The following is a 55,419-nucleotide window of genomic DNA, read 5'->3' as shown; positions in this document are numbered from 1 at the left end:
CCGGCGCTGCGAAAGGCGCCCGACCATGCCGAAGTCGATGAAGGCGATGCGGTTGCCTTCCAGGTAGAACACATTGCCGGGGTGCGGATCGGCGTGGAAAAAACCGTCTTGCACGATCATTTTCAGCACAGCCTGGCTGCCACGTTGGGCGAGCAGGTTGCGGTCGAAGCCGTTGAGGTCGAGCCCAGCCAGGTCGTTGCCGGCGACACCGCCCACAAAGTCTTGGACGTTGACGCGCTCGGTGGTGTGCTGCCAGTGGACCTTGGGCACCACGATCCAGGGCATGGGTGCGAGATTGGCAGCAATGCGTTCGGCGTTGCGGCATTCGCTGGCCAGGTCCAGCTCGCGCTTGAGGGAGCGCGCCAGTTCGCGCACCAGTTGCTGGGGCCGGTAGGGCTTGAGGTTGGGTATCTCGGCCTCGGCCACGGCGGCCATGCGGCCCAGCAGGCGCAGGTCGGCCTCAATGGTGTCGGTTATGCCGGGGCGGCGAATTTTGACGACCACTTCGGTGCCGTCTTTGAGCTGGGCGCGGTGCACCTGTGCAATGGAAGCCGCGGCCAGGGGCTCGGGGTCGAAGCGTGCAAACACGTCTTCGGGTTCGCCGCCCAGGTCTTCGCGCAGCTGGGGGCGCAAGGTGTCCAGCGGCACAGCGGGCACATGGCTGTGCAGTTTTTCAAATTCGGCAATGAATTCAGGGCCAAACAGGTCGGCACGGCCGGCCAGGATCTGGCCGAGCTTCACAAAGGTGGGGCCGAGTTCTTCAATGGCCAAGCGCACCTGCACCGGCGGTTCAAGCCGGGCGAGGTCGGCCGCATGTTCCCATTTCAGAGCGTGGCCCGCGCTTTCCAGCCGGTCGGCCAGGCCCAGGCGGCGCACGCTGTCGCCAAAACCATGGCGAATCAGCACACCCAAAATTTGATTGAGCCGCCCCATGTCTCGGGCAGCGCCCAGCGTTTCGATCAGCATGGCCGGATGATAGACGGCCCGTCAGGCGTGTGCGCGGCTGAACAAGGGCAAGCGAAACGCAGGGCGAAAAGCCCGCTTGGGCCGGTGGCGTTGCGCCTTGACGTGAACCACTTTTTATCCAGCCAGCAACGGTATGCGGCAAGAATTTCATCACGGCGCGTTTAAAGGCGCATAATCCAAATGTTCGGGCGGTTTCGCTGCCCGTGCAAGTTAGGTGATCGGTCAGTTTCGCGCGCTACGGCGGTACTTTTTTGGTTTGTTGTGCTTTCGGGACCCCATCGCTTTGTTTTATGTATTTTTGAGGAGTCCCCATGGGCAATAAACTTTACGTCGGCAACCTGCCGTACACCGTTCGCGACGAAGACCTGCAACAGTCGTTCAGCGAATTCGGCTCTGTCAACAGCGCCAAAGTCATGATGGAGCGCGACACCGGCCGCTCCAAAGGTTTCGGTTTCGTCGAAATGGGCAATGACGCTGAAGCACAAGCTGCTATCAACGGCATGAATGGCCAGTCGCTCGGCGGCCGCAGCATCACCGTGAACGAAGCTCGTCCGATGGAGGCACGTCCTCCCCGTACCGGCGGCTACGGTGGTGACCGTTCCGGTGGTGGCGGCGGCTACGGCGGCGACCGCTCCGGCGGTGGCGGCTACGGCGGTGGTGGCGGTCGCGGCGGCTACTAAGCCCTGCAATCCCAGTCAACGGCAGCGATGCCGTTGCACCCCAGCTGACACAGCCCTGTGCTGAGTCCAGTAGAAAAGGCTTCAAAACCATGTTTTGAAGCCTTTTTGCTTTGGTGTAGCCAATAAAAACCCCCTGTTATGCAACCCAGCAAAACAGGGGGTTTTTGTCTGGGCAGACCCGTCTGGTGATTGGGGCTTATTTGCGATCAGGCAGTTCGATTTTGACCTCAAGCACTTCCAGGTTGTCCTGGCGCTCCAGCATGACCTTGATGTCGTCCGGATTGATCTTGATGTATTTGCTGATCACGGCCACCAGTTCGCGCTGCAGCGCGGGCAGGTAATCGGGCTCTGCGGCATTGCGGCCGCTGCGCTCGTGCGCCAGGATGATCTGCAGCCGCTCTTTAGCGACGCTGGCGGTTTTCTTTTTCTCGCCGAGCAAGAAGGACAGGAACGACATGCTCATTTCCTTCCAAACACACGCTTGAAGAAGCCCGCCTTTTCGGCTTCGATGAAGCGCAGCGGTTTGTCGGCGCCCAGAAAGCGGTCGATGACATCGCTGTAGGCCTCCGCCACGTCGGTGCCTTTCAGGTGGATCGCCGGCGTGCCCTGGTTGGAAGCGGTGAGCACGTTTTCACTCTCAGGAATGACGCCGATGAGCTTGATACGCAGGATGTCCTGGATGTCCTCGAGCGACAGCATCTGGCCGTCGGCCACGCGCGTGGGGTTGTAGCGCGTGATAAGCAAGTGCTCCTTGATGGGCTCCTTGCCGTCAATGGCGCGCTGCGTCTTGCTGCCCAGCATGCCCAGGATGCGATCGGAATCTCGCACGCTGGAGACTTCGGGGTTGGTGACGATGAGCGCTTCGTCGGCGTAGTGCATGGCCATGAGCGCGCCGGTTTCAATGCCGGCGGGCGAGTCGCACACGATGTACTCAAAACCCATGGCCGAGAGGTCGGTCAGTACCTTGTGCACGCCTTCCTGGCTCAGGGCGTCTTTGTCGCGCGTCTGGCTGGCGGCCAACACAAAGAGGTTGTCACACTGTTTGTCTTTGATGAGCGCCTGGTTCAGGTTGGCTTCACCCTGGATGACGTTGATCAGGTCGTACACCACGCGGCGCTCGCAGCCCATGATCAGATCCAGGTTGCGCAGGCCCACGTCGAAGTCGATCACAGCGGTTTTGTGACCGCGCAGGGCAAGGCCGGTGGCAAAGCTGGCGCTGGTGGTGGTTTTGCCCACCCCGCCTTTGCCGGAGGTGACGACAACGATTTTGGTCATGGTGCGGGTTCTTTCAAATGCAAAAGGGGTGCGGGGTGCAACGGGCGGGTGGCCTGGGGCGTTACACCGATAAAGGGTCGATCACGAGCTTGTCACCGTCGGGGCCCGGCACCAGGCGCACCTGGGCCGCCTTGCCCAGCACGGCGTCGGGCAGGGCCACTTCGCTGGTGCGGTAAATGCCGGCAATGGAAATGAGCTCGGGTGCCATGCTGAGGGCAAATATGCGCGCATCGGTGTTGCCGCGCGCACCTGCAATGGCTTTGCCGCGCAACGGCGCGTACACATGGATGTGCCCATCGGCAATGACTTCTGCACCAGGGTTGACCATGGCCATCACGACCAGGTCGCGCCCGCGGGCATAGACCTGCTGACCCGAGCGCAGGGGTTTGTCGATGACCAGGGCACTTGCAGCAGGCTGCGGTGCTGCCACCGGCTCTGGGGCTCGCGCTGCGGTGGTGCTGGCTGCGGGGGCTGGCGCTGCACGCTGCACGGTAGCGTCGGGCGCCGGAGTGAGGCCGGCGGCAATGGCATCGGCCATTTGCGCTTCGTTGCCGCCGCGCACGGCCAGCGGGGTCAGCCGGTATTGGCGCAGCAGGTGCACCAGCGCTGCAAAGTCCAGGCTGGCGTCGGGTTCGGCCACTTGCAACGGGAACAGGTCGATGACCAGCGAGTCGTGGTCAAAGAAGTCGGGCATGTCACCAAACCGCTGGGCAAATTCGGTGCTCAGGCGGGCCAGGTCGGCAGATTTGAGCAGCAAGGCCACCAGAGGCAGGTTGGCACTCTTGATCTCGAAGGTGGCAGGCGCGTTGGCAGCGAGGGCAACGGACATGGGTGGGGCAACAGACTCAAAAACCGGGGATTCCAGGGGAAAAAGCAACGGGCTCGAATCACCGTTCAGGCCCGCCACCAAGCGCTGGCATCTTAACAGCCGGGTACCGCACCGCTACAGAGCGCTTGTAGCCAAGTGTGAGCGACCAGCGCCATGGCGGGCCCGCGGCCAGACGCATGCGCTGGGCTGGGCTTGCGATTGGACAAGGCGCGTTGGGCTGCATCGCCACACACTTGATCGGTATGAAACCTCTGCCCAAAGCCTCTGCGGTGCGCCAACCCCAAAAGAAACCGCCTGACCCGGGCCTGGGGCAGGCGCTGGTGTGGCTGCGCATGACACGTCCGGCGTTTTTGTGGCTCACGGTGGTGGCCTGTGTGCTGGGCACCGCAACCGCTGCAGCCTGCGGCTGCGGGCTCGACCTGCCGCTGGCGCTCGGTGCCACCGCGTTGGCCGTGCTGGCACACGCGGCAGGCAATGTGTTGAACGACCTGCACGACGCACGCAATGGAGCAGATTCGGCCAACCAGCGGGGCATCTTTCCGTTCACAGGCGGTTCGCGGCTGATACAGACCGGCGTGGCGACCGAGCGGCAAACCGCCGAACTGGCCTTCGCGCTGGTGTTGTTTCTGGTACCGGCCGGACTGCTGCTGGCGGCTAAAGCCGGTGGTGGTGTGTTGCTGCTGGGCTTGGCGGGACTGGTGCTGGCCTGGGCTTACTCGGCACCACCGCTGCGGTTGATGTCTCGCGGGTTGGGCGAACTGACGGTGGCACTCGTGTGGTTTCTGGTGGTGGTGGGCGCGGACTATGTGCAGCGCCGCCACTTTTTCCCCATACCCGCCTGGGTAGCGTTGGGTTTTGCGCTGCTGGTGGCAGCGCTGCTGCTGATCAACGGGTTTCCGGACGCTGAAGCCGATGCCCAAGTGGGCAAGCGCACCTTGGTGGTGAGGCTTGGTCCCGTAAAGGCCAGCGCGTTGTATGCCGTGCTGGCGCTCGGCGCTCACCTGTGGTTGGTGGCCGGCGTCTGGCTGTTGGTGCCGCCAAGCCAGGCGCTGTGGGGGCTGGTTTCTTTGCCGTTTTCCCTGGCGGCTGCTGGATGGCTGGCACAACACATGCACCAACCCGACAGGTTGAAACCTGCTCTGGTACTCAGCGTCATAGCGGTGTTGCTGCACGGACTGGGTCTCGCCGCCGGTTTTGCCCAACTGGCGCGGTTGCACTGAAAAACGCGCCACGGCCGCTCGAAACGACAGCCCAAAACTGGCTTGCCAAAGCAATTGGTCACAACCCTGTGGGTAACTTTTTAATAACCACGGGGTTATCCACAGAAGACCGCCGCTTGGTCCAGTTGTCCCCTTTTCGGTCGCCGGGAAACAGGGCCGTCTGCACAGGCTTTGGCAGCACCCAAGTGCTTGTCCCGCTTGAAGAAAACCAGCTTGTCCACACAAAACGGCCCCCTCTACTACTGCTACTAATTTGTATTAAAGCTATAGAGAGATAAGAAGCGGGAACCGAAAACCCGTTTTTTGCGCCGTTTTGGGTTGCCGGCCAACACCTTGGTAGGCAAAAAGTTGATTTTTTTCGGCTGACGCAACCATCGGTTCCATGACCCTTTGCGTGTACCAGGTCCTTTGCGGCAGTTGATTTCAATGTTCAAACGGTTCAGCCATGCCCACCAGGGCGGTTGTGAGCGCCTGGAAGCGGCCGAGCGGGGTGCTGGGAGGGCCGGGACCGATCAGGCGCGGCAGATGCCTGAGCGCGTGATGAACGCCCTGCAGGGCAATCACCTGGCTTGGCAAGACCGGGCGCCTGGGGGGTTGAAGACGCTCGGGACCTTCATAACCATGGATTTCCCAGGTCTCAGAGGCTGGCGGGTCGGTAACAACGGCCCAAACCGGTGTTTTGGCCCGAAAAAAACGGCTTCCGAAAGAGGTTGATCACAACCTTGTGGGTAACTTTTTAATAACCACGGGGTTATCCACAGAAGACCGCCGCTTGGCCCAGTTGTCCCCTTTTCGGTTGCCAGGAAACAGGGCCGTCTGCACAGGCTTTGGCAGCACCCAAGTGCTTGTCCCGCTTGAAGAAAACCGGCTTGTCCACACAAAACGGCCCCCTCTACTACTGCTACTAATTTGTATTAAAGCTATAGAGAGATAAGAAGCGGGAACCCGAAGGCGAAAAAAAACCGCCAGGACGGGCGGTTTTGATAGGAAAACGTGCCTGGCTCTACAGGGCGTGCGTCACCAACTTGAAGTCCGGGTCTTCGGCAAAGGTTTTCACTGCAAAGCCCAAGCCTTTCATGAGCTTGAGCATGCCCGGGTTGTTCGCCAGCACCAAGCCTTCAATTTCGGTCAAACCCTTGTCGCGCGCTTCTTCCATGATGCTCAGCATGAGCCGCGAACCCAGGCCTTTGCCGTTGAAATCGTCGGCCACCACCAGCGAAAACTCGCAACTGGCTTTGTCGGGGTTGGTGATGTAGCGGGACACGCCCACGATGCGCTCGGTTTCCACCGGTTCGCCCCCTGGGCCAGGCTGGCGGGTGCGGTGGATGGCCACCAGCGCCATTTCGCGGTCGTAATCGATCAAGGTGAGCCGCGAGAGCATGGATGGCGGCAGCTCTTTGAGCGACGATACAAAGCGGAAATACCGGCTTTCGGGCGACAGGTGTTGCACCAGGTCTTGCAGCATCTGGGCGTCGTCGGGGTGGATGGGGCGGATGGTGTACTCGCCACCGCCGCGCAGCGGCCAGACCTGCTCGTAACGCGCCGGGTAGGGCAGGATGGCCAGGTGGGCGTAGTTGCGGGCGGTGGCGGGCGCGTTGTCGATAACGATGCGCGCGTCCACCGCCACCGCACCCGATGCGTCCACGATGATGGGGTTGATGTCCATTTCACGCAGCTGGGGCAGTTCGCACACCATTTCTGACACGCGCAGCAGCACGTGTTCGAGCGCATCCATGTCCACCGCGCCGGCGCCGCGCCATTCGCCCAGGGTTTCGGCCACGCGGGAGCGGTCAATGAGCCGGCGGGCCAGAAACTGGTTGAGCGGCGGCAGTTCCATGGCGCGGTCGTTGATCAGCTCGATCATGGTGCCGCCGGCGCCGAAGGCAATGACCGGGCCAAACGGGTCGTCGGTGACGAGGCCGATGTAGAGTTCGCGGCCGCGTTTGTTGCGCGCCATTTTCTGGATGGTGACGCCGTTGATGCGGGCGCCGGACTGGGCTTTGGCCACGGCCTGGATCATGGTGTTGTACACATCGCGCACACCCACGGCGTTCATCACGTTGAGCGCCACGCCGTTCACATCGCTTTTGTGGCTGATGTCGGGTGAATCGATCTTGAGCGCCACCGGGTAGCCCAGCTGGGTGGCGATCATCATGGCTTCGTTGGCGCTGCGCGCCAGAATGGTCTGTGTGACCGGGATGTGAAAGGCCGAGAGCAGGGCCTTGGACTCCATTTCGGTGAGCACCTTGCGGCGCTCGGTCAACACGTTTTCGATCAGCAGGCGCGCGCCTTCAATGTCGGGCTTGGCCAGGGTGGACAATGGCGGCGGCGTTTGCTGCAGCAGTTGCTGGTTTTCGTAAAAACTGGCGATGTTGCCAAAGGCACCCACGGCGGCTTCGGGCGTGCGAAAGCTGGGAATGGCGGCGGCCGCCAGCACTTCGCGGGCTTCGATCACCGAGGCGTCGCCCATCCAGCAGCACAGCAGCGGTTTGCTCATCTGGGTTTTGAGGCTGGCCATGGCGCGCGCCACGTCGGCGGCGTTGGTGCCGGCTTTGGGCGAGTGCACCACCAGCACGCCGTCGATGCTGCGGTCGTGGCCGGCGGCGTCGATGGCGGCCTGGTAGTGCGCCGGTGTGGCTTCTTCAGACAGGTCGATCAGGTCGCACAGCGAGGCCAGGGCGGGCAGCTGGGGTTGCAGCGCCTTCACGGTGTCGGGTGCCAGGCGGCCCAGTTCCAGGTGGATTTCGCTCACCCAGTCGGCCGCCAGCACGCCGGGGCCGCCGCCGTTGGTGACGATGGCCAGGCGCTTGCCCACCGGGCGGTAGCGCGAGGCCAGGCATTTGGCGGCAGAAAACAGCTCGACGAACGAGCGCACCCGCACCGCGCCGGCGCGTCGCAGGGCGGCGTCAAACACGTCGTCGCTGCCCACAATGGTGCCGCTGTGGGTCTGGGCGGCTTGGTTACCGGCTTTTTTGCGCCCGGCTTTGAGCACGACCACCGGCTTGGCGTTGGCGGCTGCGCGCAGCGCGCTCATGAAGCGCCGGGCGTTGGAAATGCCTTCCATGTAGACCACGATGCTGTGCGTTTGCGCATCCGACGCCAGGTAGTCGAGCACCTGGGCAATGTCCACCGACGTGTTGGGGCCCAGCGAGACCACGGTGGAGAAGCCCACGGCGTTGAGGCTGGCCCAGTCGAGGATGGAGGCGGTGAGCGCGCCCGACTGTGAAACGAGGGCCAGTGGGCCGGGGTTGGTCAGTGGGCCAGCCACGCTGGCATTGAGGCCGCTGCGGGGGCGCTGAAAGCCCATGCTGTTGGGGCCCAGCAGGTGCATGCCGTGGCGGCGCGCCACGCGGTGCATTTCCAGCGCCAGCTCGGCTGTGATGCCGCTGCCCACCACCAGGGCCGCGCGGCACTTGATGCGGCCCGCCACTTCCAGCGCTTCAATGGCTTCGGCCGGTGGCAGCACGATGATGGCCAGGTCGGCCCGGGTCTGGGCCAGGTCGGCCAGGGTGCCGGTGGTGTGGATGTCCAGAAACACCAGCGTGCCGCTGAAGCGTTGCTGGGTGATGGCGGCGACCAGCGCCCGGGCCTGGGGGGTTTGTAGCTCGGCGTTGTCGGCCTGGCCAGCAAAGACCGCAATGGTTTCAGGCTCGAAGAGGGGGGTAAGGTAGTGTTTGTCCATGGGGGACTCAGATTGCTGCAAAAAAGAATATGGAGGGGTGTGGATGGGTGGAGAAAACCTTTGAACCCAACCCACACACCCGGCAGCGACGAGGCAAGCGCGTCCCGTGACGTGTGGCGATTCGGCCGTTCAGTCAGCGCCAATCAGCACACGCACATGGGCCGCCACACTGCGCGCCAGCGGGCTGAGCACATAGCCACCTTCCAGGCAGGAAATGATGCGCCCCTGGCTGTGTTTTCGGGCGATTTTCATGAGTTCTTGAGTGACCCAGGCGTAATCGGCTTCCACCAGGCCCAGGTTGCCCATGTCGTCTTCGCGGTGCGCGTCAAAGCCGGCCGATATGTAGATCAGCTCGGGGGCAAAGGCGTCGAGTGCGGGGATCCAGTGTTCGGTGACGGCTTCGCGAAAAGCGTCGCTGCCCGATCGGCTGGGCAGACCGACGTTGACCATGTTGTCGCCGGTGGCGGTTTCGCCGTTGAACGGGTACAGGCCTTTTTCAAAGATGGAGCACATCAGCACGCGCTCGTCGCCTCGAAAAATGTCTTCGCTGCCGTTGCCGTGGTGCACGTCAAAGTCGATCAGAGCCACGCGTTGCACACCGTGTGCGTTGAGCGCGTGGCGAATGCCCACGGCCACGTTGTTGAAAAAACAGAAGCCCATGGCGGCCGAGCGTTCGGCGTGGTGGCCGGGCGGGCGCACGCAGCAAAAGGCGGTGGGCGCGTCGCCGGCCAGCACCAGGTCGGTGGCTTGCACGGCGGCGCCGGCGGCGCGCAGGGCGGCCGTGAGTGTGTGGGGACACATGTTGGTGTCCGGGTCGACCGCGTGCAGGCCTTCGGAGGGTGAAGCGTTGAAGATTTCACTGACGTAGAGCGAAGCATGTGCACGCGCCAATTGCTCCTGGGTGGCCAGGGGCGCGTCGTACGGGATCATGTAGTCCAGCAAGCCCTTGACCAGCAGGTGGTCGTTGATGGCGCCCAGGCGGTCGGGGCATTCGGGGTGGTGTGGGCCCATGTCGTGGCGGGCGCAGTCGGCGTGGGTGATGTAGGCGGACAGCAAGTCGGGTCTCCTCGGCTTTGGTACGGGTGGTGATCGGGCGGTGTTCCCGCAGGCATCGGACGTGCCTGTGCAGGGTGAATTTGCCAATCTAGACCCGAATGCTGACGGCTGCCTTGATGCAGCGCAACATGCACGTGGCGTGCCTCTGGACGGGGCGAACCTGTTCGAGCAGGCGGCTGATGCTCAGCGGCCGGTTGGGGTGTTGAAGCACCTGCCGCTGATGGGTTGTTTTTAATGCAGTCCGGTCAGGCTGGCTGCTACCGCACGTTTGAATGGGGTGAACCGCTCACCCAAACCCACCAGGGCCTGGCGCACGAAGCGGGCGGGTGCTTCTTCGCGGGTGTAGAGCTGGGCCAGTGCGTGGGTGGCCAGGTACAGGCCGCGGCTGGCACGCTGGTGGGTGCGTTGGTAGCGTTCCAGCAGGGCGGGCGAGGCGATGTCCTGGCCTTGCTGGTGCGCCTGGATGAGCAGTTGCGCCAGGGTGTCGATGCTGCGCAGGCCCAGGTTGAAACCGTGGGCGGTAACGGGGTGCATGCCCACGGCGGCGTCGCCCACCGCAGCAAAGCGCTGTGCCACCAGGCGGCGCGCCCACACGCCCACCAGCGGGTAGGCGTGGCGGGTGCTGCACAGGCGCATGGCGCCCAGCTGGTGGCCAAAGCGCTCGGCCATGGCGGTGTTGAATGGGGCTTCGGGCAGGTCCAGCAGCGGTTGCAAGGCTTGGCTGGGCAGGGTGAGCACCACCGACGAACGTGGCAGGCCCGTCTGCGGGCAGGGGTTCATGGGCAGCAGGGCCAGCGTCTGGCCGTGGTCAAACCATTCCCACGCGGTTTCATGGTGGGATTGTTCGTGCGTCATGTTGCACACCAGCATGGTGCGGCCGTAGTCGTGCAGGTCGGCCGGTATGCCCATGGCGCGGCGGGTGCTGGAATGGCGGCTGTCGGCGGCCACGGCCAGCCGTGCGCTCAGGGTGGTGCCGCTGGCCAGGGTGATGTGGGCACCCTGGGCGTTGGTGTGGATGTGCGTGACCTGTTGCTCGCTGTACAGGGTGGGGGGCGTGCCCGGTGTGTCACCGTCCGTGGCCAGGGCCGCTTCAAAGGCGGCGCGGCGGATGTGGTGGTTGGCCACCAGGTGGCCCAGCTCGGGTTTGGGGCTGAGCCTGTGGCTGATGTGCATGCGCGACTGGCCGCGGCCCGCACCGCCGTCGAGCACCAGCGCGTCGCGCAACGGGGCGATGTGGGTTTCGCCCAGGTGGTGCCACACGCCGAGCTGGCGCAGCAGCGCCGCGCTGTGCTGGGTGAGGGCAATTTCACGGCCGTCAAACGCCGGGTTTTGCAACGTGGCCACGCTGCTTTGCTCCACCAGGCCGACGTGCAAACCGCTGCCCCGCAAAGCTTGGGCGAGGCACAGCCCGGCGGGGCCGGCGCCGATGATGATGAGGTCAAAGTCCATGGCGGGGCAGCTTATCGGCAGGCTGCTGCGCGGGGCTTGATGTGCATCAAGCAAAACAGCCCCGGGGTGGCCGGGGCTGTTGGGCTGGGCATGCGTCTGGCGCCCTGGGTTCAGCTTTGTTTGAGCATGCCGGCTTCACAGCCCATGCCACCCATGCCTTTGTGGTCACCGTGCATGCCATGGTGGCCGCCTTTGCCACCCATGCGGTGTTCACCCTTCATGCCGGCGCGCTGCATGCCGCCGTGCGCCTGGGTGTCAAACACTTTTTGCTGTTCGGGCGTGAGCGCGGCGTAGAAACTTTTGGTGGCGTCGATGCGCTTGGCCATCTGTGCGTCGCGCTCGGCTTTCAGGGCTTGCATTTTGTCCAGGCGCTCAGGCGTGGTCAGCTTGGACCAGTCTTCCCGCGCACCGGCCTTCATGGCGCGGGGCTCGTGCGCGGTGCGGGCCACAAAGGCGTTCCAGGCAGGTTCTTGCTCGGCGCTGAGCTTCAGCTCGGCCTTCAGCTTGGCCTGGCGCTCGGCGTGGTATTGCTGCATGCGCTCCATGCGCTGGGCATGGCGTTGGCTCATGTCGGGCTTGCCAGCTTCGGTGGTGGCCTGTGCCATGTGCTGTGCGTGTGTGCCGTGCGGCATGCCACCCATGCCTTGTGCAATGGCGGTGGCCGATATGCCCACAAAAGCGGTGGCCAGTGCGGCGGCGATGAGGCCTTTTTTGGAAATCAGTTTCATGGTGTTCACTCCTGAGTCGGTGGTTGAAAGACGTTCCTGAAACCGCAGCGGGTGTGTGTTTCTGGAATGGGTTCAGTGTGCGAGCACCGTGTATCGGCTCGGTGACCTATTGAGTCGCTTCTGTAAAGTTTTGTTCCGAAGACCCCATGGGTCTTGATCCCGTTTCCGGGTTGAACCTTGCGCCAGATCAAGGATGGCTCAGGTCGTCCAGGATGGGGCAGCCGGGTCGCCCGTCGCCAGGGCACAGGTGCAGCAGACCGTCCAGGCTGCGCTGCATGGCCTGCAGCGCTTCGATGCGCTGGCTCAGTTCGTCGCGGTGTTTTTGGGCAATGCGTTTCACGCTGGCGCTGCTGCGCCGGCGGTTGTGCCACAGGCTCACCAGCTCGGCAATGGCGTCCAGGCCAAAGCCCATGTCGCGCGAGCGGCGGATGAAGCGCAGCGTGTGCACATCGGCCAGGCTGTACTGGCGGTAGTTGCTGTCGGTGCGGTTGACGGTGCCCAGCAGGCCGAGCGATTCGTAGTGGCGCAGCATCTTGGGCGAAATGCCGCTGAGCCGCGCCGCCGTGCCAATGTTGACCGGCCAGGCGTTGACCGCGTCGAGCGACGGATCGGCTTCGCTGGCGTGGCTGCAGGCTTTCATGCCGCGACCGTGTAGCCTTCTTCGCGGATCGCTTCGGCCACCGTTTCGCGGGGCTGTTCGGTGTCCACTTCAACCCGGTTCTGGCTGCGGTCGATGCTGACGACGGCTTGGGGGTCGAGCAGCTTGATAGCGGTGGTCACGGCTTTTTCACAATGGCCGCAGGTCATGCCTTGCACGGAAAAGATCTGGTTCATGGTGGGTTCCAATGGTGTTGGTTAGGGGTGAGCCTATGTTCAAGCTTGACACCGTGTCAAGGTCAAGTCTGATGCAGAAAACAAGATACACCTTGTCGCTTGACCTTCCCACCGGGGTAAAGCTTATGCTGCTGGCATGACAAGTTTGAATGTACCGAACCAAGCCACTGGCCACGCCCAACAGACCGACCCCACCGCTTCGAGCCAGATCGATCTGGGCATCGGGGGCATGACCTGTGCCTCGTGCGTGTCGCGGGTGGAAAAGACGCTGAAGAAGCAGGCGGGTGTGAGCGACGCCACGGTGAACCTGGCCACCGAGTCGGCCCGCATCACGCTGGCGGGCGCGGGCGACGCCGAGACCCTTGCCCGGCTCAAACGCGCCGTGCGCGACGCCGGTTACGAGCCGCGCACCAACGACGCCATGGACGACGCCACCCCCGCACACTGGCTGGGTGTGCCGCTGGATTTGTGGCCGGTGCTGGTGGGTGTTTTGTTGTCGGCACCGCTGGCGCTGCCCATGGTGGGCGACCTGTTTGGCAAACACTGGATGCTGCCCGCCTGGATCCAGTTTGTGCTGGCCACGCCGGTGCAGTTTGTGCTGGGTGCGCGGTTTTACAAAGCCGGCTGGCACGCGCTGAAGGCCCTCACCGGCAACATGGAGCTGCTGGTGGCCATCGGCACCACGGCGGGTTGGGCGCTGTCCACCTGGCTGTGGTGGAAGGCCGAGCCGGGCGAGATGGTGCACCTGTATTACGAGGGCTCGGCGGTGGTGATCACGCTGGTGCTGCTGGGCAAATGGCTGGAAACCCGCGCCAAGCGCCAGACCACCAGCGCCATCCGTGCGCTGCACGCGCTGCGGCCCGAGCGCGCTCATTTGCTGCCCGATGGCGTGCGCCGCATCGAGCTCACCGACGTGCCGGTGGACGAGCTGTTGCCGGGCGACATCATCCGCGTGTTGCCCGGTGAGCGCTTTGCGGCCGACGGCGAGGTGCTGCTGGGGCACACGCAGGCCGACGAGTCGATGCTGACCGGCGAGGCCATGCCGGTGGCCAAAGAGCCGGGTGATTTTGTGACCGGCGGCGCGCTCAACGGCGAGGGCTCGGTGGAGGTGCGCGTGCGTGCGATTGGCGCGCAAAGCGTGCTGGCCCAGATCATTGCGCTGGTGCAGGACGCGCAGGCCGCCAAGGCGCCGGTGCAGCGCCTGGTGGACCAGGTGGCCGCGGTGTTTGTGCCGGTGGTGCTGGTCATCGCGCTGGTCACGCTGGGCGCCTGGCTGTACCTCGGCGCGCCGGTGGAAGAGGCCTTGCTGCATGCCGTGGCCGTGTTGGTGATTGCCTGCCCCTGCGCGCTCGGCCTGGCCACGCCCACGGCCATCATGGCGGGCACCGGTGTGGCCGCGCAGCACGGTATCTTGATCAAAGACGCGCAGGCGTTGGAGATCGCGCACCGCGTGGACACGGTGGCGTTTGACAAGACCGGCACCCTGACCGTGGGCCACCCCCGGTTGCAGGTGATTGAAGCCGCCGCCGGCGTGGACGAGCTGGCGGTGCTGCAGGCGGCCAGCGCACTGCAGGCGCAGAGCGCCCACCCGCTGGCCCGCGCCGTGCTGGACGCTGCCACCGCGCGCGGCTTGGCGGTGGCGCCCGACGCTGCGCAAGACGTGCAAGCCGTGGCTGGGCGCGGCGGCTGGGGCACCGTGCAGGGCGCGCGGCTGGCGCTGGGCAGCCTGCGCTGGATGGACGAACTCGCGGCACCGCTGGGCCCGCTGGCCGTGCGCGCGCAGGTGTTGCAAAACGAAGGCGCCACGGTGTCGGTGCTGGCCGCGCAAAACGAGGCCGGCACCTGGGCACCGCTGGCGCTGCTGGCGTTTGCCGACGAAGCCAAGCCAGGCGCCGCCGCCGCGCTGGCGGGGCTGCGCGCGCAGGGCATGCGCTTGTTCATGGTGTCGGGCGACAACCAGGGCGCCGCCTTGGTCATGGCCCAAAAGCTGGGCCTGAAGGCTGAAGCGGGCGAGGTGATTGCCGAGGTGCTGCCGGGTGACAAGGCGGCGGTGATCAAGCAACTGCGGCTTGGAGAAGGCGCCGGCGCAGACCAAGCAACAAGCCATCACACCGTTGCCATGGTGGGCGACGGCGTGAACGACGCGCCTGCGCTGGCGGCTGCCGACGTGGGCCTGGCCATGAGCCACAGCCAGGGCGGCAGCTCGGACGTGGCGATGCACGCCGCTGGCATCACGTTGATGCGGGGCGACCCGATGCTGGTGGCCGCCGCGCTGGACATTTCGCGCCGCACCGTGTCCAAGATCCGGCAAAACCTGTTTTGGGCCTTTGCCTACAACGCGGCCGGTATTCCGCTGGCCGCGCTGGGCTACCTGAGCCCGGTGCTGGCCGGTGCCGCCATGGCGCTGAGTTCGGTGAGTGTGGTGAGCAACGCCCTGCTGCTCAAGCGCTGGAAACCCCCGGTGACGCCGCCGGCAGTGGCCGAGCACCCACCGGGTGCATGAGCTGCGGCATGGCCAGCCGCGTTTGGCGCCTGCCTGTGCGCCTACAGGTTTTGCTGTTCCCTTGCTGCAGCGCCGGCGGTGGGGCGGTGGTAAGGTCGCGCCCCGCTGGCCGCTTCCCCTGCGTCGCGGCCTTGGCTCCCCATTCCCTCCCTTTTGAAAGTCCTCATGTTGTTCACCCCTTTGCAAGCCGGCGCCATCACGCTGCCCAACCGCGTTCTCATGGCACCGCTCACCCGGGCGCGCGCCAGCGCGGGCCACATGCCCAACGCGCTCATGGCCGAGTACTACGCGCAGCGCGCCAGTGCCGGTCTGGTCATCACCGAATGCACCATGATCCTGCCCGGCACCTCGGCTTTTGTGTCTGAGCCGGGCGTGTACAGCCCCGAGCAGATTGCAGCCTGGAAGGTGGTGACCGACGCGGTGCACGCCCGTGGCGGGCGCATCTTCATGCAGATCTGGCACGCCGGGCGCGCGGCCCACCCGGCATTGAACGGGGGTGCAGAAACCGTGTCGTCCAGCGCGCTGGCCGTGGACGGCGACACCCAGACGCCCGAAGGCAAGCTGCCCAATGTGGTGCCGCGTGCGCTGCGCGCCGACGAAATACCCGCATTGGTGGAAGCCTTTGCCCAAGCCGCCCGCAACGCGGTGCAAGCCGGCTTTGACGGTGTGGAAGTGCACGGCGCCAACGGCTACCTGATCGACCAGTTTTTGCGCGATGGTGCCAACCAGCGCACCGACGCTTACGGCGGCTCGCTGGAGAACCGAGCCCGTTTCCTGTTTGAGGTGCTGACCGCGGTGAACGCCGCCATTGGCGAAGGCCGCGTGGGCCTGCGTTTGTCGCCGCTGAACAGCTACAACAGCATGATCGACAGCGACCCGATGGGGCTCACGGCTTTCCTGGCCGAGCGCTTGAACGGCTTCAACCTGGCTTACCTGCACGTGATGCGTGCCGACTTTTTCCAGGCCCAGCAAGCCGACGTGATGACGCCCGCACGCGCCCACTACAAAGGCGTGCTGGTGGGCAACATGGGCTACAGCGGCGACGAGGCTGAAAAGGCCGTTCAGGCCGGGTTGCTCGACGCCGTGGCCTTTGGTACCGCCTTTTTGGCCAACCCCGATCTGCCGGCGCGCCTGCAGGCCGGCGCGCCGCTCAACGCCCCCGACGCCAGTACGTTTTACACGCCCGGCGCCAAGGGCTACACCGACTACCCAACGCTGTGAACCGACACGGCCGGCGACGCCGGCCGTGTGGGTGTCGGCCGCGCAGGGCGGGTGCTTGTTGACCTGTATCAAGACCCGAAACGGCGATCTGCGGGATGCTAGGGGCGCTGCTTGTCAGCCATAACAACCCACCGGAGACAACGCCATGAACCACGAAGCCCTGCGCGTCATCCGCGACGAACATGCCACCTTGGCAGCCATGTTGCAGTCGCTCATGCAGATGGTCAAACGCGGCCCCAGCCCCGACGGCAAAGACCAGCACGAGCTGTTTTTTGATGTGCTGCGTGCCATGCTGTTCTACATCGACGAGTTCCCTGAAAAGCTGCACCACCCCAAAGAGTCGGACCTGCTGTTTCCCCGCGTGGCACGGGCCGCGCCGCACGTCATGAGCGCCATCGACCAGCTGGAGCGTGACCACGGTGCGGGCGAGCTGCGCGTGCGCGAGCTCATGCACCTGCTGATGGCCTGGGAGTACCTGGGCGATACGCGGCGCAAGGCGTTTGAAGACGAGGTCACGGCTTATGTGGATTTCTATTTGCAGCACATGCGGCTGGAAGAAACCGTGGTGCTGCCTGAAGCCGAAAAGCACCTGACCGACGCCGACTGGCATGCGCTGAACGCCGCTTTTGCCACCAACCAGGACCCGCTGAGCAACCGGGTTCCACGCGACCCGCAGTTTGACCGCCTGTTCACCCGCATCGTCATGCGGGCGCCCGCACCCGTGGGGCTGGGGCAAGACTGAGCGCTTGAGCGACGCTGCGCCTGGCCGGCGCGGTGGGGTGCCCGGGTTCGGCGGGTAATACAAATAGTTTTAGTTGACGCGGATCAATGGCGATCGGTGGTTGATCATGCATACTTATGTAACTATTTGTATTACACGTGTGCCCGCACCATGTCTCAATCAGCCCAACGTCCCCCTTTTGACGACCCTTATGGCGTGTCCAGGTTGCTGCACACCCTGGTGTTGCTGGTGCAGCGCTTGCCCGACGAACAGGGCCGCGGCGGGCATGCCGCATTTTTTGATGCGGTTAACGCGCTCATGATCGACGTGTGTGCCAAGGTGCCGTCTGAACAAGCCGCCAACGACGCGCTGGTGCTGGTGGCCATTGCCCAGCTGGAGCGCCGCCCCCTGGGGCACGACCCGCTGGTGTACGACCTGATGCAAGTGCTGCGCACCTATGGCTTCATGGCGGGTGAACGCGGCGCTTTGCTGTTGTCCACCCTCAGCCGCCTGGTGGACCGGCATGTGCGCCTGTTCTGGCAAGAGTCTGAGCTGCCCGAGCCACCCTCTGCAGCGGCGCGCAGCGAGCGGCCCAAGGTGGTCGACTGGAACACCCTCAACCTGCCCTGGCACCTGCGCCCTGGCCAGCGCGTGGCGGTGGCCGCGCCCCACGAGCCCGAAGATCACGGCAGTCGCGCCCGGCAACCCGGCGTGGTGGTGGACTGGCCGACAATGGCCGGGCCATGCCAAGCCCCATCCAGCCCCGCCTGAATCCGCACCCAGCCGCCGACCCCACCCCCTACGTGCGGTTGGCGCTGGCGCTGTCGCTGGGCGCCGCGGTCTCGCTGGGCATCACCCGCTTTGCCTACGGCCTGTTGCTGCCCACCATGCGCGAAGACCTGGGCTGGAGCTACACCCTGGCCGGGGCCATGAACACCTTCAACGCCGTGGGCTATTTGCTCGGCGCCCTGGCCACGCCCTGGCTGCTGCGGCGCAGCGCGCCCACCGCCTTGCTGCTGTGGGGCTCGGCGCTGGCCACCGTGTTCATGGCGCTCAGCGGTTTTTTCACCACCGCCGGGCCGCTGCTGGCGCAGCGCTTGCTGGCCGGTGTGGCCAGTGCGCTGGTGTTCATTGCCGGTGGCCTGCTGGCCGCGCGCCTGGGCGCGCGCCAGCCGCACCGCAGTGGTTTTTTGCTGGGGCTGTATTACGGCGGCACCGGCGTGGGCATTGTGTTGTCGGCGCTGGGCGTGCCCTGGGTGCTGGAACACGCCGCCGGCCAGCCCCACGCCTGGACTTGGGCCTGGTGGAGCCTGGCGCTGCTGTGCGCGCTGGCCACCGCGCTGCTGGCCTGGCCCGCCCGGGTGCTCGCCGCCAGCGAAGCGGGGGCGCCCCCAGCACCTGTAGCAGCACCGGGTGAGGTGGGCCACGCGGCCCGCGCGCTGGCCGGTCGTGTGTTTCGCCCGCGCGATTTCGCCTTTGCCCTGGCCGGCTACACCGGCTTCGGCGTCGGCTACATCGGCTACATGACCTTTGTGATCGCCCTGCTGCGTGAGCAGGGCAGCACACCTGGCGCCATCACGCTGTATTACGCCCTGCTCGGCGTGGCCGTCATTGCGTCGTCCCGCATCTGGGCCGGTTTGCTGGACCGCCACAAAAACGGCCAGGCGCTGGCCCGGCTCAACGCGTTGCTCGGTGTGGCCGCCATCCTGCCCGCCCTCACCACCGCGTGGCCGCTGGTCATCGCGTCGGGCCTGTTGTTTGGCGGCGTGTTTTTGTCGGTGGTGGCCAGCACCACGGCCCTGGTGCGCCACAACCTGCCACCCGCGCAATGGGCCGCCGGCATCAGCGCCTTCACCATCGTTTTCGCCGCCGGCCAGATCGTTGGCCCCACCGTGGTCGGCTTCATCGCCGACGGCCCGGGCGGCCTGGCCCGCGGCCTGGTGTTTTCAGCACTGGCGCTGTGGGTGGGGGCCGGGTTGGCGTTGAGGCAGCGGGCTTTGTGAGTCTGCTTTCGTAATTATTGATTGAGTCTTAGGGTCTCGTTGGCTACGGAAATTGCAAGCCGGCGATTGGCCATGGCTGACTCTTCACCCCTGTAGTCTCGCAAGAATAAAAAGTAAATCACCTTGCCACGAACGAATATTGCTCCTATGGTTTGTACCATCGTTCTGCTGAAATTTTGTCCCGTCTCATTCCCAGTAACAGTAGCGACCTGAGAATAAAAAATCCGGTCATTCGAGTTGGCGTCAACTCCTAGAAAAATTGGCTTTGAAAGCGTCATTGGAACTGCAAGTCCAACAGCTTGTGAAACCTGTAATAGAATTTTTTTCGCCGCAGAACTTTCAGTGACTGATTCAAGCTTGCTTGACGATGCAAGCAGATCTTGGCGAAAGGTGTCAAAGTTGCGTTGGGATACCGCTCCTGAGTGCTGTGTACGGGGATATCGCACAGTAAAGTACGGTGATCGCGTGAGCATCTCAGTCGTATTAATTTGATCTGCCTCTTTATAAATATAATAGTTTATTGGTTGCACGTCTCCAATAGAGGTCAATCGATACGAATCCCACATTGTTGGCGATACTTCTTTTAAACTCAAGAATCCAACTGGTACAGAAAAACTGATTTTTGTCCCTTCAACGTGAAGTAGGACAAGTGGGGACGCAACTGGAGGTGTTTGCTTGGATGCTGTTGGCTGACCAAAATTTCCATCGCTAATCACCTTAATTAAGGCATTTAATTGTTCTGTCCTTGATTTTACTACGTCAGACCGAAGTTGTCCTCTTATAGGAATCTGGTTGGCTTCGGGTGAACTTGCTAGGATTGAGTTAATTAAATTGAATTCTGCATTGCGAAAAGATAGCCAGCGTGCCTCCGAGTCTCTAAGTGCTTGAGCTTGTGAAGGATTCAAATTTTTTAATAATTCACCGTAGACTTTATTCAGTTCCTTGTCTTGTTCTGTATAGCCAATAGAAACACATCCATGTTTGCTAGCCGTAGACTTTGCGCTGGCTAGGCAGTTGATCATTTGGCGACTAATTAAATCGGTCTCAGAGGCTGTAACTGAAGTGCAAATTATTGCAGTGACTGCAACAGCAAAGTATAAGTGTTTATATTTTCTCATTGTAAAGATTTGACTTTTTCAAAGAAACTAATGGGTAAATTCGTTGAATTCAGGGTCATAAAAAATGATTTCATGTAGTGAATTCGAGCCGCTTTTTTACGTATTTTGTGCTCGCATTTTCTCAACGTAATTATCCATTGACACTGGTAGTATTTGATCATTAATTTTTAGTAGAGCACGTAGCAAATATTCGCGTATTGCGGAGCGAGGTCTCTTATCTTCGGCGTGTTGAAGTGCTTGTGATATATCGATAAGTATGCTTTCTAAGGCTAGGCAGAAATCAATATTGGCATCATGGGTGTATATTGTCTCGTCTATAACCCAATGGTCAGTTTGTTGATTTTTGTTGGAGCAAGGGCAGGTGCAAAATCTCTTTCCCTGATAGAGTTGGCCTCCACTCCATACGTAGGATTTCTCCCTGTACTCTATTGGTAGCCCGTAATCATTGCTGAGGAGGTATCCGACATGATGCTTATTCGTGCAGTCTGAATGCCTCGTAACGACAAGCAATCCAAAGCTACTTGCTTCTGCCAGTTTGTTTTTTAGAATTACGTCTATTCTGTTTTTTATTTTCCAGTTGGGTTGGGTGTTGTCCCAGAAAAGCGAACCGTTAGAGTTCTCAACTCCGGAAATTATTTCTATAAGGCTTTTGCGCAGATTTGAATAGTATTCGAAAGGATTCATGATTCTTTCAGGTAGAGGTCAACTAGCCTTGTGTTGCATTGAATTTAGTCTTCATTAATTTGATTGTATTAATTGAGGTGATTCGCTCTTGTTTTATTTCTAGTTCTTGTTGTGGAATTAAAGTCGTTTGTATTACCCAGGATTTTTTTCTTTCACCATTGTTTTCTAGCGACCTGCATCTAGTTTATGTGGTGAGAGAGAGGTGGCGACGGTGACAGATACGTGCAATCTAAACCCAATGATGAGGGTGTGTCGGCTCCACCCGGTGGACGTCAGTCGCACTCCGCAATTGGCCTCACCTTCAGCCTCTCAGCAAAGTATCGTGTGGGTCCAATCTGGCGGCGCTGGTCGTCGCCTGAGCGCCCGCACACGCTGCTTTTGAAGGACCGCGCCATGGCCATGGGGCAATTTGCATACGCCAGCAACACCAACCGTTTTCTGGGCGCCGAGCCGCTGGCGGACCAGCCGTTTGCCATCTCGGGGGTGCCGTTTGACGGCGTGGTGACGAACCGGCCGGGCGCGCGCTTTGGCCCGCAGGCTATACGCGCGGCCAGCCTGATGCTGTGTGATGGCATTCACCCGGTGTTTGACGTGTCGCCACTGGCTGACCTGGGTGACGCGCTGGACATGCGCCTGCCCAATGCTTCGCCGCTGCCCGAGGTGCGGCGCCACCTGGAGGCGCAGGCGGCGGCGCTGATGGCGCGGCACCACTGCGTGTTTCTGGGCGGTGACCATTCCATCACCTTGTCGCTGCTGCGGACGGCCAAAGCACGCTACGGCGGTGGTGAGCCGCTGGCTTGCCTGCACTTTGACGCGCATTGCGACACCTGGAGCGACCACTTTGGCGAGCCCTCAGGCCACGGCACCTGGACGTATGAGGCGATCCAGGAAGGCCTCATCAGCCCGGCGCACACGGTGCAGGTGGGCATCCGCTCCAGCGGGGAGCGGGCAGCGCGCGAGTATGTAGCCGACCAGGGCGGGCAGATTTTCACGGCGCGGGCGCTGCGCGGGCTGGATGGTGCGGGTTTGCAGCCAGCGCTGGACGCGATACGCGAGCGCATGGGGCAGCGCCCTTGTTATTTGACGCTGGACATTGACTGCCTGGACCCGGCTTTTGCGCCCGGCACCGGCACGCCCGAGCCCGGCGGGCTGACGAGTTCGCAGGTGCTGACGTTTCTGGAAGGCCTGGCCGACCTGAACTGGGTGGGCATGGACTGTGTGGAAGTGGCCCCGGCCTACGACCACGCGGAGCTGACGACGAACGCGGCGGCCACGTTTGTGTGGACGTACCTGAGCGGCCAGGTGGCCAAACGGAACCGGGGGGTGTGAGCATGTTCCAGCGTTCTTTGGTGGGTTCGGACACGCAGCTCAACCGCCGCAGCTACTACGAAGCCAGCGTGAACCGCCCCGAGCCGTGCCCGGCGCTGGAGGGCGCGGTGCAGGCCGACGTGGTGGTGGTGGGCGCGGGCTTTGCCGGCCTGAGCGCGGCGCTGGAAATGGCGCAGCGCGGCCTGAGCGTGGTGGTGCTGGAGGCCGACCGCGTGGGCAGCGGCGCGAGCGGGCGCAACGGCGGGCAGGCGATTGTGGGCTACGCCAGCGGGCAAGAACCGTTTGAAGCGCAGCTGGGCGCAGCGGATGCGCAGCGCGCGTGGGACATGTCGCTGCAGGCGCTGGACCTGATGGAGCAGCGCATGGCGGCGCACCAGATTGACTGCGACTGGGTGAAGGGCTATGTGTATGTGGCCGATTCGGCGCGCAAGGCGCGGGCGCTGCGCCAAGAGGTGGACGGCCTGCAGCGGCGCGGCTTGGCGTGCGACTGGGCCGAGGGCGCGCAAGTGCCCCGGCTGATTGACAGCCCGCGCTATGTGGCGGCGGCGCGCGAAACCCGTTCGGGCCATTTGCACCCGCTGAAATACGCGCTGGGCCTGGCGCGTGCGGCGCAAGCGGCGGGCGTGCGCATTTTTGAACACACGCCGGTGACGGCCTTGCAGCGCGGGGCGGCGCTGGTGGCCACCACGGCGCTGGGCTTGGTGAAGGCGCGCTTTGGCGTGCTGGCGGGCAACAGCATGCTGGCGCAATACGGCCCGCAGGTGGCGCCCGACATTGCGCCGCGCATCATGCCGGTGGGCACCTACATTGTGGGCACGGCACCGCTGGACCCGGCGCTGTGTGCGCGCTTGATTCCCAGCAACGCGGCGGTGTGTGACAACAACTTTGTGCTGGACTATTTCCGCTTCAGCGCCGACCACCGCATGCTGTTTGGCGGCCGCGTGAGCTACACCACCCAGACGCCGCGCAACCTGGAAGCGGTGATGCGTGAGCGCATGGGCGCGGTGTTTCCAGCACTCAAAGACGTGCCCATTGAGCATGTGTGGGGCGGCTTTGTGGACATCAGCATGAACCGAGCGCCCGACTTTGGCCGTCTGGGCGACAACCTGTATTACCTGCAAGGTTTCAGCGGCCACGGCGTGGCGCTGACCGGGCTGGCCGGCCAGCTGGTGGCCGAGGCGGTGGCCGGGCAGGCCGGGCGCTTTGATGTGTTCGCCCGCCTGAAGCACCGCGCGTTTCCGGGCGGTGCGCTGCTGCGCACGCCCAGCCTGGCGCTGGGCATGCTCTGGTACCGCTTGCGCGACGTGCTGTGAGCCCGGCGCCAGTGCTTATTGGCGCGGTTCGCCCTGGTCGTTGACGGTGATGGTGGCGCCGGGGGCCGAGGTCATTTGCGCGCGGTGGTCTTGCCCGCGAAATTTGTAAGACACGTCCCAGAACGCGGGCTGCGAGCCGCCGGGAACGTTTTCACAACGCTGCACGTCTTGCGCGGCGGCCGGGTTGTCGCGGCCCATCTGGGCGCCGAGTGCGGCACCGGCAATGACGCCGCCCACGGTGGCCATGTCTTGGCCGCTGCCGCCACCCACCTGGTGGCCCAGAATGCCGCCAATGAGCGCGCCGGCCAGTGCAGCGGGCACGTTGGTGTTGCTTTGCGCTTGCGGCACTTGCTCGCGTTCGACCCAGCAGCGCTGGCCCGAAGTGGCGAGCACGGCGCGGGCCGACGTGACGTTGGCTTCAAACAGGCGCTCGCTACCGCGGCGGCGGCTGTCATACGCCGGCATGGGCAGGGGTGCGTAGCGGTTGTCGGCGATGCGGTCGTTGGGTTCGATGCTGCGCACCGACGAGATGCGGTCGTTCAGTCCCATGGCGGCGAGCGATGGGTAGCGCCCCGGGCGCAGCACCACGCAGGCGCCACGGAAGCGAACGTCGTTGCACACCTCCCAGCGTTCGCCCACCACCACCGCCGACGAGGCGCGGTCGTTGAAGCCCGCCCGTTGCAGGTTCATGACCGGGTTTTCGGTGGCAAACGAGCGGCCGCTGAAGCCTTCGCGCTCAAAGAAGGTCACTTGCGCGGCCACCGGCGCGGGGGCATAGCGGTTGTCGGCAATGCGCACGTTGGGGGCGATGGCCCGCACCGACGAGATGCTGCCGCTCAGCCCCATGGCGGCGAGCGACGGGTAGTTGCCCGGGCGCAGCACGGTGCAGCGGCCCTTGAAATCGCCTTGCTGGCACACCTCCCAGCGTTCACCCACCACCACGGCTGACGAGGTGCTGTTGTTGAAGCCATAGCGCTGAAAGCTGGGCACCTGTTCGGTGGCGGTGAGGGAGCGGCCGGCGAAGCGCTCGTTTTCGTAAAAGGTGGCTTGCGCGGCGACTTGGGCGGCGAAAGCCACGGCCAGGATGGCCAGCAGGCCTTTGATGGGGGTTTTCATGGGAATGTCTCTAGTGCGGTGATGCGCCAGAGCATGGGACCGGGCCGGGGGCTTGTCTGTGCGATGGCGCACGCGGCGGGGAGCCCGCGCAGCACGCCCCACCGCCAGCCACGGGCTTTTTAGCTGGCGTGTACCGAGGCCAGCTCGTGGCGCACGGCAGCGGCTAGCACCGGGCCGTGGCGGGCAATGTCGGCCAGGGGTGCGTAGCCGTAGCCAATGACCAGACCGCGCAGGTCGGTGCGGGCCAGGCAGTAGGCCGAGAGCGGGCGCACCGTGATGCCTTGCTGGGCCAGGCGCTGGGCCAGGGTGCGGTCGTCCAAGTGGTTGGGCAGGCGCAGGCACAGGTGCAGGCCTTGTTCGGCGCCGGTGATGCGCGGGCCGTCGCTGTGCTCGCTCAGCACCGGGGCCAGCGCTTGCAACAGGCAGTGGCGGCGTTCGGCGTAGCTTTGCCGGGAGCGGCGCAGCGTGCTGCTGAAGTGGCCCATTTCGATGAACTCGGCCAGTGCGGCCTGCAGCGGCATCTGGCCGGGGCGGTTGAGGTCGTAGTGGGCCTGCTTGAAGGCGGCCACCTGGGGCTTGGGCACCACCAGGTAGCCGAGCTTGATGCCGGGGTAGAGCACCTTGGAAAAGGTGCCCATGTAGAGCACGCGGCCGTCGGTGTCGAGCCCTTCCAGGCTGGAAATGGGTGGGCCGCTGAAGCGGTATTCGCTGTCGTAGTCGTCTTCCAGCACCCAGGCGCCGTGGGCTCGGGCGGTGGCCAGCAGCTGGTGGCGCCGCTGCAGGCTCATCACGGCGCCGGTGGGGTACTGGTGCGAGGGCGTGAGGTAAATCAGGCGCGGGGGCTTGGCGTTGTCGGCCTCGGTGGGGCGGATGCCTTCCACGTCCACTTCCACCGGGTGGATGTGCAGGCCGGTGGCCATGAAGGCTTTGACGGCGCCCCAGTAAGCCGGGTCTTCGGCCCACACGGTGTCGCCGTGGTCGGCCAACAGGCGGGCGCAGAGTTCGAGCGACTGCTGGGTGCCGGTGGTGATGATGACCTGGTCCGCGTCCAGGTGCACGCTGCGGAACACGCGCAAGTAGTCGGCCACGGCGCGGCGCAGCGGTGCGTAGCCGCCCGAGGTGGCGTAGTCGAGCATGTCCGGGTAGGTCATGCGCCAGTGTTTGTTTTGCAGGCGCTGCCAGAGCGTGAGCGGGAAGGCGTTGAAGTCGGCAATGCCGGGGGTGAACGGCTGCACTTCGAGTTCGGTGGCGCAAAAGGTGGTGGACAGCGCCACGCCACGCGCCGAGAGCCGCCCGCTGGGCACGCTGGCGCGGGCCGGGCCCCCGGCGCGCCGGCCACCCTGGCCGGGCAGGGCGCGGGGCACGCTGTCGTTCACATAGGTGCCGCTGCCCACGCGGCTGGCCAGGTAGCCTTCGACGCTGAGCTGGTTGATGGCGGCCACCACGGTGTTGCGCGAGAGTTGCAGGTCTTGCGCCAGGTCGCGGCTGGACGGCAGGCGCTCACCGGCGGCCAGCTTGCCGTCCAGCATGGCGCGGCGCAGCGCCTCGTACAGCTGGCGGTGCAGCGGCAGGGCGTCTTGCTGGCCCAGGCGGGTCATTTCACTGAGCAGAAATTCGGACAGCATGGGCTTGACGGATGTTCGTACAACACAGGTTCCACAGCAGCAGAAGCGACCCACCCAGGCGCGCGGTGGAACCGCCCTTTGACCCGCTCAGGACGGGCCACCCGCGCGGTCGCCCTTCAGCAGCGCAAAGGCGGTATTTTCGAAGTGGCACCGTGATATGGCTTCAAATGGCTCTTATTGTGATCCAATTTGAGCCGCACAATCAAGCCACGTGTTTGGAGACAACATGAACCCAACGCCTTGCATGGTCTGGCTGCCGGCCGACCACCGCCTCATGGGCGACCACGGGCACCAGATGCCTTTTCTGCTGCTCGGTGACAAATACGCCCGCGCTGTGAAGGTGGGCGCGCAGGCCCAGCCGGTGATGTTCCCGCTGGCCGAACCCGACCAGATCAGCGAATTGCTGTCCATGGTGGACGGCGTCATGCTCACGGGCTCGCCGTCCAACGTGCACCCGTCCCATTTTGACGAAGCCGTGGCCGACCCCACCCTGCCGCTGGACCCGGCGCGCGACCTGCTCACGCTGGCGCTGGTGAAAGCTTGCGTACACGAAGGGGTGCCGCTGCTGGGTGTGTGCCGGGGTTTTCAAGAAATCAACGTGGCGCTGGGCGGTACGCTGCACCAGCGGGTGCAAGAAGTGCCCGGCCTGATGGACCACCGCGAGCCCAAGGGCGCACCGTTTGACGAGCAATACGCCCCGCGCCACGCCGTGCGCTTCAAGCCCGGCAGCGTGTTTGAAACCTGGGCCGGCGGCCCGCAAGCCGAGGTGAATTCGCTGCACGGCCAGGGCATCAACCGCTTGGCCGACGGCCTGGAAGCGCTGGCCCATGCGCCCGATGGCGTGGTGGAAGCGTTTGCCGTGAAGGGCGCCCACACATTCGCCTATGCGGTGCAGTTTCACCCCGAATGGCGCTGCTGGGAAACCCCGTTTTACGCTGCCATTTTTGAGGCGTTTGGCCACGCCTGCCGCCAGCGGCGCAGCCTGCGCCTGCAGGCCGCCGACCTGGCCCGCCACACCAGCTGATACAGACACAACGACAACACCGAGGAACCGGCCCATGACAGACCGCAAGACGATGACTTTCAACGACCTGGAAAACTGGCTCAACGAGCACCGCGTGACCGAAGTGGAATGCCTGGTGCCCGACTTGACCGGTGTGGCGCGCGGCAAAATTTTGCCGCGCGGCAAGTTCACCGAAGACCGGGGCATGCGCCTGCCGCAAGCCATTGTGGGCATGGGCGTGACGGGTGAGTTCCCCGAGAGCGGGCCTTATTACGACGTGATCGACCCGACCGACAAGGACATGCAGCTGCGACCCGACCCTTCTACCGTGCGCATCGTGCCCTGGGCCACCGACCCGACCGCGCAGGTGATCCATGACTGCTTTGACCACGCTGGCAAGCTGGTGCCTTTTGCGCCGCGCAGCGTGTTGCGCAAGATTTGCGACCTGTACGACGCCGAGGGCTGGGACCCGGTGGTGGCGCCCGAGCTGGAGTTTTACCTGACCGCGCGCAACACCGATCCGAACACGCTGCTGAAGCCGCCGATTGGCCGCAGCGGCCGGGCCGAGACCTCGCGCCAGGCGTATTCGATTGACGCGGTGAACGAGTTCGACCCGCTGTTTGAAGAGATTTACGACTACTGCGACAAGATGCAGCTCAACGTGGACACGCTGATCCACGAGGTGGGTGCGGGGCAGATGGAGATCAACTTCTTCCACGCCCACCCGCTGGGCCTGGCCGACGAGGTGTTTTTCTTCAAGCGCACCGTGCGCGAAGCCGCGCTGCGCCACGACATGTACGCCACCTTCATGGCCAAGCCCATTGCGGGCGAGCCGGGCAGCGCCATGCATGTGCACCAAAGCATTGTGAGCAAGGCCACCGGCAAAAACATTTTCAGCAACGAAGACGGTACCGCGTCCGACGCTTTTCACCACTACATCGGCGGGCTGCAGCGCTACATTCCTGCGGCCATGGTGCTGGTGGCGCCGTACGTGAACAGCTACCGCCGCCTGAGCCGCCACACGGCCGCGCCCATCAACATTGAGTGGGGCCACGACAACCGCACGGTGGGCATCCGTTCACCCATTTCCAGCCCCGAAGCGCGCCGGGTGGAAAACCGCGTGATCGGCGCCGACGCCAACCCCTACGTGGCCATGGCCATGACGCTGGCCTGCGGCTACCTGGGCATGAAAAACAAGATCAAGCCCAAGCCGGAAATGAAGGGCGACGCCTACCTGGCGCCGTACTCGCTGCCGCGCTCGTTGGGCGAGGCGCTGGACTGGCTGCGCCGCGAGACCGACCTGCACGACATTCTGGGCAAAGAGTTCATCACGATCTACACCGAGATCAAGGAGCTGGAGTTTGACGAGTTCATGAAGGTGATTTCACCCTGGGAACGCGAACACCTCCTGCTGCATGTGTAACCCCCTCCGCGCCGCCTTCGGTGTCACCCCCCAGGGGACAACGCTGGCGGCCCGGCAAAGCCGGTTCCGCTGCGTTATCGATGAATGCACTGCAAGAAAGTGAGACCCATATGAACACCTCGACCCTCATTGCCCCGCCCGCCCTGGTGCGCCGCGCCGAGCAGCAAGACACCCAGGCCGTGCAGGCGCTCGACAGCGCGCACTTCATGCACCCGTTCACCGACCACGCGGGGCTGGCCTCGCGCGGTGCACGGGTGATCACCCGCGCCGACAACATCTATGTGTGGGATTCCGAGGGCAAGAAGATTCTGGACGCCATGAGCGGGCTGTGGTGCGTGAACGCGGGCTACGGCCGCAAAGAGCTGGCCGACGCGGCGTACCAGCAGATGATGACGCTGCCCTTCTACAACAGCTTTTTCAACACCACCAACGTGCCGGCGGTGCAGCTGGCCACCAAGCTGGCGGCGCTGGCGCCGGTAGTGGGTGGGCGCAAGTTTGAACACGTGTTCTTCTCCAGCAGCGGATCGGAAAGCAACGACACCAACGTGCGCATGGTGCGCCGCTACTGGGATTTGCTGGGCCAGCCGCAGCGCAAGGTGATCATCAGCCGCCAGAACGCGTACCACGGCAGCACCATGGCGGGCGCTTCACTGGGCGGCATGAGTGGCATGCACGCGCAGGGCGACCTGCCCATTCCCAACATCACGCACATTGAGCAGCCCTACTTTCTGGAAAACGCGCTGCCGGGCGAAAGCCGTGCCGACTTTGGCCGCCGTGCCGCGGGCTGGCTGGAGGCAAAAATTCTGGAAGTGGGTGCTGACAAGGTGGCCGCCTTCATCGCCGAGCCGGTGCAGGGTGCGGGCGGCGTGATCATTCCGCCCGACACCTACTGGCCCGAGATCCAGCGCATCGTGGACCAGTACGGCATCTTGCTGATTTCGGACGAAGTGATCTGTGCCTTTGGCCGCCTGGGCCACTGGTTTGCCTATGAAAAGTTTGGCTACCGCCCCGACCTGGTGACCTTTGCCAAAGGCGTGACGAGCGGCTACATCCCGCTGGGCGGCGTGATGGTGGGCGACCGCGTGGCCAAGGTGCTGATTGAGCAGGGCGGCGAGTTCAACCACGGCTACACCTACAGCGGCCACCCGGTGGCCTGCGCGGTGGCGCTGGCCAACATTGAACTGATGGAGCGCGACAACCTGGTGTCCCGCGTGCGCGACGACGTGGGCCCCTACCTGGCCGAGCGCTTTGCCGAGCTCAACCAGCACCCGCTGGTGGCCGAGGCCGAAACCTGCGGTTTCGTGGCCGGGCTGGTGCTGGTGAAAGACAAGGCCACCAAGGCCATGTTTGACGAAGAGCTGGGTGTGGGCATGATCTGCCGCGGCCATTGCTTCAAGAACGGGCTGATCATGCGCGCGGTGGGTGACCGCATGATCATTGCGCCGCCGCTGGTGATGACGCGCGCCCAGATCGACGACATGATGGCGCTGATTCGCCTGTGCCTGGACGCTACGCTGGCCGATTTGCGCTCTGCGGGCCTGCTGTCCTGAAGCGATTTTTTGATACAGTGACTGAATCCCTCTTTTGGGGCGTCTTCGGGTCCGTTTGTTGCTTTCCTTGTAGGCCTGCACGGGTTCCGGTGTCACACCCGAATCTTCGGCTTGCATTCAACCCTTTCTGGAGTGTTCTTCACCATGAAAAAGCATGTTCTCGCACTGGCCATCACGGCCGTTTTGCTCGCCGCCTGCGGCAAAAAGGAAGAGCCCGTCGTGGCCCCTGCGGCACCTGTGGCCGCAGCGCCCGCAGCACCTGCCGGCCCGGTGCTGGACGATGAAAAGGTCTTGAACATCTACAACTGGCCCGACTACATCACCGAAACCCTGATTGCCGACTTTGAGAAGGAAACCGGTATCAAGGTGAACTACGACACGTTTGAAAACAACGAAGCGCTCCACGCCAAACTGGTGGCCGGCAATTCGGGTTACGACATCGTGGTGCCCACCGCCGGTTTCGGCAAGAAGCAGATCGACGGCGGCCTGTACCAGGAGATCGACCGCAACAAGGTGCCCAATTACGCCAACCTCGATCCCGAGTTCATGGCAAAGATCGCGGGTGTCGACCCGGGCAACAAGCACTTTGTGCCCTGGGCCTGGGGTTTCACCACCGTGGGCATCAACAAGCAGAAAGTGGAGAAGGCGCTGGGTGACATGCCCATGCCTGAAAACGCCTGGGATCTGGTGTTCAAGCCCGAGTACTCCAGCAAGCTCAAAAGCTGCGGCATCATCTACCTGGACTCGCCCAGCGAGATCTTGCCGGTGGCGCTGCACTACGTGGGCAAGCCGGCGTACAGCGAAAACGCCGAAGACTTCAAGGAAGCCGGTGCCATGCTGGCCAAGGTACGCAAAGACGTGCGCCTGTTCTCCAGCACCATGATCGACGACATTGCCGGCGGCAAGGGCTGTGCGTTTGTGGGCTGGTCGGGTGACATCAACATTGCTTCTGACCGTGTGAAGGAAACCGGTGGCAAGGACGAAATCGTGCCGTTGCTGCCCACCGGCGGTGGTTTGGTGTTCATCGACACCATGGCCATTCCGAAAGACGCCAAGCGCGTGAACAACGCCCATGCGTTCATCGACTTCTTCCTGCGCGCAGAAAACGGCGCGGCCATGGCCAACGAGATGAACTACCCCACCGGCAACAAGGCTTCGGTGCCCATGATCAAAGACGAGATCAAGGACAACAAGACCATCTTCTTGAGCGACGAAGACACCGCTCGCCTGATCCCCACTGGCGGTTTTTCTAACGAAATGGCCAGCGTGGTCAACGACACCTACAACGCGTTCAAGCGCGGCAAGTAAGGCCTGGTACAGGGCTCGGGGCTGTTCTTCTTGCGGGTTGAACAGCCCTTTTTGTTGGTGAAACGAACAAGAAAAGGGAATTCCCATGGCTGCTGAAGCAGGTTTTCTGGTCACCGAGAAACTGGTCAAGCGTTTTGACGAGGCGGTGGCCGTGGACGAGGTGTCGCTCTCCATCGGCCAGGGCGAAATCTTTGCCCTGCTGGGCAGCTCGGGGTGTGGCAAGTCCACGTTGCTGCGCATGCTGGCGGGGTTTGAAAAGCCCACGTCGGGGCGCATCATGCTGGGTGGGCAAGACGTGGCGGCCATGCCGCCTTACGAGCGCCCGGTGAACATGATGTTTCAGAGCTACGCGCTGTTTCCGCACCTCAACATCTGGGAAAACGTGGCGTTTGGCCTCAAGCGCGAGGGCCTGCCCAAAGCCGAGGTGCAGCAGCGCACCGACGAGATGCTGGGCCTGGTGCAGCTCACGCCCTACGCCAAACGCAAGCCGCACCAGCTCTCGGGCGGTCAGCAGCAGCGCGTGGCGCTGGCGCGCAGCCTGGCCAAGCGGCCCAAGCTGTTGCTGCTGGACGAACCGCTGGGCGCGCTGGACAAGAAGCTGCGCGAGCAGACGCAGTTCGAGCTGGTCAACATCATTGAAAAAGTGGGCGTGACCGTGGTGATGGTGACGCACGACCAGGAAGAGGCCATGACCATGGCCAGCCGCATCGCGATCATGAGCAAGGGCCGCGTGCTGCAGGTGGGCACGCCGGAAGAGATTTACGAGCACCCGCGCAACAAGTTTGTGGCCGATTTCATTGGCAACGTGAACCTGTTTGCCGGCAAGCTCACGCTGGACGCGCCCGACCGCTGTGCAGCCACCACCGGCATCGGCGAGGTCCATGTGGGCCACGGTGTCAGCGGCACGCTGAACATGCCGGTGTCCATTGCCGTGCGGCCCGAGAAGATCGAGATCAGCAAGGCCCGGCCCGAACATGCCGCCTTCAACCTGTTTCAGGGCAAGGTCAAGGAAATCGGGTACCTGGGTTCGTACACCAACTACATCCTGCAGGCGCGCGACGGCAGCAAGGTGCGGGTGACCGAAGCCAACACGTCGCGCCAAGACCTGTCCGACATCACCTGGGAAGACGAGGTGTACTTCTGGTGGGACGACAAGGCGGCGGTTGTGCTCCGGGATTGACTTCAATCCGGGCCCCCGCGCCGCTGCGCGTCACCCCCCATAGGGGGGCAACGCTGGCGGCCCGGCGAAACCGGTTCCGCGGCGTTCTGGGTTCAGGTTGCTGCGCTCCTAGGTTTGTAGTTTCTGGAGGTTCTTGATGGCCATTTCATCGCTCCCCATGCCCGGCAAGCGCTTCGTCATTGGCGTGCCGTTTGCCTGGCTGTTTGTCTTTTTCTTTCTGCCGTTCCTGATCCTGCTCTACATCAGCTTTGTGGACATGGGCAGCGACATTCACCCGTTCAAGCCGCTCTGGGACGCGACCACCGGGGTGCTGAAGCTGAAGTACGAAAACTACCTTTCGATCTTGCGCACGGAAGAGGGCGCGCCGCTGTTCAAGACTTTGTATGTGGACGCCTACCTGCGCTCCATCGGGTATGCACTGGTGACCGCTCTGCTGTGCCTCGTGCTGGGCTACCCGTTTGCGTACTTCATTGCGCGCGCGCCCGAGAGCGTGCGCCCGGCGCTGCTGCTGATGGTGATGCTGCCGTTCTGGACCTCGTTTTTGCTGCGCGTGTACGCCTGGAAGGGCCTGCTGGCGGACCAGGGTGTGATCAACCGCTTTTTGATGAGCATCGGGGTCATCGACGAGCCCATGCAGATGCTTTACACCAACGTCTCAATGCTGGTGGGCATGACCTATGTGTACCTGCCGTTCATGATCTTGCCGCTGTACGCCAACCTGGTGAAGATGGACTTTCGCCTGCTCGAGGCCGCCTACGACCTGGGCGCCTCACCGTTCAAGGCGTTTTGGCTCATCACCGTGCCGCTGTCCAAGGCCGGCATCATTGCCGGCTTCATGCTGGTGTTCATTCCCTGTGTGGGCGAGTTCGTCATTCCGTCGCTGCTGGGCGGGCCTGAAAACCTGATGATCGGGCGCGTGGTGTGGGACGAAATGTTCACCGCCAACGACTGGCCCAAGGCCACCGCGCTGGCGGTGGTGATGATTGCGCTGATCGTGATTCCGCTGGCCATTTATTACCACTACACCGGTGAAAAAAGTGAAGGAGCCAAGGCATGAAACAGCTGCTCGAAAAACACTTTGGCAAGTTCTGGCTGGCGATGGTGTTCGCCTTTCTTTACCTGCCGTTGCTGTTCATGATCGTGTTTTCGTTCAACAGCACCCGGCAGGACGCGCGCTTTACCGGCTTTTCGCTGCGCTGGTACGAAGCGCTCACCCGCGACACCAAAATTGTTGAGGGCTTCTGGCTGTCGCTCAAGATCGCGACGGTGACCGGTTTGCTCTCTGCCGTGCTGGCCACGTTTGCGGCCTTTGTGCTGGTACGGTACCGGCGCTTTCTGGGGCGCACCGTTTTCTCCGGCATGGTCAACGCGCCGCTGGTGATGCCCGAGGTGATCATCGGCCTGTCGCTGTTGTTGCTATTTGTGGGCACACAAAACTTCTTCGGCTTCCCGCAGCGTGGCATGGGAACCATCATTGTGGGCCACACGCTGCTGGGCATGGCCTACGGCATGGTGGTGATCCAGAGCCGTTTGCTGGAGATGAACCGCAGCATCGAAGAAGCCGCCATGGACCTGGGCGCACGGCCCATGCAGGTGTTTTTCCTGGTCACCCTGCCGAATATTTTTCAGGCCATCCTGGCGGCGTTTCTGCTGGCCTTCACGCTCAGTTTTGACGACGTGGTGATTGCTGAATTTCTGTCCGGCCCCGGGGTGAACACGCTGCCGCAGGTGATATTTGGCTACGCCCGGCGCGGTATCAACCCCACCATTTACGCCGCCGCCACGCTGCTGATCGCCACCGTGACGGTGGTGATCGTGGCCTACGCGGTGTGGGTGGCCCGGGCCACGCGTCGGCGCGACCGCGAAATTGCGGCTGCAACCCGGGCCGAGTTGGTGGCGCTGTCGCCGCAATAGGGCCTTGCGCGGTGGCCCGCTGGCTTCCAACCGGTGCCGACTGGATGGTTGATCTGCGTGCAAAGTGGATGGGCCAAAGGGCTTGAATCCGGCGTAGCATGGTGCCATTGCGGAGTTTTCCGACCCTTGGACCCAAGCCCATGACCGACACCACACCTGCCCAGACGTTCGACGGCCGCGCCGTTATCAATGGCGAGCGCGTGGCCGCGCTGGACGGCCAGACCTTTGACTGCCTCTCGCCAGTGGATGGCCGGCTGCTGACCACCGTGGCCCGTTGCGGCCAGGCCGACATTGACGCTGCGGTGGCGGCGGGCCGGGCGGGGTTTGAGTCGCGCCGCTGGAGCGGCATGGCGCCGGCGCAGCGCAAGCGCATCATGATCAAGTTTGCCGACCAGTTGCTGGCACACGCCGATGAGCTGGCGCTGATGGAAACGCTGGACATGGGCAAGCCCATCAAGTACGCCAAGAGCGTGGACGTGAACAGCGCGGCCAACTGCATCCGCTGGTATGGCGAGGCGGTGGACAAGGTGTACGACGAAATTGCACCCACGGGCCGCAGCGCGCTGGCGCTGATCACGCGCGAGCCGGTGGGCGTGGTGGGCGTCATCGTGCCGTGGAATTACCCCATGATCATGGCCGCCTGGAAGATCGCGCCCGCGTTGGCGGCGGGCAATTCGGTGGTGCTCAAGCCGTCTGAAAAGAGCCCGCTCACCGCCCTGCGCCTGGCCGAGCTGGCACTGGCCGCCGGCATTCCGCCCGGTGTGTTCAACGTGGTGCCGGGCTACGGCCCCGAGGCTGGCAGCCCGCTCGCGCTGCACATGGACGTGGACTGCATCGCCTTCACCGGCAGCACCCGCGTGGGCAAGCAGATTCACGTGATGGCCGGGCAGAGCAACCTGAAACGCGCCTGGACCGAGCTGGGCGGCAAGTCGCCCAACATCGTGTTTGCCGACTGCCCCGACCTGGACCGTGCGGTGGAGGCCGCTGTGGGCAGCATCTTTTTCAACCAAGGCGAGAGCTGCAACGCACCCTCGCGCCTGTTTGTGGAAGAAAGCATCAAAGACGCGTTTTTGGAAAAGGCGCTGAAGCTGGTGCCCAACTACCAGCCGGGCAACCCGCTGGACAAAGGCACCGTCATGGGCGCCATCGTGGACCAGGTGCAGCTGGACAACGTGATGCGCTACATCGGCCTGGGCCAGAGCGAAGGCGCCAAGCTGATCGCTGGTGGCTCGCTGGCGGCGCCCGTGGCGGGCGGTTGTTATGTGCAGCCCACCATTTTTGACGGCGTGACGCCGCAGATGACGATTGCGCGCGAAGAGATTTTTGGCCCGGTGCTGTCGGTGCTGGGCTTTACCGATGCGGCCAGCGTGGTGCGCGAAGCCAACAACAGCATCTACGGCCTGCAAGCGGCCGTGTGGACCAGCGACATCAACAAAGCCCACGGCGTGGCCCGCGCGCTGCGCGCCGGCACGGTGCATGTGAACCAGTACGACGAAGACGACATCACCGTGCCGTTTGGCGGCTTCAAGCAGAGCGGCGTGGGGCGAGACAAGTCGCTGCACGCGTTTGACAAGTACACAGAAACGAAGACGACGTGGATCAGGATTGATAGCCCGGTCTAGAAAACACCCCCCGTACCGCTTCGCGTCACCCCCCGGAGGGGGGCGGCACTGGCGGCCGGGCAAAGCCCGTTCCGCGGTGCCCTCGAAAAAGACAGCTCGCGCCGCCATGTTTGTATTTGAAGGAGACCCCCATGAACGCACCGCAGAAACCTGAAAACCTGAACGCGCCCCACACTAACGCCGCCTGGCACCAGCGCCGGCTTGACGCCACGCCGCGTGGCGTGGGCGTGATGGGTGACTTCTTCATCGACCGCGCCAAGAACGCCGAGTTCTGGGACATTGAGGGCCGGCGTTTCATTGACTTTGCGGGCGGTATCGCGGTGCTCAACACCGGGCATGTGCACCCCAAGGTGCAGGCGGCCATTGCGGCGCAGCTGCAGCGCTTCACGCACAGTTGTTACCAGGTGGTGCCCTACACCGAATACGTGCAGCTGGCCGAGCGCATCAACGCGATCGTGCCCATTGAAGGTCCGGCCAAGACGGCCTTCTTTTCCACCGGCGCCGAGGCGGTGGAAAACGCCATCAAGATTGCGCGCAGCAGCACCGGGCGCAGTGGCGTCATCGCCTTTGGCGCAGCCTTTCACGGCCGCAGCCTGTTTGCCGTGGCCATGACCGGCAAGGTGCAACCCTACAAGGCGGGCTTTGGCCCGTTTCCGCCCGAGATTTACCACGTGCCGTTTCCGTGCCACTGCGCGTCGCTGGACGACACCAAACACGCGATGGAGCAGCTCTTCAAGTGCGACATTGAGCCCAGCCGGGTGGCGGCCATCATCTTCGAGCCGGTGCAGGGCGAGGGCGGTTTCAACCCCATTCAGCCAGCCGCCGTGAAGTGGCTGCGCGAGCTGTGCGACCAGCACGGTATTTTGCTGATTGCCGACGAGGTGCAAACCGGCTTTGCCCGCACCGGCAAGATGTTTGCCATGGAGCACTACGGTGCCAAGCCCGATCTGATCACCATGGCCAAGAGCATGGCGGGCGGCACCACGTTGTCGGCCGTGTCGGGCCGCAAGGCCATCATGGACGGCCCGGCCCCGGGTGGTCTGGGTGGCACCTATGCTGGCAACCCGCTAGCCATTGCGGCAGCGCTGGCGGTGCTGGACGTGATGGCTGAAGAAAAACTGCCCGAGCGCGCCCAGCTGCTGGGCGATCGCCTGTTGGCGCACCTGACGGCAGCCCAGGCGAAGTACCCGCGCATGGGCGACGTGCGCGGCCTGGGCGCCATGGTGGCGTGTGAATTTGTGGACGCCCACGGCGCCCCCGATGCCGACCTGACCAAACGGGTGCAAGCCGCCGCGTTGAAGCGTGGTCTGCTGCTGTTGACTTGCGGCGTGTACGGCAACGTGATCCGCTACCTGTTCCCGCTGACGATCGAAGACACCGTGTTTGCCGAAGGCCTGGGTGTGCTGGACGCGGCCATGGCCGAGGTGATGGGGTGAATGCGTGAGGCTGGAACCAGGCGCAAGCACCAGCCTTGCCGAGCGTATGGGCGCTTTGCAGGCGCAAGGCATCCATTCCATTTTGACCACCTTCACCGACCTGCACGGTGCGCCCAAAGGCAAGCTGGTACCCCTGGCTGCGCTGCCCGACGTGGTGCAGGTGGGCGCAGGTTTCGCTGGCCCCAGCATCTGGGGCACAGGCCTGCCACGTATGGGCGCACGCAGCGAGTATTTTGGGCGGGTGGTGCCGGCGTCTTTGCGGCCATTGCCCTTCATGCCCGGCGTGGCGCACGCCGTGTGCGACGGTTTTGCGGGCGGCGAGGCGCTGGAGACCTGTTCGCGCCAGTTGCTGAAGCGGCAGGTGGCACGTCTGCAAGCGCGAGGTCTGACGCTGTGGGTGGGCATTGAGCCGGAGTTTTTTTTGCTCAAGCGCGGGCCCGACGGCGCCTGGCAGGTGGGCGACACAGCGGACCGGCACGCCAAACCGTCGTACGACCTGGCCGCCATCGGCCGCAACCTGGGTTTCCTGGATGACATGCGGCGCTACCTGGGTGCGCTCGGGTTTGAGTTGCAGCAGATGGACCACGAAGACGCCTGTGGTCAGTACGAAATCAACTACCGGTTTGACGACGCCCTGGCCGCCGCCGACCGCTACCAGCTGTTCAAGCTGACCGCACACACGGTGGCGCAGCAGCACGGCCTCACGTTTTCCACCATGCCCAAGCCGCTGGCGCACGCGCCGGGCAGCGGCCTGCACTTTCACCTGAGCCTCACCGATGCACAAGGTGTGGCCGTGATGGCCGACCCTGGCGGGGCGCTGGGTCTGAGCGCGCTGGGCCACCAGTTTGCTGCTGGCTTGCTGCACCATGCCGATGCGCTGGCGGCGCTGTGTGCACCCACCGTCAGCAGCTACAAACGCCTGGCCAGCAGCCAAAGTGCCTCGGGTACCACCTGGTCGCCGGTGTGGAAAACCCTGGGTGACAACAACCGCACCTGCCTGGTGCGTACCGTGGCCAACCGGCTGGAATGGCGCCTGCCCGACCCGTCGTGCAACGTGTACGCGGCGCTGGCGGGCACGCTGGCCGCCGGGCTGTCGGGTATCGACCAAGGGCTGCCCGCGGTAGAGCCTTGCAACGAAGATCTTTACCAGCGCCAGGCACGCGGCGACGCCATGCCGGCCCGTTTGCCCCGCGACCTGTGCGCTGCGCTGGAGGCCCTTCGGCAGGACGCCGCCTTGCGCGAGGCGGTGGGCTCAGCTTTTTGTGATCAGTTTCTGGCCATCAAGCAGGCCGAGTGGGACGCCTGGAGCCAGCACGTGAGCGGGTGGGAGCTGGAGCGCTATGCGGACGCGGCCTAAGAGCTTCTGAGGCCGAACCGTGTCTCTGGACGGTGGTGTGTGCGGTTTCGCCATAATTCACCCCTTGAGCCCGACCCAACCCACCCAAACCTGGACCAAAACCGCCGACCGGCCGCTGCGCAGCGCTGCCCAGTCGTTGGGCATCTGGTTGTTTGCCCACTTTGTGGGGGTGGCGGTGCCGTGGCGCTCGGTGCGGCAGGTGGACGGATCGGTGTTGCTGGCGTTTGAGCATGAGCGCCTGCAAGCTCTGGCCGCTGCTGGCGAAAGGGTGCCACCGGTGCTGGCTTTTGATGGGTACACGCTGGAAACCGGTGACATCGGACCGACGCTGGACCATGTGCTGCATCGCACCCCCGAGGGCGAACGCCTGGCGCTGATGTGCGCGGCCAGCGCCGATTTGGCGGGGTTTCATGCGCGGGGCCAGTGGCACGGCGGCGCTCAGGTGCGCAACCTGACCTGGGACGGGCGGCATTTTGCCCGGCTGGATTTTGAGGAGCGTTTGCAACCTGGCCTGCCGCTGTCCACGGTGCAGGTGTACGACGCCTTGCAGCTGGTGCTGTCATTGGCCCGCCATCTGGACGCCCTGGGCCCGCAAGCCGTGCTGGCCGTGCTCAACGCCTACGACCGGGCCAGCGCACCGGCCGGGGGGGCGGTGCACCCTGCGCCCGATTTGTCGGGCTTTTTGCGGCGGCTGTTGCCGCGCTTGCGGCTCGTGTCGCGGGTGGCGGCCTGGTCGAGCCGGCTGGACGGTTCGCGCGAGCTGGTGCGCTTGCGCACCGTGCTCGACGGCATGGCCGCATTTGTGCAGCAGTCCGCGCCCGCTGCGGTGCCCTGATTCAGGTTTTGTAGCCCGGGTCCAGCCGCTCGGCTTTGCGCAGCAGCGCGGGCCAGGCGAGTTGCGCGCCCTGGCCTGCGGTGGCCACGCGCATCACGTCTGCCATGCCCGCCAGGATGGCCGGGTGCACCTGGGTCAGTTCGCCACCGCCGGCCTGCGCATCGACCTGGATGCGGCAGGTGTTTTCCAGCGTGTACATCGACAGAAAAGCGTCGGCAATCGTGCGGCCAACCGTCAGCAGGCCGTGGTTGCGCAGCACCAGAAAGTTGGCCGTGCCCAGATCGGCCTGCAGGTGTGGCTTCTCGTCGGGGCGGAAGGCCACGCCTTCGTAGTCGTGGTACGCCAGCGAGGCCAGTACAAAGGTGCTCTGCTGGCTGATGGGCAGGATGCCACCCTTTTGGGCGCTCACGCCCACGCCGGCGCGCGTGTGGGTGTGCAGCACGCAGCCGGCTTCGGGGCGGGCTTCGTGCACCGCGCTGTGAATCACAAACCCGGCCGGGTTGACCGGGAACGGGCTGTCGATGAGCTTGTTGCAGGCCATGTCGACCTTGACCAGGCTGCTGGCGGTGATTTCGTCAAACATCAGCCCGTAGGGGTTGATGAGGAACTGGTGCTCGCCGCCGGTGACGCTGTCGGGCAGCTTGGCGCTGATGTGGGTGAACACCAGATCGCTCCAGCCATAGGCCGCCACCAGCCGGTAGCAGGCCGCGAGGTCGCAGCGCAGCGCCCATTCTTCGGGGTGGACGCTGTCTTTCAGTGAGGGAATGTTGAGCATGCCGTGTCTCCTGCGCCGCAGCGGGGTGCGCGGCAATGGGCGACATGGTGGCGCGCACAGGCCAGTGCTGCTGTCGCACGATGGACATGTGACGATTCGGCAGCGACCCCACGCGCTGTCCGGTGCGACGGCTTTCAAACCCAGGATGCCGCGGAACTGGCTTCGCCAGGCCGCAGGCATCGCCCCCGTGGGGGGTGGCGCCGAAGGCGCCGCGGGGGTTAGCGCTTACATGTGTTGAACCCCAGCAGCGCGTAAGGCGGGCACCAGCCCATCAGGCCGGTGAGCAAAGGCACCACGCCGACGTAACCCCACAGGCCTACGCTGCCGGTGGCCGCTGCGGCAATAAGGGCCAGGCCGACGACGATGCGGATGGTGCGGTCGATGCCGCCAACGTTTTTGGTCATGAAAGTGCTCCTGGGAATGTTGAAAACAAAAGAACCGGTCCAACGTGGCGGCCGCCGTGGGCGGCTCACAAACCATGTTGGGGCGTGACGCTATTGAACCGGGTTGCTGGCAGCGGGTATGTGACCTGCGTCACAAAGCGTTCACCGGTCGCTAACTGGCCGCTCAGCGTGTTTGCAGGGCCGCCAGGTTGCGCAAGGCCGCGCTGTCGCAAATGGTGATGCACTCGCGCGAGAGTTCAACGAGGCCGTCGCGCTCGAAGCGGTGGAGCAGCCGGGTGACGATTTCGCGCACCGTGCCCAGCTCGTCGGCCAGCGCCTGGTGGGTGGCGCGCACCTGCTGGCCGTGGCCGAGCAAGGTGGCCGCCAGGCGGCTGTCGAGCCGCTGGAAGGCCACGGCCTCGATCAGGCTGGTCAGGTCGGCCATGCGCAATGCAAACAGGCCGAGCACAAAGTTGCGAAAACCCGCGTCGGCCATGGCCACCTGGAAGTCGGGCGGAGACAGCAAGGTCAGGGTGGTGTCGGTGGTGGTCACGCCGTGGGCGGTGAGGGGCTGGTCCGCAAACAGCCCGGCGGAAGACACCAGGCACATCTCGCCGGGCAGCACGCGGTACAGTTCCAGCTCCCGCCCATTGGCGGCGCTGCGCGACACGCGGACCTCGCCTTGCAGCACCATGGGAAAGCCCTGGCAGGTGTCGTGTTCCCGAAACAGGGGCGTGCCGGCGGGTACCCGCACCAGGTTCAGCCGGGGGAGCAGTTCCGGCAGCGAACCCATGGCGGGGTACAGCGTCAGCAGGCTCAGGGCATCGGTGTCGGGCATGGGCGCATTGTAGGAGTCTGATCGCGTCCCGGATTCGAATGGCCTGGCTTAGTTCGTTCAAATATTTTGAACTTAGGCTTCAAGCGCTTTGACGCAGCGGGAACAGGCGATTGCCTAAACTGCGTGTATGTCTAAAGCGTTCGTCTCCCGCTATCACCCTGTGGCCGTGGCTCTGCACTGGTTGCTGGGCGTGGCGCTGATCGCTATTTTTTCGCTCGGTCTGTACATGGCCGATCTGCCGTTCTCGCCCCAGCGCTTGCAGTTTTACAGCTGGCACAAGTGGGCCGGGGTGACGGTGTTGACGTTGTCGTTCGTGCGGTTGCTCTGGCGCCTCACGCACCGCCCGCCCGCTTTGCCGGTGGCTATTGAAATGGCCATGCCTGCCTGGCAGCGCACGGCGCACCATGCCACCCACCTCGGTTTGTATGTGCTGTTTTTTGCGGTGCCGTTGCTGGGCTGGGCCTACAGTTCGGCCGAGGGTTTTCCCATCGTGTGGTTGGGTCTGGTGCAGTTGCCCGACTTTGTGCCGGTGAGCGAAAGTCTGGCCGATGTGCTCAAGCCGCTGCACAAGTTTTCGGCTTACGCCATGGCGGCGCTGGTGTTGCTGCATGTCGCCGGCGCGCTGAAACACCACTTTGTTGACCGCGATGGTCTGTTGCAACGCATGGGCTTGGGCCGCAGCTGACCCATTTGTTTTCAGGAATTTTCACATGATCCGTTCTCTTTCCCTCGCCCTGGCTGTTGCGTCGCTCTTGCCGCTGTCTGCCCTGGCCCAACAGGCGCTGGTCCCTGCGCAAAGCGAAGTCTCTTTTGTGAGCCGCCAGATGGGCGTACCGGTCGAAGGCAAGTTCAAGACCTTCAGCGCCCAGGTGGCGTTTGACCCCGCCAAGCTGGCCACCAGCCAGATCGCTTTCACGGTGGACACGGGCAGCGCCGACATCAGCCGCGAAGCCAACGCCGAATTGCCCAAGGCCACCTGGTTCAACGTGGCCGCCTTCCCCAAAGCCACATTCCAGTCCAGCAGCATCAAGCGGCTCGATGCCAGCAAATTTGAAGTCACTGGCAAGCTGAGCATCAAAGGCCTGAGCAGCGACGTGGTCGTGCCCGTGACGCTGGCCCAGAACGGCGCCACCACCACCGCCACTGGCGCCTTCCCCATCAAGCGCCTGGCCTTCCGCATTGGCGAAAAAGAGTGGGCCGACACCTCGATGGTGGCCGACGAAGTGCAAGTCAAATTCAAGATCGCCCTGACCGGTGTGCCCAAGCTCTGATCCATTTTTTGTTTTTTTCACCCCCAACCCCACCTAGGAGTTCACCCATGCGCAAATCCCTGACCTTGCTGGCCGCAGCCGCCACCTTGTCCACCGGCGTTTTCGCCGCTGACTACGCGATCGACCCGACGCACACCTTTGCCACGTTCGAGATCGGCCACTTTGGCGCCAGCGTGAACCGCGGCCGCTTCGACAAGAAAGAAGGCAAGATCTCGTTTGACAAGGCCGCCAAGACCGGTTCTGTGGACATTTCCTTTGACGTGGCTTCGGTCAACACCGGCACGGCCGGCTTTGACAAGCACCTGCAGAGCGCGGACATCCTGAACGCCGAGAAATTTCCCAAGGCCCAGTTCGTGTCCACCAAGTTCCATTTCAATGGTGACAAGGTAAGCTCTGTGGACGGGAACCTGACCCTGCTGGGCAAGACCCAACCGGTGACGCTCAAGGCTAACCAGTTCAACTGTTTCGAGAGCCCCATGCTCAAGCGCGAAGTGTGTGGTGGCGACTTCGAAGCGACCATCGACCGCACCGCGTTTGGTGTGAACTACGGCGTGGACTGGGGCTTCCCGAAAAACGTGCGTCTGGTGCTGCAGGTGGAAGCCGTTAAACAGTAATTCCCCCCTGCGCCGCTGCGCGGCTTCCCTCGAGGGGGACCGCACCAGCGGCCTGGCGGAGCCAGTTCCGCGGTGCGTCTGGGTTCAGACACACCACTCCGCCAGCTTTCTCCCATAGAAAAGGCCCGCTCACAAGCGGGCCTTTTCTATGGGAGGGTGGCGCTTTCCAGGCGGCTCAAAAACAGCATCGCTTGTTCCCGGTTATCGCCGCACATCTCTGCGCTGGGTTGCAGCGAACCGCACACCGTTGGCCGTTCAGGCAGGCCAAACAGCTGGCAGCGCAGCGCTTCATCCAGATGGGGGCAGGGCACGCCGGCCGGCTTGCCCGCCGGTAAACCGGGCATGGGGCTGCTGATGGACGGCGCGATGCAGCACGCCGCGCAGCCGGGGCGGCAGTTCAAGCCTGAAATTTCCGGGCCGCCCACAGCACCTGGTCCACCACCCCGTGCAGGGCGGTGCGGTTCGATTCGAGCGAGAGTTGACCGTTGGGGTCAAACGCCTCAAAGGCCTTGGGCAGGGCAAACTGCTTGGGCGCCACCCAGCACTGCAGGTTCATCAACACCGGCGTCAGATGCGCCAGGCCACGCAGGCCGCCCAGTGCGCCGGGCGAGGCGCTGAGCAAGCCCACCACCTTGCCGGCAAAAGCTTTGGTGCCCTGGCCCCAATCGGGGTCGCCCTTGATGGGGCTGGACACCCAGTCAATGGTGTTCTTCAGCAGCGCCGTCATGCTGCCGTTGTATTCGGGCGCGGCGACCAGCCAGGCGGGGTGCGCGTGGAAGATTTCTTTCAGGCGCACCACATCGCGGGGCGTGCCTTTGGCTTCCAGGTCGGCGTTGTACATCGGCACGTCAAAGTCGGCCAGGTCCAGCCGCGTCACCTGCGCGCCTTCGGCTTGGGCCATGTCGGCAGCGGTCGCTGCGAGCTGGCGGTTGTAAGACTGGGCACGTGTGCTGCCTGCGAATACGAGGAGGGGGATGGGTGTGGTCATGCCTCCATTGTGGCGCACCCGGTGGTGCACGCTGGTGGCTGGAGCAGGCGCCTTGAGGACAAAGATGGGAGAATTGGCGCCTGCCTTGCGGGTGTCCATCGGGCACCGGCGCGCGAGCGCCACCGCGCCTGGCAGCTGTTTCACGTGAAACACCCTCTCTTTTGCATTGTTGGGCGCCGCCCTTTGGCGGAGCCCCGGAGCCCCATTTATGTTGTACCCCCAGGAATTTGATGTCATTGTTGTGGGCGGTGGCCATGCCGGCACCGAGGCCGCGCTGGCGGCTGCCCGCATGGGCTGCACCACGCTGCTGCTCACCCACAACATCGAAACACTGGGGCAGATGAGCTGCAACCCCAGCATTGGCGGCATTGGCAAAGGCCATTTGGTGAAAGAAGTGGACGCGCTGGGCGGCGCCATGGCGCTGGCCACGGACGAAGGCGGCATCCAGTTTCGTATTTTGAACAGCAGCAAAGGCCCGGCGGTGCGTGCCACGCGCGCCCAGGCCGACCGCATTTTGTACAAGGCCGCCATTCGCCGCATGCTGGAAAACCAGCCCAATCTGTGGCTGTTTCAGCAGGCCGTGGACGACCTGATGGTGGAGGGCGACCGGGTGGTGGGTGCCGTGACGCAGGTGGGTATCCAGTTTCGCAGCCGCACGGTGGTGCTCACGGCGGGCACCTTTCTGGATGGCAAGATTCATGTGGGGTTGAACAACTACGCGGCCGGGCGCGCGGGTGACCCGCCGGCGGTGTCGTTGTCGGCCCGCTTGAAAGAGCTGAAGCTGCCCCAGGGGCGGCTCAAAACCGGCACGCCGCCCCGCCTGGACGGCCGCAGCATCGACTACAGCAAATGCACCGAGCAGCCCGGCGACGGCGTGCCGGGCGGCATGAACGCCGACAAGCCGGTGCCCGTGTTCAGCTTCATGGGGGGCGCGGTGGCGCACCCGCAGCAGGTGCCGTGCTGGATCACGCACACCAACACCCGCACGCACGACATCATTCGCAGCGGTTTTGACCGCAGCCCCATGTTCACCGGCAAGATTGAGGGCGTGGGCCCGCGCTACTGCCCGAGCGTGGAGGACAAGATCAACCGCTTCGCCGACAAGGACAGCCACCAGATTTTTCTGGAACCCGAGGGCCTGACCACACACGAGGTGTACCCCAACGGCATCTCGACCAGCCTGCCGTTTGACATCCAGTACGCGCTGGTGCGCAGCATGCCCGGCCTGGAAAATGCGCACATTTTGCGGCCCGGCTACGCCATAGAGTACGACTACTTCGACCCGCGCTCGCTCAAAAACAGTTTTGAAACCCGGCAGATTCAGGGCTTGTTCTTTGCTGGCCAGATCAACGGCACCACCGGCTACGAGGAAGCCGCCGCACAAGGGTTGTTTGCCGGGCTGAATGCGGCTCTGCAAGTGAAGGGCGAAGCGCCCTGGCTGCCCCGGCGCGACGAGGCTTACCTGGGCGTGCTGGTGGACGACCTCGTGACCCAGGGCGTGACCGAGCCTTACCGCATGTTCACCAGCCGGGCCGAGTTTCGCCTGCAGCTGCGCGAAGACAACGCCGACATGCGCCTGACCGAAGCCGGGCGCCGCATAGGCTTGGTGGACGATGCGCGTTGGGATGCTTTCAGCCGCAAGCGCGACGCGGTGGCGCGCGAAACCGAGCGCTTGAAGGCGACTTGGGTGAACCCCCGCAGCCTGCCGGCTGAAGAGAGCGAGCGCGTGCTGGGCAAGGCCATTGAGCACGAACACAACCTGTTTGACCTGCTGCGCCGCCCCGGTGTGGGCTACGCCGATCTGGCAGGCATGGACAGCGGCAAGTACGCCGGCCCTGATGTTTCACGTGAAACGCTGGGCGATTTGCTGGAGCCTGTGGTGGAACAGGTGGAGATAGCGGCCAAGTATTCGGGCTACATCGACCGTCAGAAGAGTGAGGTGGAGCGCGCAGCCTTCCACGAAGGCATGCCGCTGCCGGGCGACTTGGATTACATGCAGGTGGCGGCTCTATCGTTTGAAGCGCGGCAAAAGCTGGCCAAGCACCGGCCCGAAACGCTGGGGCAGGCCTCGCGCATATCGGGCATCACGCCGGCCAGCATTTCGCTATTGCTGATTCACCTGAAAAAAGGCGGCTTCCGGGGCTTTGCCACCTTGCCTGCAGAAAGCGAAGTGTCGGCATGAGCGCAGCGCCGGGCCGCCCCCAAGCCAGCTCGCACCGCAGCCCTCAGGGCGAAGGTACACCCGTTCACCGCGATGTGTTGTTGAAAGGCTTGCAGGCCTTGGGGTTGCCGCTGGCCGAAGCGCAAGTGGCGCTGCTGCTGGACTACCTGGCTCTGCTGCAAAAGTGGAACAAGGTCTACAACCTGACGGCCGTGCGCGACCCGGCCGAGATGATGACGCACCACCTGCTGGACAGCCTGTCGGCCATTCAGCCGCTGTTGCGCCACACGGCCGACCGGTCTGTCAAATTGCTCGACGTGGGCTCGGGCGGTGGTTTGCCTGGTGTGGTGATCGCCATCACCTGTCCCCGCATCGACGTCAGCTGTGTAGACACGGTGGGTAAAAAAGCGGCGTTCATTCAGCAGGCGGCGGCCACGCTGAAGCTGCCCAACCTCCGCGGCGTGCATGCCCGGGTGGAAAGCCTGAAAGCCGAGGAGGGCGGTGGCTTTGATGTGGTGTGTTCGCGCGCCTTTGCTTCGCTGGTCGATTTTGTGTCGTGGTCGCGCCCGGCGCTGAAGCCTGGTGCCGTGTGGATGGCCATGAAAGGCAAGCACCCGGTCGATGAATTGCTGGACTTGCAAAATGCGGCCCCATGGGCCGAAGTGTTTCACGTGGAACCCTTGCAGGTGCCCGGGTTGGACGCCGAGCGCTGTATCGTTTGGCTGCGCGAGCGCCCGATCGCCTGAATGGCTTGAGGCGGGCGTTGCGACCCGGGCGCGTGGACCACGGCTGCTTGGCCCCGTTCACGTAAACTCACCCCTCTACTTCTGGGGGTTTTCATGTTTGGCGTTGCAGATTACGGCGCATTTGTCGCGGCCATTGTGGTGTTTCTGGCCATTCCCGGTCCAGGCAACCTGGCGCTCATCACCTCCACCAGCAAGGGCGGCATACGCGGCGGCCTGGCGGCTACCCTGGGCGTCATCGCGGGTGACCAGGTGCTGATGTGGATGGCCGTGGCGGGCGTGGCCGCGCTGCTGGTGGCTTATCCAGCCGCTTTCAGTGCGGTGCAATGGCTGGGCGCCGCCTATCTCGCTTGGTTGGGCTGGAAAATGATCAGCGCCAAGCCCGGTGACAAGCCCGTGCTCAACATCCGCCCGCGCCAGTACTTTCAACAGGCGCTCACCATCACGCTGCTCAATCCCAAAGCCATTGTGTTTTACATGGCGTTTTTTCCTTTGTTTGTGGACCCCGCCAGACACCAGGGCCTCGTGACCTTTGGCGCCATGGCGGCCACCGTGGCTGTACTCACTTTCTTGTATGGCCTGACCGCTGTGCTGCTCACCCATTTCCTGGCTGAGCGGATGCGGGCCAACCCCGTGATTGCGCGCACGCTGGAAAAGCTCGCCGGTGTTTTCCTGATCGGCTTCGGCATCAAGCTGGCCATTTCCAAATAATTACAACTACCGAAATCACCCATGGCCAAAATTTTCTGCGTTGCCAACCAGAAGGGTGGCGTCGGCAAGACCACCACCACCGTCAACCTGGCGGCCGGACTTGCCAAGGTGGGGCAGCGCGTGCTCATGGTGGACCTGGACCCCCAGGGCAACGCCACCATGGGCTCAGGCGTGGACAAGCGCAGCATGGCGCTGTCGGTGTACGACGTGTTGCTCGAATCGGCGTCGGTGGCTGAAGCGGCCATCAAGTCTGAAAAGTGCGGCTACGACGTGCTCGGCGCCAACCGCGAACTGGCGGGCGCCGAGGTGGAGTTGGTGGACGTGGAGCGGCGCGAAAAACGGCTGAAGACCGCGCTGGCGGCGGTGGAGGCCGACTACGACTTCGTGCTCATCGACTGCCCGCCGTCGCTCTCTATGCTCACGCTCAACGGTCTGTGCTCTGCCAACGGCGTGATCGTGCCCATGCAGTGCGAGTACTTTGCGCTCGAAGGGCTGACCGATCTGGTCAACACCATCAAGCAGGTGCACGCCAACCTCAACAAAGACCTGCAGATCATCGGTTTGCTGCGCGTCATGTTCGACCCGCGCATCACCCTGCAGCAGCAGGTGAGCGACCAGCTCAAGGCGCACTTTGGCGACAAGGTGTTTGACAGCGTGATACCGCGCAACGTGCGCCTGGCCGAAGCGCCCAGCTACGGCCTGCCCGGCGTGGTGTTTGACCCGTCGGCCAAAGGCAGTCAGGCCTTTGTGGCCTTTGCCAAAGAAATGGTCGAACGCAGCGGCGCGCCTTGAGCGCTCACCGTTCCACGTGAAACACCGGCATGAAGCCTGACAACGTCCTCATCTTGCCCGGCTGGCAAAACAGCGGGCCAGACCACTGGCAAAGCCGCTGGGAAGCCTTGCACGGCTACCGCCGCGTCGACCAGCACGACTGGATGCGACCGCGCCGTGGCGACTGGATCGCGCGGCTGGAAGACGTGATCCTCGCCACTGACGGGCCGGTGGTGCTGGTCGCCCACAGCCTGGGCTGCGTCCTCACCACCGCCTGGGCACAGGTTTCGCACAGCACCGCGCGTGTGCAAGGCGCGCTGCTGGTGGCGCCGGGCGATGCCGAACGCGACGAACTGCGCGGCGTGTTGCCCAGCTGGTCGCCCATCCTGCGCCAGCGCCTGCCGTTTCCCAGCGTGCTGGTGGGCAGCCTCAACGACCCATATTGCGATTTTGCCAAAGCGCAGTCGCTCGCCGACAGCTGGGGTTCGCGCTTCATTGACCTCGGTGAACGCGGCCACATCAACGCCGAATCGGGCCTGGGCGACTGGCCTGAGGGGCGTGCCATGCTGCTTGAACTGACGAACCTATAAAAAGGACACCATGGTCACCAAAAACCCCAAAGGCCTTGGCCGCGGACTTGAAGCCCTGCTGGGCCCCAAAGTGGCAGAAGCCGCTTCGCCCGACGCGCAGGAAAACGAGCGCAACGCCACGCCAAGCAGCTTGCCGCTGACCGAGCTGGTGGCTGGCGTTTACCAGCCCCGCACCCGCATGGACGAGGGCGCGCTGTACGAGCTGGCCGAGAGCATCAAGGCGCAGGGCATCATGCAGCCCATTCTGGTGCGCAAGCTGGCCGATGGCCCGAACGCTGGCAAGTACGAGATCATCGCCGGCGAGCGCCGCTTCCGGGCCTCCAAGCTGGCCGGGCTGGACAGCGTGCCGGTGCTGGTGCGAGACGTGCCGAACGACGCTGCCGCCGCCATGGCGCTGATCGAGAACATCCAGCGCGAAGACCTCAACCCGCTGGAAGAAGCCCAGGGTTTGCAACGCCTGGTGAAAGAGTTTGGACTCACTCACGAACAGGCCGCGCAGGCGGTGGGCCGCTCGCGCAGCGCCGCCAGCAACCTGCTGCGCCTGTTGCAGCTGGCCGACCCGGTGCAGACCATGCTGATGGCGGGCGACCTGGACATGGGCCACGCGCGGGCGCTGCTGGCGCTGGACAAAGCCACTCAGATCACGGCGGGCAACCAGATTGCAGCCAAAAAAATGTCGGTGCGCGAGGCCGAGAGTCTGGTGAAGAAGCTCAGCGCCGAATTTGCGCTGGCGCCGCAGAAGCTGAAAAAAGAAAAGTCGCGCGACATCAAGCGGGTGGAAGAAGAACTGGCCGACCTGCTGACCGCCGACGTGGAGGTGCGGGTGAAAAAGCGGGTGAAGCGCCATGGGCGCTTTGAAGAGCTGGGTGAAATTGCCATCCAGTTTGGCTCGCTGGACGAGCTCAACGGCCTGATTGAGCGGCTGGGCCGAACCGCCAACCGCTGAAAGGTCGTTCCCATGCTGGCAACCCTGGCGCGCTGGTGGCCCCTGCCGGCTTTGCTGGTCTGGGCGGCGGCGTGGGGCGTTTTTGTACTGGCCGGGCAGCTCGGCATGGGCGCGCTGGTGGGGGTGCTGCTGGCGTGCGCGCTGGGGGTCGCGGGCAGCCTGCTGGCTGGAAGCTGGTGGCGCCGGCTGATGGTGGGCCTGGGTTTTCCGCTGTCGCTGGCGCTGTCCGGGGCGGCCAGCCTGGCCGCCTGGCACTGGCTGTTGCCATTGGCGCTGTTGTTGCTGATCTACCCGCTAAACGCCTGGCGCGACGCGCCGCTGTTTCCCACCCCGCGCAACGGGCTGGATGGGCTGGGTCAGCGCGTGCCCTTGCCCGCAAACGCGCTGGTGCTGGAAGCCGGTTGCGGCCTGGGCGATGGTCTGAAAGCCTTGCGCCAGGTGTACCCCGGCGCCAGGCTGCACGGGCTGGAGTGGAGCTGGCCACTGCGGGCTGCCTGCGCGCTGCGTTGCCCCTGGGCGCGGGTGCGCCAGGGCGACATATGGCGCGCCGACTGGGCGCCTTACCAGATGGTTTACCTGTTTCAACGGCCCGAGAGCATGGGCCGTGCGGTGGAAAAAGCGGCGGCAGAGCTCCAGCCCGGCGCCTGGCTGGTGAGCTTGGAATTCCCGGCCCCAGGCCTGGTGCCCAACGCCGCACTGCAAGACCGCGGGCGGCCGGTGTGGGCTTACCAGGTGCCGTTTCAGCGCCGTTCGGTACCCGAAAAATTGGCCGGCTCGCCGTTAAAACCTCGGTGAGCGCTGCCGCCAAGCGGCTGCAAGACGTTCTGACGCGCACGTGACGGACGTCCGGAGTGGTGTTGCGACGGGGCTCCCTGCCTGTGCAGTCGAGCACACATGAGTCAATCCATTCCAGTTGCACGCTCGCCATCAAGGCATCCACTAGAGTTTCAAAGGCATAGTATCCAGGCCGGACGTCGCCGCTTCAAGTACTTTGGTATTCAAAACGAAAGCGGACCGATGTAGACCGGTTTGATCTGTCTGTTTTTGAAGGGAACTTGTGATGAGCAACGGGATGAATCTGCAGAGCGTCAAGCGCATGGCCGTTTTGGGTGGTGGCTTGCTGTTGGTGGCCACGGCGCAGGCCGGTATGGTGACCGACCGCAACGGCAATGTGGGCTACGACACCGCCGCTGAGTGCGATGCCGCTGTGGCCGCTGGCAGCGCCCGTTACTACCAACCCTTCACCGAGCATCCGCCCCTCAAGCGTGCAGGCGAGGCCGACGTGAAAGTGATGAAACTCAGCGAACTGATGGCAGCGCAACAAGCTGCCGCGGCCCTGGGTTACGACGCAGCAGGCTACGCCAAAGGCGCTTGCGACGTGGGCGTGGGCCGCAGCAACAGCCGCGACGGCGTGAGCCCGGAATTGATCGGCAAATACGTACCCTACAGCCCGGCGATGTCGGTGAACGTGTACTTCGACCGCCAGGGCACGCCGGTTCGTGCCAGCATGCAGCAATGCGACAACAACTTCAGCCGCAACCTGCCGCGCCCGGTGGGCAACTCAACCCCGGTGTCGGTGGTGCCTGCGACCGAGTGTTTCGCCAACGTGTTGATTCCGGCGCGCTTTGAGACGCGCACCGAACAGGTGGTCAAGGTGCCGGCCACCAAGCGCTATGAGGTGGTGCCCGCCACCTACAAGACCGTGTCCGAGCAAGAACTGGTCAGGCCGGAAACCCGGCGCCAGATTCCTATTCCAGCGACTTACAAAACGGTGACCGAAGAGGTGGTTGTGAGCCCCGCCACCTTCCGCGAAGAACCGGTGCCCGCCACGTACAAAACGGTGGTGGAGTCCGTCGTCACCAAGCCTGCCAGCACGCGTGTTGAAGTGGTGCCTGCCACCTACAAGACGGTGACTGAGCAAGTCATTGCCACGCCCGAGCGCAAAGAGCTGCGCGTGATTCCCGCGACCTACGCAGAAACAGAAGAAACCGTGGTGGACCGCCCGGCAACAACCCGTGTTGAAGCGGTGCCCGCCACCTTCAAGACCGAAACCGAGCAGGTACTGGTTAAGGCAGAGTCGCTGCGTTATGAGCCTATTGCGCTGCCGCTGCGCACCGTGTCTGAGGAGGTGCTGCGTACCGAAGCCAGCGCCCGCCTGGAGGCCGTGAAGCCGACCTTGCGTACCGTCACCGAGCGCGTACTGGTGAAAGAGGCGAGCAAGCGACTGATTGAAGTGCCGGCGGTGTTCGAGACCGTGACCGAGCGCGTAAAAGTGGCTGACGCTACCCGGGAATGGAAGCGTGGCCGTGCCTGGGTCGGGCAAGCGATCAATGTGCGGCCTTTGCGAGGCTTTGTGGTGGGGGCCGATGGCAAGGTGGATGGCAACCGCGTTGAACTGGATGCCGCGGTAGAAAACCGCAGCACAGGTGTGGTGGACACCCGTGTGGTGACGGCCAACAACACCAACCTTGACGACGACGTGATGTGTTTAGTGGAAATTCCCGAGCGCTTTGAGACCATCACCCGCCAAGTGCTCAAAACGCCTGCGTCGGTGAGGGAGGTGGAGATTCCCGCCGAATACGCCACCGTCACCCGCCAGGTGCTCAACACCGAAGCAGGTACCCGTGAGGTTGACATCCCTGCCACCTACCAGTCGGTGACGCGTCAGGTCATTGATACCGACAAGCTGCGTGCCATGGGTTACCGGTTTGACGAGAAAGGCGACATCGTAGCCACGCCAAAAGGCGAGAGGGTGTTGCGCGCGGCAGCCGTTGCCGGTCTGGCGGGCGCTGACACCACCGCTGGAGCCCAGTCCGGTGAAGAGGGCTATGTGCGTGAAATCAAGCAGCCCGCCGAATACCGCACGCTCACTCGCCAGGTGGTAGCCACGCCAGCCACGGTACGCACCGTGGAAATTCCCGCGACTTACAAGACCGTCAAAACCCGGGTTGTGGCAAGTCCTGCCCGCACCGAAGAGACCATCATCCCCGCCACATTCAAGACCGTGTCCCGCCAGGTTGTCGCCACCGCGGCCAGCTCGCGAGAAATTCCGGTGTCTGCCATCATGGGCACCGTGCAGCGCCAAGTGGTTGACACGCCAGCGTCCACCCGTCAGATCCCGGTGGCTGCGGTGATGCAAACCTTGTCGCGGCGTGTGGTGGACACCCCCGCCTCGTTCCGCGAAGAGGTGATTCCTGCGGTGTTCAAGACGGTTGAGCGCCAGGTGGTGGACACCCCAGCCACCACACGTGAAATCGATGTGCCGGCCCAGTTTGAAACCCTGAGCTACCAGTTCAAGGTCTCCGAGGCGAAGGCCGATCGCCGTGCGGTGTTGTGCGAGACCAATGCCTCACCCGCCAAGATCATGGAAATCCAGCGTGCCCTGCGCAGCGCAGGCTACAACCCGGGCGCCATTGATGGCGTGATCCGAGGCCAGACCATGAACGCCGTGAACCAGTACCAGCAGGCCAAGGGCTTGCCTGTGGATGGTTTCTTGAACCTCGACACCGTGAAAGCGCTGGGCGTGTCGCCCAACTGATCCGCAGGTCGGTTCAAAAAGCCTTCCTTCGGGAAGGCTTTTTTTGTCTCCGCGCCACAGCCTCCAACCTGGCATTTCCAGTGGGTCAGCGTGTTGGCCCGATTGATCCGGCCCTGTGAAGTCTTAAGCTGCATATCGAACGTGACGGTCCTGGAAGTAGCTCATGACGCGCTCGGGGTTTTGCTCCAGCATCGCCATGTGATCGTTGGCCGCATCGCGTAGCTTGGCCTTGGTTCGCACCGGCACGCGCTTGCCCATCTCCTGCTTCAAGTCCGCATTGAGCCGCTCCTCTGGGTTGAGCTGTGGGCTGTAGCTGGGCAGGTAGAACAACTCGATCTGGTCCTGCCGCTCAGCCACCCAAGCCTTCACCAGCTTGCTGTGGTGGACCCGCAGGTTGTCCAGAATCAGAAAGACTTTTTTACCCGCGTCCTTGATCAAAGCTTGTAGGAATTCGATGAGCTTCTCAGCATCGAAAGCCTCGTCAATGATCATCCACCGCGTCTTGCCCTGGTTGGTCACCGTGGCAATCATGGAGAGCTTTTGACGGGTGCCGCCCACGGCCATGGCCACCGGTGTTTTGCCCGCTGGCGCGAAGCTCCTGCCGCGCACATCGGTGTTGACCAAGGCCGTCTCGTCGCCCCAGTGAATCTCGGCCCCCTCGGCCCTGGCGCGCTGCTCAATGCCGGGGTACTCGCCCTCCAACCAAGCCTGCACGGCAGCAGGGCTTTGCTCGTAAGCGCGCTTGATGGGCTTTTGCGGTGTGAAGCCCCAGCGGGTGAGGTACTTGCCGATGCTGCGCACTTGCAGCTTGATGCCAAATTCCTGTTCGATGAGCTGACCCACTGCGGCCCGGCTCCACAAGCTGAAATCCATCTTGAGCTGCTCGGGGCGTTTGTCGATGATCAGGCGCTGGATGGTGTCTTCCTGCGCCTGACCGAGCACCCGGCCATCGCCTCTGGCTCGTCCACGAACAGCGGGACGTATCGCACCCCAGCCGCCAGCGTCAAACAGATCGATAGCCGTTCGCACTGTCGGGTAGCTCAGCCCCGTCATCGTGACGATCTGCATGATCTTGGTGCCTTGTCTGTACAGCCTCACGACCTGTTTGCG

The 55,419-nt window shown here is 63.8% G+C and carries 51 protein-coding genes (1 of these 51 only partly in view); 31 read left to right on the top strand and 20 right to left on the bottom strand.

What is annotated here, in order from left to right; translation table 11 throughout:
* Positions 1–966, bottom strand: the 5' portion of a protein-coding gene (locus AC0GNR_RS15060; protein WP_472901728.1) for an ABC1 kinase family protein. It extends 738 nt beyond the left edge of the window; the window shows 966 of its 1,704 coding nt (coding positions 1–966); its start codon is at positions 964–966; the stop codon falls past the left edge of the window.
* A 311-nt stretch (positions 967–1,277) separates the two neighbouring features.
* Between AC0GNR_RS15060 and AC0GNR_RS15055 the strand changes: the two genes are divergently transcribed.
* The gene (locus AC0GNR_RS15055; protein ID WP_472901727.1) at positions 1,278–1,646 is read left to right on the top strand and encodes an RNA recognition motif domain-containing protein; all 369 of its coding nucleotides are present in this window, start codon (positions 1,278–1,280) and stop codon (positions 1,644–1,646) included.
* Between the two features lie 196 nt (positions 1,647–1,842).
* Here AC0GNR_RS15055 and minE read toward each other — a convergent pair whose 3' ends face one another.
* From minE to minC, 3 genes are all read right to left on the bottom strand, one after another.
* On the bottom strand, positions 1,843–2,103 hold the full coding sequence (minE, locus tag AC0GNR_RS15050) for a cell division topological specificity factor MinE (RefSeq protein ID WP_439112399.1): 261 nt from the start codon (positions 2,101–2,103) through the stop codon (positions 1,843–1,845).
* A gap of 2 nt (positions 2,104–2,105) precedes the next feature.
* Complete coding sequence (gene minD / locus AC0GNR_RS15045) at positions 2,106–2,921, bottom strand: septum site-determining protein MinD (protein WP_472901726.1); 816 nt, start codon at positions 2,919–2,921, stop codon at positions 2,106–2,108.
* A gap of 61 nt (positions 2,922–2,982) precedes the next feature.
* Positions 2,983–3,750, bottom strand: coding sequence for a septum site-determining protein MinC (gene minC, locus AC0GNR_RS15040; RefSeq protein ID WP_472901725.1), 768 nt, complete (start codon positions 3,748–3,750; stop codon positions 2,983–2,985).
* Between the two features lie 242 nt (positions 3,751–3,992).
* On the opposite strand from minC, the gene AC0GNR_RS15035 reads away from it, so the two are divergent.
* Positions 3,993–4,970, top strand: coding sequence for a UbiA family prenyltransferase (locus tag AC0GNR_RS15035; RefSeq protein WP_472901724.1), 978 nt, complete (start codon positions 3,993–3,995; stop codon positions 4,968–4,970).
* 1,003 nt (positions 4,971–5,973) lie between these two features.
* Here the strand turns inward: AC0GNR_RS15035 and AC0GNR_RS15030 are convergent.
* The 6 genes from AC0GNR_RS15030 to AC0GNR_RS15005 form a co-directional block, all read right to left on the bottom strand.
* Complete coding sequence (locus tag AC0GNR_RS15030; protein ID WP_472901723.1) at positions 5,974–8,652, bottom strand: bifunctional acetate--CoA ligase family protein/GNAT family N-acetyltransferase; 2,679 nt, start codon at positions 8,650–8,652, stop codon at positions 5,974–5,976.
* 129 nt (positions 8,653–8,781) lie between these two features.
* A complete protein-coding gene (locus tag AC0GNR_RS15025; protein WP_472901730.1) occupies positions 8,782–9,663 on the bottom strand; it encodes a histone deacetylase family protein in 882 nt (293 codons plus the stop codon).
* A 276-nt stretch (positions 9,664–9,939) separates the two neighbouring features.
* A complete protein-coding gene (gene ubiM / locus AC0GNR_RS15020) occupies positions 9,940–11,157 on the bottom strand; it encodes a 5-demethoxyubiquinol-8 5-hydroxylase UbiM (protein WP_472901722.1) in 1,218 nt (405 codons plus the stop codon).
* 110 nt (positions 11,158–11,267) lie between these two features.
* Positions 11,268–11,885, bottom strand: a complete 618-nt coding sequence (locus tag AC0GNR_RS15015; RefSeq protein ID WP_472901721.1) for a Spy/CpxP family protein refolding chaperone — start codon at positions 11,883–11,885, stop codon at positions 11,268–11,270.
* A 187-nt stretch (positions 11,886–12,072) separates the two neighbouring features.
* Positions 12,073–12,525, bottom strand: a complete 453-nt coding sequence (gene cueR, locus AC0GNR_RS15010) for a Cu(I)-responsive transcriptional regulator (protein ID WP_472901720.1) — start codon at positions 12,523–12,525, stop codon at positions 12,073–12,075.
* Positions 12,522–12,719 carry a heavy-metal-associated domain-containing protein gene (locus AC0GNR_RS15005; RefSeq protein WP_472901719.1) on the bottom strand — a complete coding sequence of 66 codons (198 nt, stop codon included), beginning with the start codon at positions 12,717–12,719 and terminating at the stop codon, positions 12,522–12,524. The genes cueR and AC0GNR_RS15005 overlap by 4 nt, the downstream gene beginning before the upstream one ends.
* Positions 12,720–12,855: 136 nt before the next feature.
* Here AC0GNR_RS15005 and AC0GNR_RS15000 point away from each other — a divergent pair, with 136 nt between their 5' ends.
* From AC0GNR_RS15000 to AC0GNR_RS14980, 5 genes are all read left to right on the top strand, one after another.
* Positions 12,856–15,222 (top strand): heavy metal translocating P-type ATPase, encoded by a 2,367-nt coding sequence (locus AC0GNR_RS15000; RefSeq protein ID WP_472901718.1) that lies wholly within the window; start codon positions 12,856–12,858, stop codon positions 15,220–15,222.
* 165 nt (positions 15,223–15,387) lie between these two features.
* Complete coding sequence (locus AC0GNR_RS14995; protein ID WP_472901717.1) at positions 15,388–16,443, top strand: alkene reductase; 1,056 nt, start codon at positions 15,388–15,390, stop codon at positions 16,441–16,443.
* A gap of 145 nt (positions 16,444–16,588) precedes the next feature.
* Positions 16,589–17,185 (top strand): hemerythrin domain-containing protein, encoded by a 597-nt coding sequence (locus AC0GNR_RS14990; RefSeq protein WP_472901716.1) that lies wholly within the window; start codon positions 16,589–16,591, stop codon positions 17,183–17,185.
* 150 nt (positions 17,186–17,335) lie between these two features.
* Positions 17,336–17,935: a hypothetical protein gene (locus AC0GNR_RS14985; protein WP_472901715.1), complete on the top strand. Its 600-nt coding sequence runs from the start codon at positions 17,336–17,338 to the stop codon at positions 17,933–17,935.
* Positions 17,908–19,167 carry a YbfB/YjiJ family MFS transporter gene (locus AC0GNR_RS14980; protein ID WP_472901714.1) on the top strand — a complete coding sequence of 420 codons (1,260 nt, stop codon included), beginning with the start codon at positions 17,908–17,910 and terminating at the stop codon, positions 19,165–19,167. Before AC0GNR_RS14985 ends, AC0GNR_RS14980 begins: the two co-directional genes overlap by 28 nt.
* A 14-nt stretch (positions 19,168–19,181) precedes the next feature.
* Here AC0GNR_RS14980 and AC0GNR_RS14975 read toward each other — a convergent pair whose 3' ends face one another.
* Both AC0GNR_RS14975 and AC0GNR_RS14970 read right to left on the bottom strand, forming a co-directional pair.
* Positions 19,182–20,285 (bottom strand): lysozyme inhibitor LprI family protein, encoded by a 1,104-nt coding sequence (locus AC0GNR_RS14975; RefSeq protein ID WP_472901713.1) that lies wholly within the window; start codon positions 20,283–20,285, stop codon positions 19,182–19,184.
* Positions 20,286–20,381: 96 nt separating this feature from the next.
* Complete coding sequence (locus AC0GNR_RS14970; RefSeq protein WP_472901712.1) at positions 20,382–20,969, bottom strand: hypothetical protein; 588 nt, start codon at positions 20,967–20,969, stop codon at positions 20,382–20,384.
* Between the two features lie 393 nt (positions 20,970–21,362).
* Here AC0GNR_RS14970 and speB point away from each other — a divergent pair, with 393 nt between their 5' ends.
* Both speB and AC0GNR_RS14960 read left to right on the top strand, forming a co-directional pair.
* Positions 21,363–22,298: an agmatinase gene (gene speB / locus AC0GNR_RS14965; protein ID WP_472901711.1), complete on the top strand. Its 936-nt coding sequence runs from the start codon at positions 21,363–21,365 to the stop codon at positions 22,296–22,298.
* A gap of 2 nt (positions 22,299–22,300) precedes the next feature.
* Positions 22,301–23,611, top strand: a complete 1,311-nt coding sequence (locus AC0GNR_RS14960; RefSeq protein WP_472901710.1) for an NAD(P)/FAD-dependent oxidoreductase — start codon at positions 22,301–22,303, stop codon at positions 23,609–23,611.
* A gap of 15 nt (positions 23,612–23,626) precedes the next feature.
* Here AC0GNR_RS14960 and AC0GNR_RS14955 read toward each other — a convergent pair whose 3' ends face one another.
* Positions 23,627–24,727: a beta/gamma crystallin-related protein gene (locus AC0GNR_RS14955; protein ID WP_472901709.1), complete on the bottom strand. Its 1,101-nt coding sequence runs from the start codon at positions 24,725–24,727 to the stop codon at positions 23,627–23,629.
* Between the two features lie 119 nt (positions 24,728–24,846).
* Complete coding sequence (gene pdxR / locus AC0GNR_RS14950) at positions 24,847–26,352, bottom strand: MocR-like pyridoxine biosynthesis transcription factor PdxR (RefSeq protein WP_472901708.1); 1,506 nt, start codon at positions 26,350–26,352, stop codon at positions 24,847–24,849.
* 226 nt (positions 26,353–26,578) lie between these two features.
* On the opposite strand from pdxR, the gene AC0GNR_RS14945 reads away from it, so the two are divergent.
* The 11 genes from AC0GNR_RS14945 to AC0GNR_RS14895 all read left to right on the top strand — a co-directional run bounded on the left by AC0GNR_RS14945 (position 26,579) and on the right by AC0GNR_RS14895 (position 39,980).
* Complete coding sequence (locus tag AC0GNR_RS14945) at positions 26,579–27,376, top strand: gamma-glutamyl-gamma-aminobutyrate hydrolase family protein (protein WP_472901707.1); 798 nt, start codon at positions 26,579–26,581, stop codon at positions 27,374–27,376.
* 34 nt (positions 27,377–27,410) lie between these two features.
* Positions 27,411–28,778 (top strand): glutamine synthetase family protein, encoded by a 1,368-nt coding sequence (locus tag AC0GNR_RS14940; protein WP_304835247.1) that lies wholly within the window; start codon positions 27,411–27,413, stop codon positions 28,776–28,778.
* Positions 28,779–28,888: 110 nt separating this feature from the next.
* Complete coding sequence (locus AC0GNR_RS14935) at positions 28,889–30,328, top strand: aspartate aminotransferase family protein (protein ID WP_472901706.1); 1,440 nt, start codon at positions 28,889–28,891, stop codon at positions 30,326–30,328.
* Positions 30,329–30,472: 144 nt separating this feature from the next.
* Complete coding sequence (locus AC0GNR_RS14930; protein WP_472901705.1) at positions 30,473–31,636, top strand: extracellular solute-binding protein; 1,164 nt, start codon at positions 30,473–30,475, stop codon at positions 31,634–31,636.
* Positions 31,637–31,721: 85 nt separating this feature from the next.
* Positions 31,722–32,816 carry an ABC transporter ATP-binding protein gene (locus AC0GNR_RS14925; RefSeq protein ID WP_472901704.1) on the top strand — a complete coding sequence of 365 codons (1,095 nt, stop codon included), beginning with the start codon at positions 31,722–31,724 and terminating at the stop codon, positions 32,814–32,816.
* Between the two features lie 136 nt (positions 32,817–32,952).
* Positions 32,953–33,873 (top strand): ABC transporter permease, encoded by a 921-nt coding sequence (locus tag AC0GNR_RS14920; RefSeq protein WP_472901703.1) that lies wholly within the window; start codon positions 32,953–32,955, stop codon positions 33,871–33,873.
* On the top strand, positions 33,870–34,730 hold the full coding sequence (locus tag AC0GNR_RS14915; RefSeq protein WP_472901702.1) for an ABC transporter permease: 861 nt from the start codon (positions 33,870–33,872) through the stop codon (positions 34,728–34,730). The genes AC0GNR_RS14920 and AC0GNR_RS14915 overlap by 4 nt, the downstream gene beginning before the upstream one ends.
* A gap of 140 nt (positions 34,731–34,870) precedes the next feature.
* Positions 34,871–36,352: an aldehyde dehydrogenase gene (locus AC0GNR_RS14910; protein ID WP_472901701.1), complete on the top strand. Its 1,482-nt coding sequence runs from the start codon at positions 34,871–34,873 to the stop codon at positions 36,350–36,352.
* Between the two features lie 131 nt (positions 36,353–36,483).
* On the top strand, positions 36,484–37,788 hold the full coding sequence (gene gabT, locus AC0GNR_RS14905; RefSeq protein WP_472901700.1) for a 4-aminobutyrate--2-oxoglutarate transaminase: 1,305 nt from the start codon (positions 36,484–36,486) through the stop codon (positions 37,786–37,788).
* 4 nt (positions 37,789–37,792) lie between these two features.
* Positions 37,793–39,145 (top strand): type III glutamate--ammonia ligase, encoded by a 1,353-nt coding sequence (locus AC0GNR_RS14900; RefSeq protein WP_472901699.1) that lies wholly within the window; start codon positions 37,793–37,795, stop codon positions 39,143–39,145.
* Between the two features lie 64 nt (positions 39,146–39,209).
* Positions 39,210–39,980 carry a BUD32 family EKC/KEOPS complex subunit gene (locus tag AC0GNR_RS14895; RefSeq protein ID WP_472901698.1) on the top strand — a complete coding sequence of 257 codons (771 nt, stop codon included), beginning with the start codon at positions 39,210–39,212 and terminating at the stop codon, positions 39,978–39,980.
* 1 nt (position 39,981) lies between these two features.
* Here AC0GNR_RS14895 and AC0GNR_RS14890 read toward each other — a convergent pair whose 3' ends face one another.
* From AC0GNR_RS14890 to AC0GNR_RS14880, 3 genes are all read right to left on the bottom strand, one after another.
* A complete protein-coding gene (locus tag AC0GNR_RS14890; protein ID WP_472901697.1) occupies positions 39,982–40,755 on the bottom strand; it encodes a class II aldolase/adducin family protein in 774 nt (257 codons plus the stop codon).
* Between the two features lie 218 nt (positions 40,756–40,973).
* Positions 40,974–41,159 carry a YgaP family membrane protein gene (locus AC0GNR_RS14885; protein ID WP_304835261.1) on the bottom strand — a complete coding sequence of 62 codons (186 nt, stop codon included), beginning with the start codon at positions 41,157–41,159 and terminating at the stop codon, positions 40,974–40,976.
* A 163-nt stretch (positions 41,160–41,322) separates the two neighbouring features.
* Complete coding sequence (locus tag AC0GNR_RS14880; RefSeq protein ID WP_304835263.1) at positions 41,323–41,976, bottom strand: Crp/Fnr family transcriptional regulator; 654 nt, start codon at positions 41,974–41,976, stop codon at positions 41,323–41,325.
* A gap of 127 nt (positions 41,977–42,103) precedes the next feature.
* On the opposite strand from AC0GNR_RS14880, the gene AC0GNR_RS14875 reads away from it, so the two are divergent.
* The 3 genes from AC0GNR_RS14875 to AC0GNR_RS14865 are packed head-to-tail and all read left to right on the top strand — an operon-like array spanning position 42,104 to position 43,861.
* The gene (locus tag AC0GNR_RS14875) at positions 42,104–42,661 is read left to right on the top strand and encodes a cytochrome b (protein WP_472901696.1); all 558 of its coding nucleotides are present in this window, start codon (positions 42,104–42,106) and stop codon (positions 42,659–42,661) included.
* Between the two features lie 25 nt (positions 42,662–42,686).
* Positions 42,687–43,247, top strand: coding sequence for a YceI family protein (locus AC0GNR_RS14870; RefSeq protein WP_472901695.1), 561 nt, complete (start codon positions 42,687–42,689; stop codon positions 43,245–43,247).
* 47 nt (positions 43,248–43,294) lie between these two features.
* Positions 43,295–43,861, top strand: a complete 567-nt coding sequence (locus AC0GNR_RS14865) for a YceI family protein (RefSeq protein WP_304835269.1) — start codon at positions 43,295–43,297, stop codon at positions 43,859–43,861.
* 146 nt (positions 43,862–44,007) lie between these two features.
* On the opposite strand, the gene AC0GNR_RS14860 is transcribed toward AC0GNR_RS14865, so the two are convergent.
* On the bottom strand, positions 44,008–44,262 hold the full coding sequence (locus tag AC0GNR_RS14860) for a YkgJ family cysteine cluster protein (protein ID WP_472901694.1): 255 nt from the start codon (positions 44,260–44,262) through the stop codon (positions 44,008–44,010).
* A complete protein-coding gene (locus AC0GNR_RS14855; protein ID WP_472901693.1) occupies positions 44,259–44,849 on the bottom strand; it encodes an NADPH-dependent FMN reductase in 591 nt (196 codons plus the stop codon). Before AC0GNR_RS14855 ends, AC0GNR_RS14860 begins: the two co-directional genes overlap by 4 nt.
* Positions 44,850–45,057: 208 nt before the next feature.
* Between AC0GNR_RS14855 and mnmG the strand changes: the two genes are divergently transcribed.
* The 8 genes from mnmG to AC0GNR_RS14815 all read left to right on the top strand — a co-directional run bounded on the left by mnmG (position 45,058) and on the right by AC0GNR_RS14815 (position 54,309).
* On the top strand, positions 45,058–47,031 hold the full coding sequence (gene mnmG, locus AC0GNR_RS14850; protein WP_472901692.1) for a tRNA uridine-5-carboxymethylaminomethyl(34) synthesis enzyme MnmG: 1,974 nt from the start codon (positions 45,058–45,060) through the stop codon (positions 47,029–47,031).
* The gene (gene rsmG, locus AC0GNR_RS14845; RefSeq protein ID WP_472901691.1) at positions 47,028–47,756 is read left to right on the top strand and encodes a 16S rRNA (guanine(527)-N(7))-methyltransferase RsmG; all 729 of its coding nucleotides are present in this window, start codon (positions 47,028–47,030) and stop codon (positions 47,754–47,756) included. Before mnmG ends, rsmG begins: the two co-directional genes overlap by 4 nt.
* Positions 47,757–47,849: 93 nt before the next feature.
* Complete coding sequence (locus AC0GNR_RS14840; protein WP_472901690.1) at positions 47,850–48,464, top strand: LysE family transporter; 615 nt, start codon at positions 47,850–47,852, stop codon at positions 48,462–48,464.
* Between the two features lie 21 nt (positions 48,465–48,485).
* A complete protein-coding gene (locus AC0GNR_RS14835; protein WP_472901689.1) occupies positions 48,486–49,256 on the top strand; it encodes a ParA family protein in 771 nt (256 codons plus the stop codon).
* Between the two features lie 29 nt (positions 49,257–49,285).
* Positions 49,286–49,825, top strand: coding sequence for an RBBP9/YdeN family alpha/beta hydrolase (locus AC0GNR_RS14830; RefSeq protein WP_472901688.1), 540 nt, complete (start codon positions 49,286–49,288; stop codon positions 49,823–49,825).
* A 10-nt stretch (positions 49,826–49,835) separates the two neighbouring features.
* A complete protein-coding gene (locus AC0GNR_RS14825) occupies positions 49,836–50,771 on the top strand; it encodes a ParB/RepB/Spo0J family partition protein (protein WP_472901687.1) in 936 nt (311 codons plus the stop codon).
* A gap of 12 nt (positions 50,772–50,783) precedes the next feature.
* Entirely contained in the window at positions 50,784–51,566 is a 783-nt protein-coding gene (locus tag AC0GNR_RS14820; protein WP_472901686.1) for a class I SAM-dependent methyltransferase, read from the top strand.
* 277 nt (positions 51,567–51,843) lie between these two features.
* Positions 51,844–54,309, top strand: coding sequence for a peptidoglycan-binding domain-containing protein (locus AC0GNR_RS14815; RefSeq protein WP_472901685.1), 2,466 nt, complete (start codon positions 51,844–51,846; stop codon positions 54,307–54,309).
* Positions 54,310–54,432: 123 nt separating this feature from the next.
* Here AC0GNR_RS14815 and AC0GNR_RS14810 read toward each other — a convergent pair.
* Positions 54,433–55,419 (bottom strand): IS630 family transposase (locus tag AC0GNR_RS14810; RefSeq protein WP_472901375.1); only part of this gene is annotated, 987 nt, incomplete at its 5' end.

This window comes from Hydrogenophaga sp. LT287 (genome assembly GCF_055702805.1).
Note: the sequence above shows the minus strand (reverse complement) of the source record. Positions and strands in the feature narration are given on the sequence as shown.

What these genes read in the sequence shown, in the direction of transcription:
- AC0GNR_RS15055 (WP_472901727.1), top strand. Translation starts at nt 1,278, where the DNA reads ATGGGCAATAAACTTTACGTCGGCAACCTGCCGTACACCGTTCGCGAC.
- minE (WP_439112399.1), bottom strand. Translation starts at nt 2,103, where the DNA reads ATGTCGTTCCTGTCCTTCTTGCTCGGCGAGAAAAAGAAAACCGCCAGC.
- minD (WP_472901726.1), bottom strand. Translation starts at nt 2,921, where the DNA reads ATGACCAAAATCGTTGTCGTCACCTCCGGCAAAGGCGGGGTGGGCAAA.
- minC (WP_472901725.1), bottom strand. Translation starts at nt 3,750, where the DNA reads ATGTCCGTTGCCCTCGCTGCCAACGCGCCTGCCACCTTCGAGATCAAG.
- AC0GNR_RS15035 (WP_472901724.1), top strand. Translation starts at nt 3,993, where the DNA reads ATGAAACCTCTGCCCAAAGCCTCTGCGGTGCGCCAACCCCAAAAGAAA.
- AC0GNR_RS15030 (WP_472901723.1), bottom strand. Translation starts at nt 8,652, where the DNA reads ATGGACAAACACTACCTTACCCCCCTCTTCGAGCCTGAAACCATTGCG.
- AC0GNR_RS15025 (WP_472901730.1), bottom strand. Translation starts at nt 9,663, where the DNA reads ATGGGCCCACACCACCCCGAATGCCCCGACCGCCTGGGCGCCATCAAC.
- ubiM (WP_472901722.1), bottom strand. Translation starts at nt 11,157, where the DNA reads ATGGACTTTGACCTCATCATCATCGGCGCCGGCCCCGCCGGGCTGTGC.
- AC0GNR_RS15015 (WP_472901721.1), bottom strand. Translation starts at nt 11,885, where the DNA reads ATGAAACTGATTTCCAAAAAAGGCCTCATCGCCGCCGCACTGGCCACC.
- cueR (WP_472901720.1), bottom strand. Translation starts at nt 12,525, where the DNA reads ATGAAAGCCTGCAGCCACGCCAGCGAAGCCGATCCGTCGCTCGACGCG.
- AC0GNR_RS15005 (WP_472901719.1), bottom strand. Translation starts at nt 12,719, where the DNA reads ATGAACCAGATCTTTTCCGTGCAAGGCATGACCTGCGGCCATTGTGAA.
- AC0GNR_RS15000 (WP_472901718.1), top strand. Translation starts at nt 12,856, where the DNA reads ATGACAAGTTTGAATGTACCGAACCAAGCCACTGGCCACGCCCAACAG.
- AC0GNR_RS14995 (WP_472901717.1), top strand. Translation starts at nt 15,388, where the DNA reads ATGTTGTTCACCCCTTTGCAAGCCGGCGCCATCACGCTGCCCAACCGC.
- AC0GNR_RS14990 (WP_472901716.1), top strand. Translation starts at nt 16,589, where the DNA reads ATGAACCACGAAGCCCTGCGCGTCATCCGCGACGAACATGCCACCTTG.
- AC0GNR_RS14985 (WP_472901715.1), top strand. Translation starts at nt 17,336, where the DNA reads ATGTCTCAATCAGCCCAACGTCCCCCTTTTGACGACCCTTATGGCGTG.
- AC0GNR_RS14980 (WP_472901714.1), top strand. Translation starts at nt 17,908, where the DNA reads ATGCCAAGCCCCATCCAGCCCCGCCTGAATCCGCACCCAGCCGCCGAC.
- AC0GNR_RS14975 (WP_472901713.1), bottom strand. Translation starts at nt 20,285, where the DNA reads ATGAGAAAATATAAACACTTATACTTTGCTGTTGCAGTCACTGCAATA.
- AC0GNR_RS14970 (WP_472901712.1), bottom strand. Translation starts at nt 20,969, where the DNA reads ATGAATCCTTTCGAATACTATTCAAATCTGCGCAAAAGCCTTATAGAA.
- speB (WP_472901711.1), top strand. Translation starts at nt 21,363, where the DNA reads ATGGCCATGGGGCAATTTGCATACGCCAGCAACACCAACCGTTTTCTG.
- AC0GNR_RS14960 (WP_472901710.1), top strand. Translation starts at nt 22,301, where the DNA reads ATGTTCCAGCGTTCTTTGGTGGGTTCGGACACGCAGCTCAACCGCCGC.
- AC0GNR_RS14955 (WP_472901709.1), bottom strand. Translation starts at nt 24,727, where the DNA reads ATGAAAACCCCCATCAAAGGCCTGCTGGCCATCCTGGCCGTGGCTTTC.
- pdxR (WP_472901708.1), bottom strand. Translation starts at nt 26,352, where the DNA reads ATGCTGTCCGAATTTCTGCTCAGTGAAATGACCCGCCTGGGCCAGCAA.
- AC0GNR_RS14945 (WP_472901707.1), top strand. Translation starts at nt 26,579, where the DNA reads ATGAACCCAACGCCTTGCATGGTCTGGCTGCCGGCCGACCACCGCCTC.
- AC0GNR_RS14940 (WP_304835247.1), top strand. Translation starts at nt 27,411, where the DNA reads ATGACAGACCGCAAGACGATGACTTTCAACGACCTGGAAAACTGGCTC.
- AC0GNR_RS14935 (WP_472901706.1), top strand. Translation starts at nt 28,889, where the DNA reads ATGAACACCTCGACCCTCATTGCCCCGCCCGCCCTGGTGCGCCGCGCC.
- AC0GNR_RS14930 (WP_472901705.1), top strand. Translation starts at nt 30,473, where the DNA reads ATGAAAAAGCATGTTCTCGCACTGGCCATCACGGCCGTTTTGCTCGCC.
- AC0GNR_RS14925 (WP_472901704.1), top strand. Translation starts at nt 31,722, where the DNA reads ATGGCTGCTGAAGCAGGTTTTCTGGTCACCGAGAAACTGGTCAAGCGT.
- AC0GNR_RS14920 (WP_472901703.1), top strand. Translation starts at nt 32,953, where the DNA reads ATGGCCATTTCATCGCTCCCCATGCCCGGCAAGCGCTTCGTCATTGGC.
- AC0GNR_RS14915 (WP_472901702.1), top strand. Translation starts at nt 33,870, where the DNA reads ATGAAACAGCTGCTCGAAAAACACTTTGGCAAGTTCTGGCTGGCGATG.
- AC0GNR_RS14910 (WP_472901701.1), top strand. Translation starts at nt 34,871, where the DNA reads ATGACCGACACCACACCTGCCCAGACGTTCGACGGCCGCGCCGTTATC.
- gabT (WP_472901700.1), top strand. Translation starts at nt 36,484, where the DNA reads ATGAACGCACCGCAGAAACCTGAAAACCTGAACGCGCCCCACACTAAC.
- AC0GNR_RS14890 (WP_472901697.1), bottom strand. Translation starts at nt 40,755, where the DNA reads ATGCTCAACATTCCCTCACTGAAAGACAGCGTCCACCCCGAAGAATGG.
- AC0GNR_RS14885 (WP_304835261.1), bottom strand. Translation starts at nt 41,159, where the DNA reads ATGACCAAAAACGTTGGCGGCATCGACCGCACCATCCGCATCGTCGTC.
- AC0GNR_RS14880 (WP_304835263.1), bottom strand. Translation starts at nt 41,976, where the DNA reads ATGCCCGACACCGATGCCCTGAGCCTGCTGACGCTGTACCCCGCCATG.
- AC0GNR_RS14875 (WP_472901696.1), top strand. Translation starts at nt 42,104, where the DNA reads ATGTCTAAAGCGTTCGTCTCCCGCTATCACCCTGTGGCCGTGGCTCTG.
- AC0GNR_RS14870 (WP_472901695.1), top strand. Translation starts at nt 42,687, where the DNA reads ATGATCCGTTCTCTTTCCCTCGCCCTGGCTGTTGCGTCGCTCTTGCCG.
- AC0GNR_RS14865 (WP_304835269.1), top strand. Translation starts at nt 43,295, where the DNA reads ATGCGCAAATCCCTGACCTTGCTGGCCGCAGCCGCCACCTTGTCCACC.
- AC0GNR_RS14855 (WP_472901693.1), bottom strand. Translation starts at nt 44,849, where the DNA reads ATGACCACACCCATCCCCCTCCTCGTATTCGCAGGCAGCACACGTGCC.
- mnmG (WP_472901692.1), top strand. Translation starts at nt 45,058, where the DNA reads ATGTTGTACCCCCAGGAATTTGATGTCATTGTTGTGGGCGGTGGCCAT.
- rsmG (WP_472901691.1), top strand. Translation starts at nt 47,028, where the DNA reads ATGAGCGCAGCGCCGGGCCGCCCCCAAGCCAGCTCGCACCGCAGCCCT.
- AC0GNR_RS14840 (WP_472901690.1), top strand. Translation starts at nt 47,850, where the DNA reads ATGTTTGGCGTTGCAGATTACGGCGCATTTGTCGCGGCCATTGTGGTG.
- AC0GNR_RS14835 (WP_472901689.1), top strand. Translation starts at nt 48,486, where the DNA reads ATGGCCAAAATTTTCTGCGTTGCCAACCAGAAGGGTGGCGTCGGCAAG.
- AC0GNR_RS14830 (WP_472901688.1), top strand. Translation starts at nt 49,286, where the DNA reads ATGAAGCCTGACAACGTCCTCATCTTGCCCGGCTGGCAAAACAGCGGG.
- AC0GNR_RS14825 (WP_472901687.1), top strand. Translation starts at nt 49,836, where the DNA reads ATGGTCACCAAAAACCCCAAAGGCCTTGGCCGCGGACTTGAAGCCCTG.
- AC0GNR_RS14820 (WP_472901686.1), top strand. Translation starts at nt 50,784, where the DNA reads ATGCTGGCAACCCTGGCGCGCTGGTGGCCCCTGCCGGCTTTGCTGGTC.
- AC0GNR_RS14815 (WP_472901685.1), top strand. Translation starts at nt 51,844, where the DNA reads ATGAATCTGCAGAGCGTCAAGCGCATGGCCGTTTTGGGTGGTGGCTTG.